Raw genomic sequence first — 56,255 nt, forward strand, 5'->3', positions numbered from 1 at the left:
CCCGGCGCTCACCGCGGTTGTCACGGCCGTCGCGGCTGTCACGGTTGTCGCGGTTGAAGCCGCCGCGGTCGTCGCGACGCTCGAAGGAACGCCCACCGCGGTCGCGGTCGAAGCCACGCTCGTTGTCCCGGCGGAAGCCGCCCCGGTCGTCCCGGCGCTCACCGCGGTTGTCACGGCCGTCGCGGCTGTCACGGTTGTCGCGGTTGAAGCCGCCGCGGTCGTCGCGACGCTCGAAGGAACGCCCACCACGGTCGTCCCGGCGGTCGTCCCGACGGAAGCCGCCCCGGTTGTCACGGCTGTCGCGGTTGAAGCCACCACGGTCGTCCCGACGCTCGTACGACGAGGAACGCCCGTACGACGACGAACCCGCGCCGCCGGACCGCTCCTCACGCTCGAACCGCCCGCCGCGCTCGGCCCGGTCGGTGCGCTCGAACCGCTCGGCCTTCTCGACGCGCTCGACGTCCTGCGCGGCCGGCTGCTCCGGCACGGAGACCTCGGACAGCACCGCGGCGCCGACGGCAGCGGCAGCCGCCTCGACGACGGCGGCAGCGCCCTCACCCGTCTCCTCGGCACGCGCCTGGGCGAGCGCCGCCTCCGGGTCCTCGCCCCGCTCCCGCGCGGCGCGCGCGGTCAGCCGGTCGGCCTCCTCGCGCAGCTCGGCGGCGCGGCGCGTGACCCGCTCCAACTGCTTGGTGAGGTGAGCGACTTCACGCTCGGCCTGCTGTGCGGCGTTGCCGGCGGACTCGGCCTGGACCTCGGTCATCGACCGGGCGCCGGTGATCTCGGCGACCTCCGGGTCGAAGGCGGCGCCGCCCTGGATGATGTGGCGCGAGGCGTCGACGCCCGCGTCCTCCATCAGCCGGAAGATCTGCCGCCGCTGGTGCGGGAGCGAGAGGGACACCACGGTGCCCGTACGCCCGGCACGCGCCGTGCGGCCGGCGCGGTGCAGGTAGTCCTTGTGGTCGCCCGCCGGGTCCACGTTCAGCACCAGGTCGATGCCGTCGACGTGGATGCCGCGCGCCGCGACGTCCGTCGCCACGAGGACGTTGACGTATCCGTCCTTGAAGTCGGCGAGGGTCCGGGTCCGCGCGCCCTGCGTCATGCCGCCGTGCAGCGCGTCGGCCTTCACCCCGGCGTCCCGGAGCTGCTCGGCGACACGGTCGGCACCCAGCTGGGTGCGGACGAAGATGATCGTGCGGCCCTTGCGGGAGGCGATCGCGGCGGTGACCGGCGCCTTGTCCTTCGGCTTCACGACGAGGATGTGGTGCGACATGGTCGTCACCGCGCCCTGCGCCGCGTCCACCTCGTGGCTGACCGGGTTGTTCAGGTACCGGTCGACGAGGGTCTTGATCTCGTTCTCCATGGTCGCGGAGAAGAGCATCCGCTGGCCGCCGGCCGGGACCTGGTCGAGCAGCTCGGTGACCTCGGGCAGGAAGCCCAGGTCGGACATCTGGTCGGCCTCGTCGAGGACGGAGATCTGCACGTCCTCCAGGGAGCAGGCGCCGCGGTTGATGATGTCGCGGAGACGGCCCGGGGTGGCGACGAGGATGTCGACGCCGCGCTCCAGGGCGTAGATCTGGTTGCCCATGGACGTGCCGCCGCAGACGACCTTCATCTTCAGGCCGAGGACGTCGCCGTAGGGCTGGAGGGCGTCGGCGACCTGCATGGCGAGCTCACGGGTCGGCGTCAGGATGACGGCGCGCGGCTTGTGCTTCTGGGTCTGCCCGCCGGCCAGCGTGGCCAGCGTCGGCAGACCGAAGGAGAGGGTCTTGCCGGAGCCGGTGCGGCCGCGGCCGAGGATGTCCTTGCCGAGCAGGGCGTCCGGGATGGTCGCGGCCTGGATCGGGAAGGGGGTGGTCACGCCGTTCTGCGCGAGCTTGCGCACGACGCCCTCGGGGAGGCCGAGGTCCGCGAAGGTGACCGTGGGGGTCTCCTCGACGACCTCGTTCTCGCCGTTCTCGGGCACGACGACGTGATCAGCACTGGAAATGGACATGCGTATGCGAAACCTTCCGGAGTCTCATCGGCACGCGCCCGTCAACTCCGTGTTTCGCACACGACCGCCTCTATGCGGTCCGCCACGGCAAAGGAGAGTACGCGCCACACGGCGCGCTCTGCATTGGCGCCGGGCAAATGGGATCAAACGATCTACCACCATACGCACCCTCCACCCCTGAAGGCAAACTGAGCCGATACCCGCAGGTCAGAAGGCGATCTGCGGAACGGGGCCGGGAAAGCCAGACTCTCGCCGTGCCCGCCCGGGGAAGCCTCGGCCCGTCAGGCTGGGGCACCCCCGGCGCGACCGGGACCGGACACGAAGCCCCGTGTCCCACCCCACCCGTGACATCCCCCACTCCCCCAAGGCATCCCCCACACCGGCCTCCGGGCACCTCACCCGCCGGCACCGCAGCCGCATCACCCCGCGGCCCCGGACGCGACCACCGGGGACCATCGGACGCATCGGACGCCCCCTTCAGCACCCCGCCGTCCCCCTTCCACACCCGCCTACGCCGCGTCCCACACCTCCGGCGCCGGCTCCCGCTCCATGAGCTGCGCCCCCTGCTCGTGCGCGGACGACGACGGCTCGGCCGAAGGCTCGGGCGTCGGCGACTCCGCCGGATCCGACGGCCTGGGCGGCTCCGGGACGGCCGTGGAGGGTGCGGGCGTCGGCTTCTCCTTCGTCGGCTCCGGTACGGGCGGCCGCACACCACCCCCGCCGCCCTTGCCGCCCTGACCGTCCTTGCCGCCCTTGCCTCCCTTGGGTGGCTTCGGCTTCCTGGGCGGCCCGGTGGCTCCGGAGGCCGCCGCCGAGGGGGAGGCCGACCGGGACACGGAGGGGTCGGGCGAGGCCGAAGGGTGCTGCTTTCCCCGCCCGACCTGGTACCCCGTACCGCCACCGCCCGTCAGCGCGGTGCCCCCGTCCGGTGTCTCGCCGCCCCGCTGTCCGGCGGAGGACGAGGAGCCGGGGGTCCGCCCGTCGTCCCCCACGTTCATGCAGCCGGTGGCCGCGGCGACCGCCATGACCGTGGCGGCGAGACGAACGGGTACGTACAAGGCGCGCACGGGCCACCTCCGTGGGGGGCGGAAAGAGGAGTCCCCCTGCTCAACTCCCGTCGCACGCAAGAAGACACGCGCCCGGTGGCGCCGCGCCGCGCCGGAACGGGGCCGGCCTCCCGGCGGTGGGCGGGGCCGTTGCCGTGGCCGCCCGCGGCCTTCCGGACCGGGCGGCGATCACGGACAGCTCAGCCGGCCGTGACCTGAGCAGGCAGGGCGGCTGAGCCCGGTAGGTGTGCCTGGTGAAAGGTCGGGGCTCCGTAAGTGCTCCGATTACGTGACCACTCACAGACAATGGGCCTGTGCTGGAGATGACACGCGACAGGTTCGAAGAACTGGTGAGTGAGGCCCTGGACCAGATCCCGCCGGAGTTGACGCGGGTCATGGACAACGTGGCGGTGTTCGTCGAGGACGAACCACCGGCCGACGACCCGGAGCTCCTGGGGCTGTACGAGGGGACCCCCCTCACGGAACGCGGCGAGTGGTACGCCGGAGTCCTTCCGGACCGCATCACGATCTACATGGGCCCGACCCTGCGCTACTGCGAGACGTCGGAGGACGTGGTGCACGAGGTGGCCGTCACGGTCGTCCACGAGGTGGCGCACCACTTCGGCATCGAGGACGCGCGCCTCCACGAACTGGGCTGGGGCTGATCGCATGTACGAGTCACGGAACGGCCGCGAAGGACGCGACACCGCACCGGAGGCCCTGCTCCCCCTCCCCGCATATCCCCCCACCGCCCTGGGCATACGGCTCCAATGGCCCGCGACCCCGCCGCAACAGCCACCACCGTGAGCACCATCCGTACGACCCTGCGCCGCATCCGCCAGGCACTGCCGCCGGCCCCCAGGGCCGCGAACCGGCTGCACCGCACGGGCGGCCCGCACCCGGCCGCCGAGCCGCCGAGCCGCGCCCGCCGGTGGGCCCACGCGCTCGGCCTGGTCACGGTCGTCGTGGTCGGCGCCTGGCTCGGCCTGCTGATCGTGGGGAACGTACGGACGCCCGTCGGCCCCATGAACACCACGATGACGCTGCGGCCATCGCTCACCGGCGGCACGAAGATCAATGTCTCGCCGCTGGGCGCCCTGGAGCTGAGCAGCCACCACGCCCCCGTACGCCTGGACGTCAACGTCGACCAACTGGACCCGGACCGCGCGCAGGCCCTGGTCGACCATCCCGAGCGCATCTCTGGCCTCCAGGACGAGATCGCGTCGGACGTACGGCGCGGCACGCTGGACCTGGCCCTGCGGTCGGGCGTCGCCGTCGTCACCGGGGCGACCGCTCTCGGGCTCGCGGTGTACCGCCGCCCCCGACGCGCCCTGGCCGCCGGTGGCCTCGCCCTCGGGCTGCTCGCCGCCTCCGGGGGCACCGCCGCCGCCACGTGGAACCCGAACTCGGTGCTGGAGCCGAAGTTCTCGGGGCTCCTCTCCTCCGCGCCCTCCCTGGTCGGCAACGCGCGCAGCATCGTCACGGAGTTCGACGTCTACCAGAAGGAGCTGGCCCGCCTGGTGACGAACGTGACCAAGCTGTACGACGTCACGTCCACCCTCCCCGCGTACCAGCCGGACCCGACCACCATCCGCGTCCTGCACGTCTCCGACATCCATCTCAACCCCGCGAGCTGGAAGATCATCGCCTCGCTGGTCGAGCAGTACGAGATCAACGTCATCGTCGACTCCGGCGACACGATGGATCACGGCACCGCCGCCGAGAACGCCTTCCTGGACCCGATCGCCGATCTCGGCGCGCCGTACGTCTGGGTGCGCGGCAACCACGACTCCACCGAGACCCAGCGGTATCTGAAGGGCATCGAGAACGCGCACGTCCTCGACGAGGGGAAGGCGGTGAACGTGGGCGGACTGCGCTTCGCGGGGATCGGCGACCCGCAGTTCACCCCGGACCGCTCCACGGACAAGTCGGGCCTGCCCTCGGAGGAGGCGGCCGGACAGCGCCTGGCGCGGGCGCTGCGCGCCCAGAAGGCGGCCGGCACACCCGTGGACATCGCGATCGCCCACAACCCGGACGCCGCCCGCGAGACGGACGGAGAGGTCCCGCTCGTCCTCGCCGGCCACGTCCACCACCCGGAGATGGAGATCCTGGACGAGGGCACCCGCCTCCGTATCGAGGGCTCGACGGGCGGCAGCGGGCTGCGCGCCCTGGAGGGCGACTACCCGGATCCGATCGAGACCTCGGTCCTCTACCTCGACCGCGACACGCACCGCCTCCAGGCCTGGGACGAGATCAAACTCGGAGGTCTGGGACTGACCACGGCCGAGGTCAGCCGCCATCTGCCGAAGGAGAACCAGCCCGGCGCGACCCAGTCCCCGTCCCCCTCCTCAAGCCCCTCTCCCGGCACGTCACCGGGCACGTCGCCCGGCGAGGCGACCACCCGCTCACCGGGCCGCCCGTAAACCGTTTTGGCGATACCTCCCGCCATCCCATATGCTTCTCACGTCCCCGACGCGCTGATGAAGCGCCCACGGCGGGCCGATAGCCCTCATCGTCTAGCGGCCTAGGACGCCGCCCTTTCAAGGCGGTAGCACGGGTTCGAATCCCGTTGGGGGCACGCAAGAACGTGTGCGACACTGTCGTACGCAACCTTGGTCCTGTGGAGCAGTTTGGAGTGCTCGCCACCCTGTCAAGGTGGAGGCCGCGGGTTCAAATCCCGTCAGGACCGCTCGGTGTTTCACGTGAAACACCGTGGCTGGGTAGCTCAGTTGGTACGAGCGTCCGCCTGAAAAGCGGAAGGTCGCCGGTTCGACCCCGGCCCCAGCCACAACCGCCCTCACCAGGGCCTGAGCCCCTCTCCGGTATCACCGATGAGGGGCTCTTTCGTGCGGCGGCCACGCCCACCGGTACGCCGGCGATTCTTGGGGAGAAGGTCACCCCTCCCGTTACCGGAGGGCCCACGGGGAGCGCCGAATCAAAAGCGTTCGCCCCTCGTTTCGTCGAGGTGAGATCCTGGACGTCGTATGTCTACGCCACCTGCCCCCGCCCTCGGCGCCCTCGCCCCCCGCCTGGCCGAGCTGTCCCTGCGCGACGCGCACCGGCTCGGGCGCAGGCTCGAAGGCGCACGCAAGATCCGTAAGCCCGAGGCCCGGGCCGCCGTCCTCGCCGAGATAGAGGCCGAGGTCGCCAAGGGCGAGGCCCGCATGGCCGAGCGCGCGGCCCGCGTGCCGGCCGTCTCGTACCCCGAGCAGCTGCCCGTCAGCCAGAAGAAGGACGAGATCGCGGCCGCCATCCGCGACCACCAGGTGGTCATCGTGGCCGGTGAGACGGGCTCCGGCAAGACGACCCAGATCCCGAAGATCTGTATGGAACTGGGGCGTGGCGTCCGCGGCATGATCGGGCACACCCAGCCCCGCCGGATCGCCGCCCGCACTGTCGCCGAGCGCGTGGCGGAGGAGCTGGACACCCCGCTGGGCGAGGCCGTCGGCTGGAAGGTCCGCTTCACCGACCAGGTCAACCAGGACTCGACCTTCGTCAAGCTGATGACGGACGGCATCCTGCTCGCCGAGATCCAGACGGACCGCGAGCTGCGCGCCTACGACACGATCATCATCGACGAGGCCCACGAGCGGTCCCTCAACATCGACTTCCTGCTGGGCTATCTCGCCCAGCTGCTCCCCAAGCGCCCGGACCTCAAGGTCGTCATCACCTCCGCGACCATCGACCCCGAGCGCTTCTCCCGCCACTTCGGCGACGCCCCGATCGTCGAGGTCAGCGGCCGTACCTACCCCGTCGAGGTGCGCTACCGCCCACTGCTCGAAGAGGACTCCGAGGACGCCGACCGCGACCAGATCACCGCCATCACGGACGCCGTCGAGGAGCTGATGGCGGAGGGCAAGGGCGACATCCTCGTCTTCCTCTCCGGTGAGCGGGAGATCCGCGACACGGCCGACGCGCTGATCAAGAAGAACTACCGCTTCACCGAGGTCCTCCCGCTCTACGCACGGCTCTCGCACGCCGAGCAGCATCGCGTCTTCCAGCCGCACACCGGCCGCAGGATCGTGCTGGCCACCAACGTCGCCGAAACCTCGCTGACCGTCCCCGGCATCAAGTACGTCATCGACCCCGGCTTCGCCCGGATCTCCCGCTACAGCCACCGCACCAAGGTCCAGCGGCTGCCGATCGAGCCGATCTCCCAGGCCAGCGCCAACCAGCGCAAGGGCCGCTGCGGCCGTACGTCCGACGGCATCTGCATCCGCCTGTACACCGAGGACGACTTCAACGCCCGCCCGGAGTTCACGGACGCCGAGATCCTGCGGACGAACCTCGCCTCCGTCATCCTCCAGATGACCGCGGCCGGCCTCGGCGACATCGAGAAGTTCCCCTTCATCGACCCGCCGGACCACCGCAACATCCGCGACGGCGTCCAGCTCCTCCAGGAACTCGGCGCACTCGACCCGGCGCAGAAGGACGTCCGCAAGCGACTGACGCCGATGGGCCGCAAGCTCTCCCAGCTGCCCGTCGACCCGCGGCTGGCCCGGATGGTCGTCGAGGCCGACAAGAACGGCTGCGCCCGCGAGGTCATGGTCATCGCCGCCGCCCTGTCCATCCAGGACCCGCGCGAACGCCCGGCCGACAAGCAGACCCAGGCCGACCAGCAGCACGCCCGCTTCAAGGACGAGTCCTCCGACTTCCTCGCCTTCCTCAACCTCTGGCGGTACGTCCGCGAGCAGCAGAAGGAACGCGGCTCGTCGTCCTTCCGCCGGATGTGCAAGCAGGAGTACCTCAACTTCCTGCGCATCCGCGAGTGGCAGGACATCTACAGCCAGCTCCGCACCGTCGCCAAGCAGATGGGCATCCACCTCAACGAGGAGGACGCCCCCGAGCAGCAGGTCCACATCTCGCTCCTCGCCGGCCTGCTGTCCCACATCGGCATGAAGGACATCAAGGACGGCGCGAAGAACGAGTACCTGGGCGCCCGCAGCGCCAAGTTCGCGATCTTCCCCGGCTCGGCCCTCTTCAAGAAGCCCCCGCGCTTCGTGATGTCCGCCGAGCTGGTCGAGACCTCCCGTCTCTGGGCCCGCGTCAACGCGAAGATCGAGCCCGAGTGGGTCGAGCCGCTCGCCGAGCACCTGCTGAAGCGCACCTACAGCGAACCGCACTGGGAGAAGGACCAGGCGGCCGTGATGGCCTACGAGAAGGTCACGCTGTACGGCGTGCCGATCGTCGCCCAGCGGAAGGTGAACTACGGCCGCATCGACCCCGAGGCGAGCCGCGAGCTCTTCATCCGCAACGCGCTCGTCGAGGGCGACTGGCGTACGCACCACAAGTTCTTCGCCGACAACCGCAAGCTCCTCAGCGAGGTCGAGGAGCTGGAGCACCGTGCCCGGCGCCGGGACATCGTGGTCGACGACGACACCCTCTTCGACTTCTACGACCAGCGGGTGCCCGAACACGTGGTGTCGGGCGCCCACTTCGACTCCTGGTGGAAGCACAAGCGCCACGAACAGCCCGACTTCCTGGACTTCGAGCGCGAGATGCTCATCCGGGAGTCGGCGGAGGCGGTCACCAAGGCGGACTACCCGGACTCCTGGCGCCAGGGACAGCTCAAGTTCCGCGTCACCTACCAGTTCGAGCCGGGCGCGGACGCGGACGGCGTCACCGTCCACATCCCCCTCCAGGTCCTCAACCAGGTCACCGACGAGGGCTTCGACTGGCAGATCCCGGGCCTGCGCGAGGACGTGGTGACGGAACTGATCCGCTCCCTGCCCAAGCCGATCCGCCGCAACTACGTACCGGCGCCCAACTACGCCAAGCGCTTCCTGGACCAGGCGGTACCGCTCCAGGAACCGCTGACCGTCACCCTCGCCCGCGAACTCAAGCGCATGGTGGGCGTACCGGTGACGGCCGACGACTTCGACTGGTCCCGCGTCCCCGACCATCTGAAGATCACCTTCCGTATCGTCGACGAGCGGCGCCGGAAGCTGGCCGAGGACAAGGACCTGGAGTCCCTGCGGCTCCGGCTGAAGCCGAAGGCCCGCAAGGCGCTCTCCCAGGCCGCCGCGGCGACCGCCGAGCGCCAGGGCGGCGAGTCCCTGGAGCGCACGGGTCTGACGGACTGGACGATCGGCTCCCTCACCCGCGTCTTCGAGACCCGCCGCGCCGGGCAGCCCGTGAAGGCCTACCCGGCACTCGTGGACGACGGCGACACCGTCTCCGTACGCCTCTTCGACACGGAGGCGGAACAGTCGGAAGCGATGTGGAAAGGCACCCGCAGGCTCATCCTGCGAAACATTCCGGTCAACCCTGCGAAGTTCGCGAGCGAAAAGCTGAACAACGCGCAGAAGCTCGCTCTGTCGGCGAACCCGCACGGTTCGATCCAGGCCCTGTTCGACGACTGCGCGACGGCCGCCGCCGACAGACTCATCGTCGACTTCGGCGGGCCGGCCTGGGACGAGGAGTCCTACCGCAAGCTCTACGACAAGGTCCGCGCGGAGATCGTCGACACCACCGTCCGCACGGTCGGCCAGGTCCAGCAGGTCCTCGCCGCCTGGCAGTCCTGTGAGCGCCGTCTGAAGGCCACGAGGAGCCCCGCCCTCCTGCCCAACCTCGCGGACGTACGCGGGCAGCTGGACGGCCTCGTGAAGCCGGGCTTCGTCACGGAGGCGGGTCTGCGCCGCCTCCCCGACCTGATGCGCTATCTGGTGGCCGCGGACCGCCGGCTCCAGCAGATGCCGACGGGCGTCCAACGGGACACCTCCCGCATGGAGAAGGTCCACGAGATGCAGGACGAGTACGCCTGGCTGCTGGAGCAGCTCCCCCAGGGCAGGCCCGTCCCGTCCTCGGTCCTGGACATCCGCTGGATGATCGAGGAACTCCGCGTCAGCTACTTCGCGCACGCCCTGGGCACGGCGTATCCCGTCTCCGACAAGCGCATCGTGAAAGCGATCGACGCGGCGGTGCCGTAGCCGTCATACTGTGACGAGCCCTGCACGGGGGGTGAGTTCGACCAGGGGGCTCCCCCTCCTGTACAGTCTCTTCTCGCAGGCCAGCGCGCACACGCTGACTGCGAAACCTGGTCCTGTGGAGCAGTTTGGAGTGCTCGCCACCCTGTCAAGGTGGAGGCCGCGGGTTCAAATCCCGTCAGGACCGCGCGATTCATGGAGACCCGCATCCGTTCAGGGTGCGGGTCTTTTTGCTGCGCCGCGGCAGGGGGAGGGAAACCAGGCCCCCGAACCCCGGCGGACGCGCCGGGGCTTGACGGAGTCACATTCCACCGGTACCTCGGAAACAGGGCCCCACGACCCGGAGGTGGCGTATGGCGGCGTCCGCACGGCACGAGACCCGCGCTCTGCTCCGCGCTCACCTGTCGGCCGCTTCCTCCTACCGCCACTTCACCCGCCACTGCCCCGTCTGCCACCGGCTGCTGCGCCTGGCGACGGACGCCCCGACGCCGGGCATCCTGACGACGAGCGCCCCGACGGCCGGCGAGGACCGCGCCGAGGGTCCCATGGAGGACGAGAGCCCCTCCACGGCGTGAGGATGGCGTGGCGGCGGCCGGGACTGGGAACACGCTCCGCAGGGGCGACACGCCGACCTCAACTCCCGCCCCCTTTACCGCACATGACTCATGAGTAACAAGCGTCCTGGCATGTGACGGGTGTCACCGCATAAGTTTTCCGAACATGGGTTCTTACGGGTCTCCTACAACTGGTCAATTTAATATGTGCAATTGCACCAGTCTCCGGATGCCCGCACAGGAGATCCGACAGCCCTCCCCAGAGTCCGACAGGCCCGCCCACAGACGGCCAGGCCCGCGCACAAGTCGGCACGCCGGGCAGGGAGAGGGCCGGACCCGAGGACCCGGCCGTCCGCCTGGGCGCACAAAAAAGATCGCGCTGGACCCGGCGGAGTCCAGCGCGATCTGACGACGCACCCTTGTTGCTTGCCTGGCGAAACCCAGAACAGATGGAAGCTCTGGAAAGCTGTGCGGCTCGGGCGTGGGGCCTGTTGGGGCAGAACCCGCGTCGCTTGGCACTGTGTGAGCGGTTGAGCTGTGCTTTCAGGCGGCTCGGCCGATTGGGGGACCAGCCGAAATGCCCTGTTCTGCGGCGGTTCAGGCCTCGCTGCGCTGCTGCGGAATACCCGCGAGCAGTGCGCGGACCTCAGCCTCGCGGTAGCGGCGGTGTCCGCCGAGCGTACGGATGGACGTGAGCTTGCCGGCCTTCGCCCACCGCGTGACCGTCTTGGGGTCGACGCGGAACATGGTGGCGACCTCAGCCGGGGTCAGCAGCGGCTCGGCATCAGGGGTGCGAGCGGTCATGAGCGGCCTCCTCGGGAGAACCGAACCTTCTCGGTTCTTTCCTCTAAATTCTGCACCTTGACCCGCGTTGCCCGAAATGGCGGACGCGAGTCGAGTCGGTTATAGGACGAACGGCTTGTCCTCGGCACTACAACTACACCATCTGTCCAGCCGCGTCGGCCAAACCGATGGAATTGCCCTCCCAGGTGTTCATCAGCGACGGATGCCGATGGACCGTGCCATAGCGGACAGTCACGCCACTGTGACGATCAGTCACAGTGGCGCGCAGGAGTCACGAGACCCCCCAATAGCGTGCAATGCTGAGATTCCACCCAAAGATGGGCAGAGGGAGCCTCCCCCGGACTCCTTGTCCTATTTTGGCATGAGGAGGTGCGTAAGAGGCAAGGCCCGCGTAAGTGCAATCCGTCACGCTTGGCGCCCGCTTGATACAAAAGCCCGGATCGGGGACCTACGTCCCCTGATGACACGCGAGTGGAACTTCAGTGTGTCAAGCCTGGGCCAAGGGTGGACAGTTCACCATGCTTCGGCCTCGGTGGAAAGCCTTTTCCCACCTGCCCCACAAGTCACAAGTACGAGCGGGACGTTGAGCTGGTTCAACCGGTTCGGCCCGGTACCGTTCACCGAACGGCGGTTCAGTTGGCCGAGCGCCGGTCCCGCACCGCCCGCCACCGCTCGACCAGCCGCCCGTACGCCTCACCGGCGGCCGGACCGTCCCCGTTGCGCAGGGCCTCGATGCCCTCGGCGACGTCCGCCGCGGAGTGGTCGCCGTCCAGCTCCTCCGCCGGCAGTACGTGCACAAGACCGCCGTAGTCCAGCTCCACGAGCGAGCGGGGGTGGAACTCCTCCAGCCAGCGGCCCACGTCGATCAGGCCGTCGATCAGCGGCCCCTCGTCGAGGGTCTCGCGCAGCGCCCTGAGCCCCCGCGCCACCCGCCGCCGGGCCTGCACCATGGGCGTGCGATAGCGAAGCACGGGTGAGATCTCGGCCGAACCCTTCTCAAACGTCCGCTCCTCGTCCGAGACGAGGACGAACCAGTTCAGCGGCACATGCCAGGTCGAGGTGCGGATCCAGGGACGGGCGTCGGGGTTGCGGGCCATCCAGCGCTCGTAGTCCTGGCCGGCCTGCCGGCGCACGACCGGCGGCAGCACCGCGTCCAGCAACGGCGCCGGCAGCTCCTCGGCGAGATCGCCCAGCGCCTGCCAGCCGCGCAGCCGGGTGCGCCAGGGGCAGACGCAGACCACCCCGTCCACCTCCAGCACGAAGGCGTCACCGCTCTCGTGCACCGGCACCGGGACCGGCGGGGTGGGCAGCAGATCGGCCAGCGACCGCCGCAGCTCGTCCTGGTACGAGGGCCGGTCGGCGCGGCGGGCGTAACGGGTCCAGTGGGTGCGCTCGGGCTCCGGGAAGGCGGCCAGCGGCTCGTACACGCGAAGGTAGGACGCGTACGGGACGATCACCGAGGACACCTTGGGCACGCCTGCTCCCTCCCCCGCGTACCACCGGGGAAAACTGCCGAACCCGCACATCGGCGGGCCGGAAAACTGTGCGGATCACACCACGGCGGTACTCCAGTAGTGGGTGATCCTGAAGCTCGGCCGCTCCACGGCGGCCGAAGGCTCTAATCTCATGCCCACAGACCCCGCCGCCCTCCCCCACCGCCAAAAGCACGGGGGGAGGGGGAGCCTCGGGGAGCCTGTCACCAACCGCCGCTTCTTACCCAGGAGTCACCACAGTGACCGACGTATCTGACGGCGTCCTGCACACCCTGTTCCACTCGGACCAGGGCGGTCACGAGCAAGTCGTGCTCTGCCAGGACCGGGCCAGCGGCCTCAAGGCCGTCATCGCCCTCCACTCCACCGCGCTGGGCCCCGCCCTCGGCGGCACCCGCTTCTACCCCTACGCGACCGAGGCCGAGGCCGTCGCCGACGCCCTGAACCTCGCGCGAGGGATGTCCTACAAGAACGCCATGGCCGGGCTCGACCACGGCGGCGGCAAGGCCGTGATCATCGGAGACCCCGACCGGATCAAGAGCGAGGAGCTGCTGCTCGCCTACGGGCGGTTCGTGGCCTCGCTGGGCGGCCGTTACGTCACCGCGTGCGACGTCGGCACCTATGTCTCCGACATGGACGTCGTGGCCCGGGAGTGCCGCTGGACCACGGGCCGCTCGCCCGAGAACGGCGGCGCCGGCGACTCCTCGGTCCTCACCGCCTTCGGGGTCTACCAGGGGATGCGGGCCTCCGCCCAGCACCTGTGGGGCGACCCCTCGCTGCGCGACCGGAGAGTCGGCATCTCGGGCGTCGGCAAGGTCGGCCACCACCTCGTGGAGCACCTGAGGGCCGAGGGCGCCGAGGTCGTGGTCACGGACGTACGCGAGGACGCCGTGCGCCGGATCCTCGACCGCCACCCGGCGGGGGTCACGGCCGTCGCCGACACCGAGGCGCTGATCCGTGTGCAGGGGCTCGACATCTACGCCCCGTGCGCGCTCGGCGGAGCGCTGAACGACGACTCCGTGCCCGTCCTCACCGCCAAGGTGGTGTGCGGCGCGGCCAACAACCAACTCGCCCACCCCGGCGTCGAGAAGGACATCGCGGACCGCGGGATCCTCTACGCGCCGGACTACGTGGTGAACGCCGGCGGCGTCATCCAGGTCGCCGACGAACTCCACGGTTTCGACTTCGAGCGGTGCAAGGCCAAGGCCGCGAAGATCTTCGACACCACGCTGGCAATATTCGCACGTGCGAAGGCAGATGGTATTCCGCCGGCCGCCGCGGCCGACCGGATCGCCGAACAGCGGATGCAGGACGCGGCGGCCGCGCGCGGACGCTGACATTCCACGGGCCCGCCCGTGCGAGGGTCGCACGGGCGGGCCCGGTACCCACCGACGGCTTTAGAGAGAACTCTCACTTCCGTCGGCGGGTCGTGCGCCGAGAAAGGGTTAAACTCGCGGTTGACCAGCGGGGACAGGGCTCCTCGCAGGTTCTGGGCACAGGCACGTCCTGCGGGCGACGTACCGTATGGGCGCGGGCTCAGGTACCGTGGAAGCCCTACGGACCGGTCTCTCCATGGAGAGCCCGTTCCAGATCATGAACGCGTGTCAAGACTCTGGGGCCGTCGAGCCCCGTCACCGAGGGGGTCGAGCCATGGGGCGCGGCCGGGCCAAGGCCAAGCAGACGAAGGTCGCCCGCCAGCTGAAGTACAACAGCGGTGGGACTGACCTGTCGCGTCTGGCCAGCGAGCTGGGCGCATCGACTTCGAGCCAGCCTCCGAACGGCGAACCGTTCGAGGACGACGAAGACGACGACGACCCGTACGCGCGGTACGCGGAGTTGTACAACTCCGACGATGACGAGGATGAGGACGACGAGTCCGGTCCTGCGTCCCATCGCCGCGGGGCTTGACAATTCAGCTGCGCTTCACCCGGTCCGAGCGGATTACGCCGGACCGGGTTTTGTGCGGTCGCGCTCCGCTTGAGGGGTCGGGCGACTTGTAGCTCGGGGTCACCGTGCCAGGGCGGCTGCGAGTTGGTTGTGGCTGTTCGCGCAGTTCCTCGCGCCCCTTTTGGCGGCTTCGCCGCCGTCAGGGGCGCGTTCGTCATCAGCCCCGGGCGTAGTCGTTGATCAGTTCCGCGCCCGTCGTGTGGGTGTCCCGGTCGGTGATCTCGCCTGCCAGCCAGGCCTCGACGCCTCGGTCCGCCAGGGTCGTCAGGGCTACGTCCGCCGACTCCTGGGGGACGATGGCGATCATGCCCACCCCCATGTTCAGGGTCTTCTCCAGCTCCAGGCGTTCCACCTGGCCGGTCTTGCCGACGAGGTCGAAGACGGGAGCCGGGGTCCAGGTGGCGCGGTCCACCGTGGCGTGGAGGTGGTCGGGGATGACGCGGGCCAGGTTGGCCGCGAGTCCGCCGCCCGTGACATGGCTAAAGGCGTGGACCTCGGTGGTGCGGGTCAGGGCCAGGCAGTCCAGCGAGTAGATCTTGGTGGGCTCCAGGAGTTCCTCGCCGAGGGTGCGGTCGAACTCGGCGATCCGGGCGTCCAGGGAGAGTCCGGCCTGGTTCAGCAGGACGTGCCGGACGAGCGAGTACCCGTTGGAGTGAAGGCCGGAGGACGCCATGGCGATCACCGCGTCACCCTTGCGGATGCGGTCCGGGCCGAGCAGGTGCTCCGCCTCGACCACGCCCGTACCGGCGCCGGCGACGTCGAAGTCGTCCGGGCCGAGGAGTCCGGGGTGCTCGGCGGTCTCGCCGCCGACGAGGGCGCAGCCGGCGAGGACACAGCCCTCGGCGATGCCCTTGACGATGGCGGCGACCCGCTCGGGGTGGACCTTGCCGACGCAGATGTAGTCGGTCATGAACAGCGGTTCGGCGCCGCAGACCACGATGTCGTCCATCACCATCGCGACCAGGTCGTGGCCGATGGTGTCGTAGACGCCCAGCTGGCGGGCGATGTCCACCTTGGTGCCGACGCCGTCCGTGGCGGAGGCGAGCAGGGGGCGCTCGTAGCGCTTGAGGGCGGAGGCGTCGAAGAGGCCGGCGAAGCCGCCGAGGCCGCCGAGGACCTCGGGGCGCCGCGTCTTCTTGACCCACTCCTTCATGAGTTCGACGGCGCGGTCGCCCGCCTCGATGTCGACGCCCGCGGCTGCGTAGCTGGCGCCGCCCTCGGCGATGGGGGTCTCAGACATGGCTAGTGAGAACCTTCGTGTCGTACTGCGGGTGAGCGGGGTGCGGGCGGACCAGGGTGTTGTGAACGGTCCCGCCGGCACCCCCTACGGGCGGCGGATCGCGTCGGCCGCGGCCGTGGCGGCGGGCCCTGCGGCCAGCTCGGTCTCCAGGAGCTGCTTACCGAGGAGCTCGGGGTCCGGCAGCTCCATCGGGTACTCGCCGTCGAAGCAGGCACGGCAGAGGTTCGGCTTGGCGATGGTGGTCGCCTCGATCATGCCGTCGATGGAGATGTACGCCAGGGAGTCGGCGCCCAGGGAGGTGCCGATCTCTTCGATCGTCATGCCGTTGGCGATGAGCTCGGCCCGGGTGGCGAAGTCGATGCCGAAGAAGCAGGGCCACTTCACGGGTGGCGAGGAGATCCGGATGTGGACCTCGGCCGCCCCGGCCTCGCGGAGCATCCGGACCAGTGCCCGCTGGGTGTTGCCGCGGACGATCGAGTCGTCGACGACCACCAGGCGCTTGCCCTTGATGACTTCCTTCAGCGGGTTCAGCTTCAGCCGGATGCCGAGCTGGCGGATCGTCTGGGAGGGCTGGATGAACGTACGGCCGACGTACGCGTTCTTCACCAGACCCGCACCGAACGGGATACCCGAGGCCTCCGCATAGCCGATGGCGGCCGGGGTGCCGGACTCCGGGGTGGCTATGACCAGATCGGCCTCGACGGGGGCTTCCTTGGCCAGCTTCCGGCCCATCTCCACCCGGGAGAGGTACACGTTCCGGCCGGCGATGTCGGTGTCCGGGCGGGCCAGGTACACATACTCGAAGACACAGCCCTTGGGCTTCGCTTCCGCGAAGCGAGAGGTGCGCAGGCCGTTCTCGTCGATGGCGACGAACTCGCCCGGCTCGATCTCGCGGACGAAGCTGGCGCCCGTGATGTCGAGGGCTGCGGTCTCCGAGGCGACGACCCAGCCGCGCTCCAGACGGCCGAGGACCAGCGGGCGGACCCCCTGCGGGTCACGCGCGGCGTAGAGGGTGTGCTCGTCCATGAAGACGAGCGAGAAGGCGCCACGTACCTGCGGGAGGACCGCGTGGGCGGCCTCCTCGATGGTCAGCGGCTTGCCGTCCTCGTCGACCTGGGCCGCGAGGAGCGCGGTGAGCAGGTCGGTGTCGTTGGTGGCCGCGACACGCGGCGTACGGCCCTCCTGCTTGGGCAGGTCGGCGACCATCTCGGCGAGCTGGGCCGTGTTGACCAGGTTGCCGTTGTGGCCGAGGGCGATGGAGCCGTGCGCGGTGGCACGGAACGTGGGCTGGGCGTTCTCCCAGACGGAGGCGCCGGTGGTCGAGTAGCGGGCGTGACCGACCGCGATGTGACCCTGGAGGGAACCGAGCGAGGTCTCGTCGAAGACCTGGGAAACGAGGCCCATGTCCTTGAAGACGAGGATCTGGGAGCCGTTGCTGACCGCGATACCCGCGGATTCCTGGCCCCGATGCTGGAGGGCGTAGAGCCCGAAGTAAGTGAGCTTCGCGACCTCTTCGCCCGGGGCCCAGACACCGAAGACGCCACACGCGTCCTGGGGGCCTTTCTCGCCGGGGAGAAGGTCGTGGTTGAGTCGTCCGTCACCACGTGGCACGCCACCGAGTGTAGGCGAGATCGCGCACCGGTCCGAATCCTCTGATCTCGCCCACCGCCGGCCCCGACTGTGCGCCGCCGTATGTCACTTGTCGGCGACCGCACCGACACCCAGGTCGTTTTCGCTGGTCAACGTGATACTGCGGTGATCGATCCGATATTTCACCGTGCCCTCGAAGAGCCCGAGAAGGGTCCGCTCGGCGGCCATGAGTGAGTCGGAGCACATCTTGCGGGTGGTGCGCGCGTGGCCGAGGGTGATCCTGTCCTCGCTCACCGTCGCCTTGGCGGAGACCTCGTTGCAGCCGAGGCTGCCGCTGAGGGTGCCCTTCTTCTCGTCGAGGGTGAACCAGGCCATGCCGGCGGCCTCCTCGGGGAGGGACTGGGCGACGTCGTGGTCCATGAGGGAGTCGACCCGCCACTTGGTGCCGTACAGCTCGGCGGGCTTCTCCTCGCTGAGCCGGACGGTGTCGCCGTCGGCCGTGGTGAGGGTGAGCCCGCCGTCGGCCGTTTCGGCTGTGAACGTCCCGGTGTCGAGGGTGCGGGAGAAGCTCTTCTCGAACTTCATCGGGGCGTCGCCGCAGGCCATCTCGGTGGACCGGGCGATCTCGAAGTCGAGGGAGTCACCCTTGAAGTCGGCGGTCGAGCCGAAGGTGTTGCAGCCGTAGTTGCCGTTGACCTCGCCGTTGTCGTCGATCTTCAGATAGGCGCCGGCGGGGGCCTTGGTGGTCTTGCCGTCCACGGTGAGGCTGTCGACCGTCCAGTGGACCCCGGTGACCGACTCCTTGGCGCCCGGTCCCACGGAGTCGCTGCCGGCGCCGGTACCGGACTCGGTGCCGCAGGCCGCGAGGAGCGGGAACAGGGTCAGGGCCGCGAGGGGCAGGGCGGTGCGGGTCAGTCGCTGCTTGTCCATGCCGGTGGGACGGGTGAGGTGCGTGGGCGGTTCCACCTGGTTCGCCGCGGGCGGCTCAGGTCAGGAGGGGGAGCAGCGCGCTGAGATCGGCCCGTTCGCCGCTGGCGCTGACCTTCGCGTCGTCCACGGCGGTGGCCCAGTCGAGGCGGCCGGTGGCCAGACGGATCCAGGTCAGCGGGTCGGTCTCGACGACGTTCGGCGGGGTGCCGCGGGTGTGCCTCGGCCCCTGCACGCACTGCACGACGGCGTACGGCGGGATCCGCACCTCCGTCGCACCGCCGGGGGCCCGGGCGGCGAGGGTGTCGGCGAGCAGCCGGACGCAGGTGGCGAGGGCGTGGCGGTCGAAGGGGAGGTCGAGGCCGGGGACGGCGGCGTTCAGGTCGTCGGTGTGGACGACGAGTTCGACGGTGCGGGTGACCAGGTGGTCGCCGAGTGTCATGGCGCCCGCGCGGGTGTCGACGAGGCGGTCCTCGGGGGTGGCGGCGAGCCGCTCGGTGATCCGGTGCTCCGTCTCGGCGTAGAGGGCGCCGAGGTCCGGGGTGGCCTCGGCCAGGGCGTGGCCGCCCTCCGCGACGGCGTCGGCGAACGGTGCGGTGGCCGCGCCGTAGTCGAGCGGCCCCACCTCCGCCTTCGCCGGTTCCGGCCGGTCCAGGGCCCGGCTGACGCTCTCCACGGCCATCGTGAGGTGCGCGGCCAGGTCCCGTACGGTCCACTGCCCGAGCCGGGTGGGCAGCGCGAGCTGCTCCGGGGTGAGGGCGCCCACGGCCGCTCGTACGGTCCCGAACTGGGCCAGCACGGCCTTGCGGGTCTTGGCGGGGTCGTAGGCGCGGGGGCGTTTCCTGGCGGGCGGCATGGGAGTGAGCCTAGGGGCCGGGTGGGGCCGCCGGGAGAGATCACCCGGAAGCGTGATCGACGGCGAAGTGTGCCTCGCTCCGACGCCCCCCCCCCCGGGCGACGCTGGCCTTCGCCTGGGAAGGGGGGCAACATGACGGTTATGGCCGAGCGCACGTCTCAGATGTCGGTGGAGGAGTTCGAAACGATCGCGTCCGCCGCTCCCGAGACCGTCACGTTGGAGTTCATCAACGGACGGATCGGAGTCAAGCAGGTGACGGACGGGGACCACAGCACGATCGTGTCCTGGCTGACACGGCGGTGTATGCAGTCAAGGCCCGATTTGGACGTGTACCAGGCCCAAGGGCTCCGTGTCGACACGTACCGGCAGGACAGAGCGAAGCCGGACGCGGTGATCGCCCCCGAGGCCCACTTCGCGGGACACGGCGAGTGGGCCGACCCCGAGGGTGCCCTCATGGTCGTCGAGGTCACCTCGTACGACTCGGACACCGACCGGCGGGACCGGCACGAGAAGCCGGCCGCGTACGGGCAGTCCGGGATCCCGCTGTACCTGCTGATCGACCGGGACTCGTGCACCGTCACCGTGCACAGCAGCCCGGACCCGCTGGTCGGCGGCTACCGCGACGTGCACACAGCGAAGGTCGGCGAGAGGGTGTCCCTCCCCGATCCGGTCGGGATCGAACTCGACACGGAGATCCTCAAGAACTACGTCCGCTGATACCAGGAACGCGACGAGGCCCCGCCCGGACAGCCGGGCGGGGCCGAAATGCCGTACGGCGGGGGCTTACGCCAGCAGTGCCGGGATCGTGCCCTCGTGCGCGGTGCGCAGCTCCTCCAGGGTGAGGGTGAACTCGCCCTGGATGTCGATGGAGTCGCCGTCGACGACGCCGATGCGGGTGGCGGGCAGGCCCCGGGCGCCGCACATGTCGTTGAAGCGGACCTCCTCCGAGCGGGGGACGGCCACGACGGCGCGGCCGGCCGACTCCGAGAGCAGGAAGGTGAAGGCGTCCAGACCGTCCGGGACGATCAGACGGGCGCCCTTGCCGCCGAGCAGGGCCGACTCGACGACCGCCTGGATGAGGCCGCCGTCGGACAGGTCGTGCGCGGAGTCGATCATGCCGTCGCGGGAGGCGGAGATCAGGATCTCGGCGAGCAGTCGCTCGCGCTCCAGGTCGACCTGCGGGGGCAGACCGCCGAGGTGGTCGTGGACGACCTGGGACCAGGCCGAGCCGCCGAACTCCTCGCGGGTGTCGCCGAGGAGGTAGAGCAGCTGCCCCTCCTCCTGGAAGGCGACCGGCGTGCGCCGGGCCACGTCGTCGATGACGCCGAGGACGGCCACGACCGGGGTCGGGTGGATGGCGACCTCGCCCGTCTGGTTGTAGAGCGAGACGTTGCCGCCCGTGACCGGCGTGCCCAGCTGCCGGCAGGCGTCCGCAAGACCGCGGACGGCCTCGGCGAACTGCCACATGACCGCCGGGTCCTCGGGCGAGCCGAAGTTCAGGCAGTCGGAGACGGCCAGCGGCTTGGCACCGGTGGTGGCGACGTTGCGGTACGCCTCCGCCAGGGCCAGCTGGGCGCCGTGGTACGGGTCGAGCTTGGCGTAGCGGCCGTTGCCGTCGGTGGCGATGGCGACGCCGAGGCCGCTCTCCTCGTCGATCCGGATCATGCCGGAGTCCTCGGGCTGGGCGAGGACCGTGTTGCCCTGCACGAAGCGGTCGTACTGGGAGGTGATCCAGGACTTGGAGGCCTGGTTCGGGGAGGCGACCAGCTTCAGGACCTGCTCGCGCAGCTCCTCGCTGGTCTCCGGGCGGGGCAGCTTGTTCGCGTCGTCCGCCTGGAGCGCGTCCTGCCAGTCGGGGCGGGCGTAGGGCCGCTCGTAGACCGGGCCGTCGTGCGCGACGGTGCGCGGGTCGACGTCGACGATCTTGCCGCCGTGCCAGAAGATCTCCAGGCGGTCGCCGTCGGTCACCTCACCGATGACGGTGGCGATGACGTCCCACTTGTCGCAGATCTCCAGGAAGCGGTCGACCTTGTCGGGCTCGACGACCGCGCACATCCGTTCCTGCGACTCGCTCATCAGGATCTCCTCGGGGGAGAGCGTCGAGTCGCGCAGGGGGACGTCGTCGAGGGTGACGCGCATGCCGCCGGAGCCGTTCGACGCCAGCTCGCTCGTCGCGCAGGACAGGCCGGCCGCGCCGAGGTCCTGGATGCCGACGACCAGCTTCTCCTTGAACGCCTCCAGGGTGCACTCGATGAGGAGCTTCTCCTGGAAGGGGTCGCCGACCTGGACGGCGGGGCGCTTGGAGGGCTTGGCGTCGTCGAAGGTCTCGGAGGCCAGGATGGAGGCGCCGCCGATGCCGTCGCCGCCCGTGCGGGCCCCGTAGAGGATGACCTTGTTGCCCGCGCCGGAGGCCTTGGCGAGGTGGATGTCCTCGTGCCGCATGACGCCGATGGCACCGGCGTTGACCAGCGGGTTGCCCTGGTAGCAGGCGTCGAAGACGACCTCGCCGCCGATGTTCGGCAGGCCCAAGCAGTTGCCGTAGCCGCCGATGCCGGCGACGACGCCGGGCAGGACGCGCTTGGTGTCCGGGTGGTCCGCGGCACCGAAGCGCAGGGGGTCCACGACGGCGACCGGGCGGGCGCCCATCGCGATGATGTCGCGCACGATGCCGCCGACGCCCGTGGCCGCGCCCTGGTAGGGCTCGACGTAGGAGGGGTGGTTGTGCGACTCGACCTTGAAGGTGACCGCGTATCCCTGGCCGACGTCCACGACGCCGGCGTTCTCACCGATGCCGACGAGCAGGGCGTCCGACTGGGGCGCCTTCTCGCCGAACTGGCGCAGGTGCACCTTCGACGACTTGTACGAGCAGTGCTCGGACCACATGACGGAGTACATGGCCAGCTCCGCGCCGGTGGGGCGGCGGCCGAGGATCTCGACGACCCTCTCGTACTCGTCCTTCTTCAGGCCCAGTTCGGCCCAGGGCAGCTCGACGTCGGGGGTCGCGGCCGCGTGCTCGACCGTGTCCAGAGGCGTCCGGCTCATGCGTTGACCAGCTTCTTGAGGATCGAGGTGAAGAAGGGGAGGCCGTCGGTGCGGCCGGTGCCGATGAGCGGCTCCACGGCGTGCTCCGGGTGCGGCATCAGGCCCACGACGTTGCCGGCCTCGTTGGTGACGCCGGCGATGTCCCGCTGGGAGCCGTTGGGGTTGAAGTCGAGGTAGCGGAACGCGACCCGGCCCTCGGCCTCCAGCTTGTCGAGGGTGTACTCGTCGGCGACGTACTGCCCGTCGTTGTTCTTCAGCGGGATGTGGATCTCCTGGCCGGCCGTGTAGTCGGTGGTCCAGGCGGTGTCCGCGTTCTCCACCCGCAGCTTCTGGTCGCGGCAGATGAAGTGCAGGTGGTCGTTGCGCAGCATCGTGCCGGGCAGGAGGTGGGCCTCGGTGAGGATCTGGAATCCGTTGCAGATGCCGAGGACCGGCAGTCCGGCCTTCGCCTGCTCGATGAGCGTCTCCATCACCGGCGAGAAGCGCGCGATGGCTCCGGCGCGCAGATAGTCGCCGTAGGAGAAACCGCCGCACAGCACCACGGCGTCGACCTGGTGCAGGTCCTTGTCCTTGTGCCACAGGGCGACGGGTTCGGCGCCCGCGAGCCTGATCGCGCGCTGGGTGTCCCGGTCGTCGAGGCTGCCGGGAAAAGTGACGACGCCAATACGTGCGGTCACTTTCCTGCCTCCACGACTTCCTCCACCTTCACGGTGAAGTCCTCGATCACGGTGTTGGCGAGGAAGGATTCCGCCAGTTCATGGATGCGGGCGAGCGCGGCGTCGTCCACCGGTCCGTCCACTTCCAGTTCGAATCGCTTTCCCTGACGTACGTCGGAGACGCCCTCGAAACCGAGGCGCGGCAGCGCGCGCTGCACCGCCTGGCCCTGGGGGTCGAGGATCTCCGGCTTGAGCATGACGTCGACTACGACGCGTGCCACTGGCACTCCCGGTGTGTGGTGCTGAGCAGGTTCCTTCAGACTACCCGCACAAAATTTCTACGCGAGTAGATTCGTAGGAATCTACAGACATTCCAGGTGATGGCGGTCACGATCCGGTATCGGGTGATCCTCTTCGTGAAAACTTCCGGGAAAGATCCCCCGACCCTATTGCGCGAGGGACACGCCAGCGGATTAAGTCTGTCTTCGCAATGCAATGGCGGGCCCTGTACAAATGAATTGGCAATAGCCGATACTTTGCCCAAATAACAGCCGGACAGACGACATCACCGGGACGTAAGGGCACGTCAACGGAGAGATGTCGCACGAAGGGACCGATATTCGTGGCGCAGCGTGTCGTGGTCACTCTCTCCGACGACATCGACGGCTCGGAAGCGGCGGAGACGATCGCCTTCGGACTCGACGGCAAGTCGTACGAGATCGACCTCAACGAAGCCAACGCCGAGAAACTGCGTAGGGCGCTCGCGCCCTACGTCGAGGCCGGCCGGAAGCGGTCGAGGTCGGGCAAGGCGTACAAGCAGACCCAGGTGGCCCCGGACCCCGCGGCCGTCCGCGCCTGGGCCCTGGCCAACAAGCTGGAGGTCCCGGCCCGCGGCCGGATCCCCAAGAAGGTCTACGAGGCGTTCGCCGACGCCCAGTGAGCCGCGCCGGGTGAACCACCTCGGGTCCACCTCGGGCGAACCGCGCCGGCGCGCCGTGCGGGGGCCGGCCCTCAGCGTCCGTCAGCGGACCCTGGGGGCGGCCGACTTGGCCCCCGGCGACAACCGACTTGCGTTGCACCCCTGCGGATCAGCTAGAGTCTGGAGCACGCCGAGGGGCAAGGCCGAAAGGCCCGGCTCACCGGAGTCACGCGGGTGTAGTTCAGTAGCAGAACATCCCCCTTCCAGGGGGAAGGCGCAGTGTGCAATTCCTGTCACCCGCTCTGATCACTTACCAACCATCCTTCTGGATCAGGTAATGTGGTCTTCGCGCCGATCGGTGGGAGCCGGTCGGAGGCACTGCGGACGTAGCTCAGTTGGTAGAGCGCAACCTTGCCAAGGTTGAGGTCGCGAGTTCGAGCCTCGTCGTCCGCTCTTGATTCAAGACCCCGGTCCGCTGGACCGGGGTCTTCTGCGTTTCCGCCTCGGAAGAGCAAGGCCCCCTGACATTTGTCATGCCGACCGATGACAGCGCGCACTGCTCCGCGTCCCCCGGCCACGGGACGCTGGAGGCATGAAAACGAACGGGCACGAGGACGTGATCGAGGTCACCGACCTGCGGCGCGTGTACGGGGGCGGTTTCGAAGCCGTGCGGGGGATCACGTTCTCCGTCGGCCGGGGCGAACTCTTCGCCCTTCTGGGCACCAACGGCGCGGGCAAGACCTCCACGGTCGAACTGCTGGAGGGGCTCGCCCCGCCGTCCGGTGGACGGGTGCGGGTCCTCGGCCACGACCCGTACACCGAGCGCGCGGCCGTACGGCCCCGGATCGGTGTGATGCTCCAGGAGGGCGGCTTCCCCTCCGAGCTGACCGTCGCGGAGACGGTACGGATGTGGGCGGGCTGCACAAGCGGTGCGCGGCCCGTGGGGGAGGCCCTGGAGATCGTCGGGCTCGGGCGCCGGGCGGGCGTACGGGTCAAGCAGTTGTCCGGCGGCGAGAAGCGGCGCCTGGACCTCGCCCTCGCGCTCCTCGGCCGGCCCGAGGTGCTCTTCCTCGACGAGCCGACCACCGGTCTCGACGCCGAGGGCCGCCAGGACACCTGGGCGCTCGTCCGCGACCTGCGCGAGCAGGGCACGACCGTGCTCCTCACCACGCACTACCTGGAGGAGGCGGAAGGGCTCGCCGACCGGCTCGCCATCCTCCACGAGGGAAGCGTCGCCGCGACCGGCACCCCGGCCGAGGTGACCGCCTCCCAGCCCTCCCGGATCTCTTTCGAACTGCCCGCCGGCTACTTCCTCGGCGACCTCCCGCCCCTCGGCGAGCTGGGCGTCACCGCGCACGAGGTCGAGGGCCGCGCGGTCGTGCTCCGCACGAACGACCTCCAGCGGGCCGCGACCGGGGTGCTGGTCTGGGCCGAGCGGGCCGGGGTCGAACTCGGGCGGCTCGAAGTCCGGTCCGCCTCGCTTGAGGAGGCGTTCCTGCGGATCGCGCGGGAGACGGCGGCCCGTACGGACGCGGGGGCCCGCACGGACGACCAGGCGCTGACGGGCACGGAGGCCCGCAAGGACGGGGTGAGCGCATGAGCACCATGACCGACACCGGCCGGACGACCCTGAGGGGCCGGATGACCGCGCTCGCCCGTGCCGAGCTGACCCTGCTGGGACGCAGCCGGGCCACGCTGGTGACGGCGGTGCTGGTGCCGCTGCTGCTGCCGCTCACGGTGCGGTCGGCGACCGAGGAGATGGACCTGGACGAGGCGGGGCTCAGCGTCGGCACGGTCATGCTGCCCGCCGCCGTCGGCTTCTCCCTGCTGTTCGCGGTCTACGCCGCCCTCACCAACGTCTACGTCGTCCGCCGCGAGGAGCTGGTGCTCAAGCGGCTGCGGACCGGGGAGCTGCGGGACCCGGAGATCCTGGTCGGCGCCGCACTGCCGGCCGTCGGCATCGGGTTCGCGCAGTGCGTGCTCCTCGCGATCGGCTGCACGGTCCTGCTCGACCTCGGGGCGCCGCCCGCGCCGCACCTCGCCCTGCTGGGCGTGCTGTTGGGGATCGTGCTGTGCGTGGCGCTGGCCGCGGTGACGGCGAGCTTCAGCCGTACCGCCGAGAGCGCGCAGGTGACCAGCCTGCCGGTGATGTTCGTCTCGCTCCTGGGCTCCGGGGTCACCGTCCCGCTCGAAGTGCTGCCCGACCGGGTGGCGTCCGTCTGCGAGCTGCTGCCGCTGTCCCCGGTCATCACCCTGGTGCGCGGTGGCTGGACCGGTGACCTCACGGAGTACGAGGCGCTGGGGGCCGTCGCCACCGCGCTGGCCTGGACCGTGCTCGCGGTGTTTGCTGTACGGCGGTGGTTCCGCTGGGAACCGCGCCGATGAGGGGAGTTGGCCATGCGGGGGCCGAGGGCATGGTGGCGGGGGAAGAGCACGCCGGCGAAGGTGGAGACGTACACCCGGTGGTCGTTCTACCTGTTCCCGCTGATCGAGGTCGTCACGTTCGGGGTGCCGATCCTGGGGCAGGTTCCGATGCCGCAGGCGGGCTGGTTGTTCGGGCTGGTGTGCGCGCACGGGGTGCTGGGCGCGCTGGCCGGGGCTCGGGCGCTGGACTGGGTGCGGAACGTCCGTGAACAGCCGCTGCGGCTGATGTGGGCGGTCGGGGTGGTCACCGCGCTGACCGGGATCGTCGTCTTCTCGATGGTCAACCGCGTGGGCGACGACGAGTCGGCCGCAGCGATGGGCGGGACGTACGGCGGCGTGGTGGTCTTCGGCGTCGGGATGGTCACGCTGGGCCTCCGCAACCGACGCAGCGCGCTCTACCTGATCGTGGGCTTCTCGGCGGGCTCCGGTGTCCTGGGTCTGGTCGTGGGCCTCGGTGCGGGCGAGGCGCTGGCCGCGACGATCGCGGTGCTGGTCGGCACCTCGTTCTTCGCCTTCACCTCCGTCTTCTCCGTATGGCTCCTCAGGGCCGTCTACGAGCTCGACGCGGCGCGCGAGACCCGTGCCCGTCTCGCCGTAGCCGAGGAACGGCTCCGCTTCGGGCGCGATCTGCACGATGTGATCGGCCGCAATCTCGCGGTCATCGCCCTGAAGAGCGAGCTGGCCGTCCAGCTGGCCCGCCGGGATCGGCCCGATGCAGTCGAGCAGATGATCGAGGTGCAGCGGATCGCGCAGGAGTCGCAGCGGGAGGTGCGGGACGTCGTACGGGGCTATCGCGAGGCGGACCTGGGCATCGAACTCGCCGGTGCGCAGGGCGTCCTGGAGGCGGCCGGCATCACGTGCTCGGTCGTCGGGGCGGACACCGCCGGGCTGCCCGGTGAGGTGCAGTCCGCGCTCGCCTGGGTGGTCAGGGAGGGCACCACGAACGTGCTGCGGCACGGGAACGCCGGGCAGTGCGCGGTGGTGTTGGAGGTGACGGAGGGGCAGGTGGTGTTGACCGTGCAGAACGACGGAATGCGGGCCGTCGGGGACGGCGAACGCGCGGCGCAGGATGCCACGCGTTCCGTCGGTGCCGGGTCCGGGCTCGCCGGACTGCGGGAGCGGCTCGCGATCGTGGACGGAACGCTGGAGGCGGGGCCGGTGGACGGGGAGGCGTTCCGGGTGGTGGCCAGGGTGCCGCTGGCGTCGCAGGCGGGCCCGGCCGCGGCCGGCGGGAGCATGACCGTTCCGTCCGGGGCGGGCGTCGTACAGGAGGTCGCCTCATGACGGCCGCTCCCGAGGCTGGGCCGCCCGTGCGGCTGCTGCTCGCCGATGACGAGCATCTGATCCGGGGGGCGCTGGCCGCGCTGCTGGCCCTGGAGGACGACCTGCTGGTGGTCGCCGAGGCGGCCAGCGGACCGGAGGCGCTGGCCATGGCCCGGGCGCACGAGCCGGACGTCGCGGTGCTCGATCTCCAGATGCCGGGGGCGGACGGTGTGAGGGTGGCCACATCGCTGCGGACGGAGCTGCCCGGCTGCCGGGTGCTGATCGTCACCGGCCACGGCCGGCCGGGGCATCTGAAGCGGGCGCTTGAGGCGGGTGTGCGCGGGTTCGTGCCGAAGACGGTCAGTGCCCAGCGGCTCGCGGAGATCATCCGTACCGTGCACGCGGGAAACCGTTACGTCGACCCCGAGTTGGCCGCCGACGCGATCTCCTCCGGGGACTCGCCGCTCACCGCCCGGGAGGCGGAGGTGCTGGAGCTGGCCGCCGACGGGGCGCCCGTGGCCGAGATCGCCGAGCGGGCCGCGCTGTCCCAGGGGACCGTACGGAACTATCTGTCGTCCGCCGTGTCCAAGCTCGGGGTGGAGAACCGGCATGCTGCGGTGCGGCTCGCACGGGAGCGAGGTTGGGTATAGTTGCTCTCGCGCCACGGCGCACTGCGGACGTAGCTCAGTTGGTAGAGCGCAACCTTGCCAAGGTTGAGGTCGCGAGTTCGAGCCTCGTCGTCCGCTCCAGACAAGGCCCCCGGTTCACCGGGGGCCTTTCGCGTTACGCCCAGCGGGTGCCCGTCAGACGCTCGTACGCCTCCACGTACTTGGCGCGGGTGGCGGCGACGATCTCCTCGGGGAGCGGCGGCGGGGGCTGCTCGCTCGCGCGGTCCCAGCCGGAATCGGCGGACGTCAGCCAGTCACGGACGAACTGCTTGTCGAAGGACGGCTGGGCGCGGCCCGGCTCCCACCGGTCGGCGGGCCAGAAGCGGGAGGAGTCCGGGGTGAGGACTTCGTCGGCGAGGACGAGGGTGTCGTCCTCGTAGCCGAACTCGAACTTGGTGTCGGCGAGGATGATGCCCCGGTCGCGGGCGATGTCACGGGCGCGGCTGTAGACGGCGAGGGTCGTCTGCCGCAGCTGGGCGGCGGTCTCCGCGCCGACCTGGCGGGCGACCTCCTCGTAGCTGACGTTCTCGTCGTGCTCGCCGACGGCGGCCTTGGTGGCCGGGGTGAAGATCGGCGCGGGCAGCTCCGAGCCGTCGACCAGGCCCTCGGGCAGGGCGAGGCCGCAGACCGTGCGGCTCTCCCGGTACTCGGCGAGGCCCGAGCCGGTGAGATAGCCGCGGGCCACGGCCTCCACCGGGACCATCCGCAGGGACTTGCAGACCAGGGTGCGCCCGGCCCAGTCGGCGGGGGCGCCCTCGGGCAGTTCGGTGCTCAGTACGTGGTTCGGGACCAGGTCGGCGAGCTGGTCGAACCACCAGAGGGACAGCTGCGTGAGGACGCGCCCCTTGTCGGGGATCTCCGTCGGCAGCACCCAGTCGAACGCGGACGTTCGATCGCTGGCGACCATCACGAGGTCGCCCGCCTCGTTCTGGTACAGGTCGCGCACCTTGCCGGTGTGCAGATGCACCAGGCCCGGAACCTGGATCGGCTCGGGCTTTTCTACGAATCCGGACACGGTTCCTCCCCGTGGTGATGTCCAAGTGGCTCGATTGTCCCGTATCGGGGCGACCGGTCTTGGCCAGGGGTGCCGGTGCGGGCGTTCGCGCGCGTTGCGTCCGGCGGCGTCAGTCTCGTTTGCAGATGCGGTCCAGGAGATTGGCCGTGGCCCGCTGGATACGGGGGTCCACGTGTCCGGGGCGGTCCAGGGCCGGGGACCAGGCGAACGTTCCGGATGCGAAGACCCAGGCGCCGGAGGGGGCTCGGTAGAGGGAGGTCTCCTGGTGGCGGAGGATGCCTGCGGGGTCCCGGTACGGGGAGTGGGCGAGGAGGATGCGGCCCTGGTGCTCGGGGAGCGCGGTGCGGGGGTAGTAGCGGTCGGCCTCGCCGGCGACCATGCCGTCCAGTTCGTCGCCCTCGTGGGCGCCGGTCGCGTCCCAGAGCCAGTGGTCGGCGTTGCGCACGACCAGGGGGTGGGGTTCGGGGACCCGGCCCTCGTACTGGATGCCCAGCAACTGCTGCTCGGGGCGGTCGATCTCGCGCCACAGTGCGGGTTTCCCGGGGCCCCGGCGTTTTCGGCAGGTGAGGAGCCGGTCGGGGACACCGGACGGGGAGGGCCCCAACTCCACCTGCCAGTACATGGTGTTGGCGGAGAGGAAGACCAGAGAGATCCCGCTGTCCCGGGCGGCCTCGGCGGTACGGCGCATCTGCGGCGACCAGTACTCGTCGTGGCCCGGGAAGACCAGCCCCCGGTAGCGGGTGGGGTCGACACGGCCGGAGTGCAGATCGCGGGCGTCGGCGTAGGCGATGTCGTAGCCGTAGCGCTCGGCCCAGCGGATGAAGTCGTAGGCGTGGCCCACATGGAGGGGCAGGCCCGCGCCGGCGTACGGGCGGTCGAAGGAGACGGTGGTCGCGGCCTGGGACTCGCCGAGCAGCCGGCCGTCCTCGTCCCAGGCGTGGTAGAAGCTGGCGCCCGTGCGGCCGTCCTCCGGGTACAGGTTGTACGCCTGCCAGGTGATGTCGGGCAGCAGGAGCAGCAGGTCGGCGGGCCCGTCGTCGCGGACGGTGAACGGCACGTGGGAGCGGTAGCCGTCGGCGGTGGTCAGGACCGCCACGTACGCGCCGGTGTTCCAGTGGCTCGGGATCTGCAGCCGCCAGGACAGCCACCAGTGGTGGCAGGAGACCGTGCGGTCGGCGGTCAGCGGCGGGGGCTGGACGATGCCGGAGAGGCGGGGGCTGGTGGTGATCTTCGCGGCGCCGTCACCCCCGTAGTGGCCGATGCGGTAGATGTCGACGGCGAATTCCTGGGGCGGGTCCACGGTGACGTGGAAGTCGATGGACTCGCCGGGGGCGGCGGCTCCGGTCGCGGTGAACCCCTTGATCTGGCGCCGCACGTCGTCGGCGGAGCGGGGGCCCGGGGTCGACCTGGGGGCCGGGATGCGGGGGTCGGTGGCCTTGTCGCGCGGCCAGGTCGTCCCCTGGTCCACGTACCACGGGACGACCTGGCCCGTGTCGTCGAAGTACGTCACGCTGCCCCGCAGCCAGGGGACGGGGCCCTGGCCGAAGGGGTCGCTCACGGCGTGCGCGAGTGCGCCCGATTCCCAACGGCGGACGCGGTGGTCCGTGCCCATGAGTTCTCCCCTCCCTCGCCCCCGTGAGCGGTCACAAGCCCTTGCTGCGTACGCGAACGGTCCCAGCACATCACATTACGCACGCGCCCCGTCACCGTTCGTCGCGAATTGGTGAGAGTGGAACCAGGGGCTCCGGATGGGGAGTTGGGGCGGGTAGTTGGGGTGGGGCGTCGGAGGGGGGTGTATACCTCCGCCTCACGTGGTGGTCGGGTGGGGCCACGGCGGCAGGTGGGGACGGCGGGGCGAGGGTCAGACGAGGCGGACCGGCTTCTCCGGGCGGACGCCGAGGCGGCGGAGCCAGTCGCGGAGGGGGGCCGGGTCGCCCTCCTCCACGAGGGTGAGGACACGGGGGGTGAGGTCGGCGGCCCGCTTGCCGTTGACGAGGAGGGAAGGGCCGTCCAGCCAGTCGAGACCGGGGGTGGCGCCGGCCGTGTCCATCGCCGCGCAGCAGACCATCGCCGCGACGTGTTCCGCCAGCAGGTCGCGGCCGGTGCGGGGCGGCTGCATCGGGAACAGCGGCAGTTGGTCGTCCTCCCACAGCGCCCGGTCCGGGCCCTGCGTCTCGGCTCCGCCCGGCTGGTGCGCCTCGGGGCGGGGCGCCGCCGCCTCCTCCCTCGCCAACTCCGCGGTCAGCCCGGCGGCCAGGGCGGCGGCCTGCACGGTGGCCGGGCCCGGTTCGTCGTCCTCCTCGGCGGGGGCGCCGTCGATGGTGGAGGCGTCGTCGGGGGCGGGGCGGGGGTCGGTCTCGAAGTCGAGGGCGGCGTCGGTGTCGGGCTCGGGGGCCGGGTCGGCGTCGGGGCCGGGGGCCGGGTCGGCGGCGGGGCCGGGGGCGGAGGGGTGGCCCGGAGCGTCGGCGGTGTCGGAGGCGGAGGGGTGGAGCGGGGCGTCGGCGGTGGTGCCCGGGGCGCCGGATATGCCTTGATGCTGCGGCCGGGGGTCGGGTGCCGTATCGGGGGCCGCGTGGTGGTCGTGTGGGCCACCGGTGGCCGAGGGACCGCCCTGACCGTCGGGCCGTACCTCGGGGCAGCCGGTCATCACGGTCAGATGATCCAGGACGCGGGCCAGGGTCGGGCCGGTCCGGTGCGGGCCGGTCCGGTCGGTGGTGCGGTGGACGCCGAGCGCGTCGAGCACGCGGTGGAGGCGGGCCGCCTCGGTGCGCCATTTGCGGTCGACGACCTCGTCCGGGTACTCGTGCCAGCCCACCGGTGCCCAGTCCGGTCCGGACTCGGCGGGACCGCCGTGGAAGAGGCGCGCGGCGAGCAGCGACGCGGCCTCGTCGACCGTGCCGGGCTCTTCGAGCAGGTCGCAGGCGGGGCGCTCGCCGAGCCGGGAGGCGAAGCCCTCGGCGAGGCGGTCGCGACGGGACAGCTCGGTGAGCGCGGCGACGACGCCCGCGTCGAGGCGGGACGGCCAGCGGCCCATCCGCCAGGCGGGCAGCGCCACGCGCGTGAGGAGCCGGTCCCAGCCGGCGTAGGCCAGCCCGACCTGTTCCTGCGCGACGATCCGCAGACCGTAGTCCACAGCCTGTGCACGCTCGGCCGCGGCGGCCGCCACGCACCGCTCCATCTCCGCCGCGTGGCCCCGGCAGCCGCGCAGGAGCAGCCGGGTCACCCAGCCGACACCGGCCAGGACCGTACGGACGAGCGGGCCGTGCGTCGGGGCGGAGGTGACGGCCACGGCGGCGTCCAGGCCGCGGACGAAACGGCGGGCAGCGGCTATGTCCGGGTGGGCCGACGGGCCCGTACCCGCGACGACCGGTGCCAGCACCGCCCGTAGCTCGCCCACCCGCATCCACCACAGGAACGGTGAGCCGATGACCAGCACGGGCGCGGTGGGCACGCGATGCCGTCGGTTCGACGAGGGCAGCCCGGAAGGGAGGCCGGACGACGGGTCGGACGTCAGTCCTCGTACGCCGGTCGTCTCGTCGTCCCTGCCATGGCCTCGTCCGCCCGGGGCACCGGCGCCGGACGTACCGCCCGCCGTGCCGCCGGACGGCGACGCGGAGGCCGACGAGGGGGAGGAGTGGCTGCCGGGCGGGGTGTGGGACGGGTGGGAGCGGTCCTCCAGCCAGCTGTCACAGTCGGGGGTGAGCGCTATCGCGGAGGGAGGCGGGACGCCGAGGCGGTCCGCCAGGTCTCGGACCAGGCGGTAGAGGTCCGGCGCGGCCTCCTCGGTGACGGAGACGGTGGGGCTCACGGCGGGCCGGGCCCGGGTGACGACGAGCGCGATTCCGGTGGCGGCCAGCAGGACGAGGGCGGCCAGGCCGGACACCACCCAGCGGGCCGTGGACCAGGTCGGGCCGGTGAGGTGACCGGTGGAGACGCCGGCCAGCAGGACGACCGCGACGGCAGCCGGCAGCAGAGCCACGGCCAGCGCACGGCTGCGGACGCGCAGCACGGCGAGAGCCCGCGAGCGCGCGGCCTGCGCCCCCGCCTCCTCACCACCCGCCATACCGCTCACGACCCGAGGTCACCCCCTGCTGTCCCGTGCGGCGCGCGCCGCGACGGCTTCCCGTCGGCGTCGTCGCCGCCGAATGCCCTGACGTTGCTCACTCCCCCACTGTGGCACCCACGACTGACATCGCAATGCCGGTGGGCCAAGTGCCGGAACACTTGCGCCGCACCCTAGTTGGGGCTTCGGCGCCCGTCAGCCGGATAGCCCATCGCTCACTCGATGGAATGGCTTTGGGGAGAGGTGAATGACGCGGGGCAGGGAGAGGGCTCCGCAGCAGGAGGGGCCCCGAGCGTCCCCCTGCGGTCACGGAAGCCACGGTTGCGTTCGACGTGGAAGCCGCGGGTGCACTCGCGCCCGGGTGGGGATGGGTGCGTGGCTGAGGGCGCGGGGGCGGATGGGCTGTGGGCGCGCGCCCGGGGTTGCGGTTGCGGAGGTGCAAGCGTGGGGTGCGGGTGCGAGGGAAAGGCAGGGTGCGCGGGGCGGATGGGGCTCGGGCGCCGCGCGCGGGGCGCCTGGTCGCGTCAGGCGCCCCGCGCGGTGCTCTCCGTCACGCCTCGGCTGCCGCCTTCGCCGCGATGTCCGTACGGTGCTGGGAACCGTCCAGGCCGATGCGGGCGACGGCGGTGTACGCGCGGTCGCGGGCCTGGGTGAGGTCCTTGCCGGTGGCGGTGACGGACAGGACCCGTCCGCCGGCGCTGACGACGGCGTCACCGTCGCGCTTGGTGCCCGCGTGCAGCACGTACGCGTGCGGGGCGTCCAGGGCGGCCACCTCGTCGAGTCCGGTGACGGGGTCGCCGGTGCGCGGGGTGCCGGGGTAGTTCTGCGAGGCCACGACCACGGTGACGGCGGCGTCGTCGCTCCAGCGGAGGGGTTCGAGGTCGCCGAGGGTGCCGTTCGCCGCGGCGAGCAGGACGCCGGCCAGCGGGGTCTTCAGACGGGCCAGCACGACCTGGGTCTCGGGGTCGCCGAAGCGGGCGTTGAACTCGATGACCCGTACGCCTCGGCTGGTGATCGCCAGGCCCGCGTAGAGCAGACCGGAGAAGGGCGTGCCGCGACGGCGCATCTCGTCGACGGTCGGCTGCAGCACGGTCTGCAGCACCTCGTCGACCAGCTTCGGGTCGGCCCACGGGAGCGGGGAGTACGCGCCCATGCCGCCGGTGTTGGGGCCCTCGTCGCCGTCCAGCGCGCGCTTGAAGTCCTGGGCGGGCTGGAGCGGGAGGACGGTCGTGCCGTCGGTGATCGCGAAGAGGGAGACCTCGGGGCCGTCCAGGAACTCCTCGATGACGACCCGCCCGCAGGCCAGCGCGTGCTCACGGGCCTTGTCGAGGTCCGGGGTCACGACGACGCCCTTGCCGGCGGCCAGTCCGTCGTCCTTCACGACGTACGGGGCGCCGAAGGCGTCGAGGGCCCCGTCGATCTCCTGCGGGGTGGTGCAGACGTACGACCGCGCCGTGGGCACACCAGCGCCGGCCATGACCTCCTTGGCGAAGGCCTTGGAGCCCTCCAGCTGCGCGGCCTCCCCGGAGGGGCCGAACACCGGGATGCCCGCCTCGCGTACGGCGTCGGCGACACCGGCCACCAGGGGGGCCTCCGGGCCCACGACCACCAGGTCGGCCTCCAGGCGGGTGGCCAGCGCGGTCACGGCGGCGCCGTCCAGCGCGTCCACCGCGTGCAGCTCGGCGACCTCCGCGATGCCGGCGTTGCCGGGGGCGCAGTGGAGCGCGGTGACGTCGGAGTCGAGGGACAGAGAACGGCACAGCGCGTGCTCGCGGGCACCGCTACCGATGACGAGGACCTTCACGGGCCCAGCCTAACCGGCCGGGCGGGGTGGGTTTGTGGGGGCTTCCGAAGAGTGGGACGGGGAGGGTTTGTGGGATCAGACGAACGGGGCGGCGGTGGTGGTGCCCGGGCACGGACAACTCGGGGGGAGTCGGCTCGTGGGCGGGGTGGGAGCGCGCGTCCTTGAGTGTGGTGGGGCGCGCGGGGCTCCGCCGCACGGCGGCGCTCGGGTCCTGGAGCGCACAGTTGTCCGCCTCCGCCGAATCCCCCGGGGTCCGGAGGCTGCGGCGCGGCCGCTCTCCCTGTCCCTTACTCGTTCGTGATCTCCTCCACCACCGTCGCGCCCAGTTCGCGGACGATCAGTTCGTGGCCGGAGAGGGCGGATTCGTCGAGGTCGGGGTCGTCGTCCTCGGGGATGTCGTCCTCGGGGGAGACCGGAGGGGGTTCCGGGGCGGGCGGTGGTGCGGGAGCGGCGGTGGGTGCGGCCGGGCCCGGTTGCCGGGGCGGGGCCGGGGTGGAGGCGGACGGCTGATGTGCGGCGGAAGGCGATGCCTGGGGCGGGGCAGGGCGGGATGCCGGGGAGGGGGGGCTGCCGTAACCGCCGCCCGGGCCGGCACCGTGGCCGCCTCCTCCGCCGTAACCTCCCGGAGCCGCGGGCGGGTGACCGCCGGCCGGGGCCGAGCCGCCCGACGTGTCGACGAGTGCCTCGATCTTCCAGTGGACGTTGAACTGCTCGGCCAGCGCCGCGCGCAGCACGTCCTCGCTGCCGCTGCTCGCGAAGTTGTCCCGTGCGCCCGCGTTGACGAAGCCGATCTGGAGCGTCGTGCCGTCGAAACCGGCGACGTGGGCGTTCTGGCTCAGCAGGATCCAGGTGAACCGGCGGCGGTTCTTCACCGCCTCAAGGACGTTCGGCCACAGCATGCGCGGGTCGAGCCCGCCGGGGGCCGGGGTGTACGCGGCCGCCGCAGGGGCGGACTGGGGCACCGAGGCCGGAGCCGGCTGACCGTGCGCCGCGGACGGAGGCGGTGCGGCCTGGCCCGGCGTGGAGCCGGACGGTCCTCCGGGCGCCGCTCCGCCACCGGCCGGCGCGGCCGTCGGCCACCCGCCGGGGCGCCGCCCGCTGCCCGCGGCGGCAGGCGTGGGCCAGGAACCGGGTGCGGCGGCAGGAGCCGGGGCCCCCGGCGGCGCGGTGGCGGGTGCGTTCGCATGGGTGTTCGGCGGGGCGGTGGGCGTCCCGGTGTGAGCCGCGGGTACGGCGGGCGGGGTGGCCGTCGGAGCCTCCTGCGGTGCGGCCGCAGCAGCGGCCGGGGCAGCCCCGGCGGGGCCACCGGTGCCGGGCCCCCCGTGGCCACCGGCGCCTCCGGCACCGTACGCATCCGAACCCGGGACACCAACGGCCCCGGCCGCCGCGGGCGCTCCCTGGCTCCCGGGCATCCCCGCGCCCCCGGCTCCTCGGACGGCGGCCCGGGCCGCGGCCGGACCGCCCCCCGGCGGGACCGGTGGGCCCGGGGCGACCGGCGGAGCCATGCCCATCGGCGCTCCCCCATGGACGTCGGGCCCGGGGGCGTACCCCATGGCGGGCCCGGGGCCGGGCGCCGAGAAGTTCACGCCGCGCTCCAGCCGGTCCAGGCGGGCCATGACGGACCGTTCGTCGCCGTAGGTCGCGGGGAGGAGGACTCGGGCGCAGATCAGTTCGAGCTGGAGCCGGGGGGAGTTGGCGCCCCGCATCTCCGTGAGGCCCTCGTTGACGAGGTCGGCGGCGCGGCTCAGCTCGGCGGCGCCGAAGACACCGGCCTGGGCCTGCATCCGCTCCAGGACATCCGTGGGCGCGTCGATGAGCCCCTTCTCGACGGCGTCGGGCACTGCGGCCAGGATCACCAGGTCGCGCAGCCGCTCCAGCAGGTCGGCGACGAACCTCCGCGGGTCGTTGCCGCCCTCGATGACGCGGTCCACGACCTCGAAGGCAGCGGCCCCGTCCCCCGCGGCGAAGGCCTCGACGACCGAGTCGAGCAGCGACCCGTCCGTGTAGCCGAGCAGGGACGTGGCCATGGCGTATGTCACACCCTCGTCCGTCGCGCCGGCGAGCAGCTGGTCCATGACGGACATCGAGTCACGCACCGAGCCGGCGCCCGCGCGGACGACCAGCGGCAGAACGCCCTCCTCGATGGCGATCTTCTCCTTGCCGCAGACCTCGGCGAGGTAGTCGCGGAGCGTGCCCGGCGGTACGAGCCGGAACGGGTAGTGGTGCGTACGCGAACGGATCGTCCCGATGACCTTCTCGGGCTCGGTCGTGGCGAAGATGAACTTGAGGTGCTCCGGGGGCTCCTCGACCACCTTCAGCAGCGCGTTGAAACCGGCCGACGTGACCATGTGGGCCTCGTCGATGATGTAGATCTTGTACCGGCTGCCGGCCGGTCCGAAGAACGCCTTCTCCCGCAGCTCACGGGCGTCGTCGACACCACCGTGCGAGGCGGCGTCGATCTCGATGACGTCGATGGAGCCCGGTCCGTTCCGCGCGAGGTCCTGGCAGGACTGGCACTCGCCGCACGGGGTGGGCGTGGGTCCCTTCTCGCAGTTCAGACACCGGGCGAGGATGCGTGCGCTGGTCGTCTTGCCGCAGCCGCGCGGCCCGCTGAACAGGTACGCGTGATTGACCCGGTTGTTCCGCAGCGCCTGCTGCAGCGGGTCGGTGACATGCTCCTGCCCGATGACCTCGGCGAACGACTCCGGGCGATAGCGGCGGTACAGCGCGAGAGACGACACGCATACGAGGTTATAGGCGCCCACTGACAACACGGACGCCGCCGAAGCCGGACAGGACGGCGAGCGGAACCACCCCCGGACCTTCCCGAGGACTTACGGCGCCGATCCCTGGCCCGGTGCCCGGAACCGCTCCCGGGCTGCCGCTCCCCGGAACTGCTCCCCGGAACTGCTCCTCGGGACACGAAAGACCCCCCACGCACCCGCCAGAGCCGACCTACCCTTGCTGCCTTCCGGCCCTGGGGGAGTTCAGTCAGATAGCGCCGCGTGAGGGGCTACGCCCAGCCTACCCGATCCCCCGACCCCGCCCGCCCGCCTCCCCGCCCCGACGCCTCTCCCCCCCACCCCTTCGTTCCCCCGACCTCGAACGAGTTCGCAAGCACCCTCCGCCGTCATGTAATGTTTCCGGCGGAGGATTCGCCTAGAGGCCTAGGGCGCACGCTTGGAAAGCGTGTTGGGGGCAACCCCTCACGAGTTCGAATCTCGTATCCTCCGCACTCGCCTGAACAGGCAAAACGAAGGGCCCCACCGGTCGCCGGTGGGGCCCTTCGTTGTTGTCCTCAGCCGCCGTTGTCCTGGTTTTTGTCCACAGGGCCCGTTTCCGGGGGCCCCCAGATAGCTTCGGCGATCTTCCGGGCTACGTCCTTGAGCATGACGTCCGGCACATGGAGATACCGCGCTCTCATGCTCGCGGACGTGCCCGGCTCCCACCCCATGATCTGATCAATGACCCGATCCGGGACACCGAGCAGCATGAGCACGGTGGCGGCCGTGTGACGGGCGTCGTGCAGCCGGGCGTTCCGAACCCCCGCGTCTTCGAGCAGCCGCTTCCAGTCGTGGTAGTCCGTGTTCGGACTCAACGGGCCACCCAGCGGCTTGGTGAACACGTAGTCCGACTCGATCCACAGGTCACCGGCGGCCTTGCGCTCACGCTCTTGCGTCTCGGCATGTGCACGGAGCATGACGACCAGAGGGCCGGGCAGGGGCACGGCACGGCGGCCGGCGCGGGACTTGGTGTTCTTGGTCTCGCGCCGAACCTGGACCTTGGCCGGGCAGTAGCCAGCCTTCCGGCCGCACTGTGAGGCTTCCGGGCACCCGTGCTCGTACCTGGGGCGCAGACGGTTCCTCCGAAGCTTCAGATACTCGTTGGCGAGGTCGACGTCAGACCAGCGCAGTCCGAGCGTCTCGCCCTGCCGCAGTCCGAGTGCCAATGCCAGCATCCAACGGGCGCTGTTCCGGCGCTTGTTGGCTTCGAGCAACAGGCACTGAACCTCTTCCACGGAGTAGGGCTCAACCTCTGATTCGTCCTCTTCCATCCGTGGCGGCTTCGCCAACGCGGCGGCGTTCTTGGCCGCGTAGCCGCGCCGTACGGCCTCCCCCAGGGCGGTTCGGGCGGTGCGGTGTGCTTGGTGAGCGGTACCGGCCTTGCGCGCCCCGTTCGCCTGCATGCGGCGGTACAGGCTTTCCAGGTGTTCGGGCTGCAAGCGGTCAAGGCGGTGCTTGCCGACACCGGGCACCAGGTGGACGCGAACGGCGACTTCATAGCCGTCGTAGGTGTTCTCGCTAACGGTCGGCTTGGCGATGTTCTCAACCCAGTGCAACAGCCACTTCTCAACCGTCCACGGCTTGCCCGGCTGTTGCGCCGAACCCGCATCGCGCTGCTTCTCCAGCTTCTTGACTTCTTCCACCAGGTCATCGCGCGTCTTGCGTGTGATGTGTCGGCGGTAGGGGTCCCCGTTGTCCTTGTAGCCCATCGGCACGCGCGCGTGCCAACGGCCGTCCGCGCCGAAGTAGATGGCGGATTCACCGTTGGCGCGGCGGGTGCCCTTCTTCTTTTTCTCTGCCACAGGCAGGCTCCTGATTCTGGATGTCGGGATGGGGACCGGGGCGGCGGGTTGTCCTTGTCCGGGAGCCGCCGCCCCGGGTGTCGTCAAGCGGCGCGTTGGGCGGTGCGGAGACGGGTCACGTACGCGGCCGGCGCATCGGCAGGGACTCGCCGGAGACGGCCGACGGGTACGGACTCCAGCTCTCCGGAGCGGATGAGCCCGTAGCACGTAGTCCGGCCGATGCGGAGGCGGCGGGCGGCCTCTTCGACAGTGAGGAGAACCAACGTGGGGTCGTCGTCGGTGTGTGCCGGGGCTCCGTGGTCGTTCAAGATTGGCTCCCTTGGTGGGCAGGGTTCACGGGGAGTGCCGCCACAGAAACCACGAAATACACAGAAACCTGGGATCGCGGCTCTGACCTGCGGCGATGCTGCGCGGTGGCCGCTGCCACAGAAATCGCCGAAGGTCCCACAGAAATAAGGAGGTAGGCCCGACGCGGCCGGGTCGGGCTTATTTCTGTGGCTTCTCTGCGGGCTTCTGTGGCAGGGCGCCCTGCACCCCTGACACGGCTGTCTACGCAGGTCAGGGGCACACAGCGGGTATTTCTGTGATTCTGTGGTTTCTGTGGACGGGATCAGGTGGTCGGGTCGGTCAGCCGGGGGTGTACCAGGTAGCGCGGCGAGGGCGGTCGGCCGCGTCCTCCGGTGCGGACGATGGGTTGTGCCCGCACGTAACCGTGGTCTTCCAGCAGAGTCAGCGTCGGGTCCAAGTCCGCAGCGGTGGGGAACTCCGAGCGGGAGAGCTTGACCATCAGGTCACGCTTGCTGACCTCGGCCCACCGGTGGGTGCGCAGCGCTTCCAGGACGCTTTGAGCGCGCGCGGTGGTGTTGTCAGCCCCCATGACGTCGAACGCGGCGAGGGCGTGAGCGGTGTAGTACTCCCCCAGCTCGATGGCCGCGCTCATGGTGTCTTCGGTGACCGGGTGGGCGTAGCCGTTGCCACCGTGTTCGGCGAGGTGCAACAGCGCGGCCATGCGGGCGGTTGCCCCGGCAAGTTTTCCGGCCCAGTTGGAGATGTGGCCCAGCTTGCCGCCGCGTGCCTTGAGCTGCGGTTCGATGCGCTTCTGGTAGGTGATCAAGGCCGCGTCCGCTTCTGGGGTGAGTTGGATGACGGCCGGATCGGTCCACTCCGCCAGGGACAGGGTGAGGTCGACGACCCGGGCGGTGTAGGTGGCGGCCGTCTCCTCCGGGACCGGGTCGGTGATGATCTCGCGGTCGCCGACCGTGGACACCGGCAGGGAGTACAGGAAGCGGGCTAGCAATCCGCGTCCCTCGAACCCCTTCACCTTCCCGATGTCCCTCAGTACGTCCGGCTGTACGGCGAGGCCGATCGTGAGGGCGGGGGCGTCGATGTACTCCCGGCGGGTCTGCCGGTTCACCCTCAGCCGGTCCCCGGCATGCCCCTTCAGGAAGACTTCCATGTTGGGGGCCCCGGAGTAGCGGCCGGCGATGATGTCGAAGATGCCGCCCTCGGCGCTCATCACGGACAGTCGGCCGCCCTGTTCGGCCATGAGCGAGGTGACCGTCTCGGGGGTGGAGTCGTCCGCCAAGAGCACCGGTTCGGCGGGGACGGTGAGTGTGTCGGCCGTCTGCGCGAGACCCACGGCGGTGGCCACCATGTCGTCCCGCTTGTCGCCGTCGGCGGACGCGGCCTTGGCGGCGGCCTTGTCTGCCGCTTCCTTGGCCAGCCTCGCCGTCAGCTCCGCTTCCACGATCACGGGCTTCATCGCCGTCTTGAGCTGTTTCTCCGCCTCGTACAGGGGGTTGGTCAGCAGCGCGAAGACAGCGGACTTGCGGTTGGCGGGCGGGAGCGCCACCACCGTGTAGAGGTTGGTGGGCTCGCGCCAGTTGCCGCGTACGTGGACCACCGACCGGCCGCCAGCCGCCGTGGCGAGCACGGCGAGGGCGACCGATCCGGCGAGGTCCACCGGGGTCTGCGTCTCTTCCGCGACGGCCGCCACGAACTCTCCCAACCATGTGGGGAGGACGTGAACGGGGAACGCGGGTCGCTCACGGCGGCCGGTGAGGGGAATGGGGTCTTCCCACACGTCCGGTGCCGTGTCGTCCTCGCCGGGCGGGTCTTCCAGGGTGGGCAGTCCGGCCCACAGGTCGGGGCTGTCCACAGGCTGTGGGGTCATGAGGCGGCCCTCCCTTCGGTGGTGGTGGCGTGGGGGCAGATGCCGACGATGACGCGGGCGGTCAGCTTGATGACGGCGGCGCGACCCCGTGCGCGTTCATGGTGCCCACAGGCGCAGAGCCAGTCCGCAACCGGTACGCCGTCGCACTGGATATGAAGCCCCGGGGTGATTCCGATGACGGTGACCGTCTGCGGGTCAGAACCAACGGCAGAAAGGACGCCCTTGCGGGCGACGCCCTTCGGTTCGCCCACGGTCGGCCGTAGTGCGCTCTGTACGGCGCCCTGAGGGCTGGTTGCAAGGCTTCGAGATGGTTTGGTCATGCCGCACGCCCCTCGGCCGCCTGGAGGCCGTTGGCGACCGCGCGGCGCGCGTAGGTCTCGGGGACGCCCACGGCGACGGCGGCAGCCACGACCGCGTCCCCGAGCACGGCCAGTCCGCACGGTCCCGGACATGAAGTGTGTTGGGCGGCGAGGAACCGGGCGACGCCGAACGCCTGTGATCCGGCGCCGGATTCGGGACGGGCCCGTACAAGGGCGAGGCCGCGTTCCAGGCCGGTGCGGACGTAGCGCTCGGTGTGTCGGCATCCGGTGGCCACCTGCCGCGACCACGTGGCGCGGGCGGGAAGGGAAGATGCCACCTCCCCCGGGGCGGGGGTGGTGTCTTCCTTCACCAGCAGGGCGCGCACGGCCGCCGGTAGGACGGCCATACGGCCGGTGCCGGGCCCGAGCCAACGGGAGTACTGCATGAGCGACTTGACGTCGACACCGGGCCGGACCGCGTTCGCGGACGGCATGGCGCCCCGGTAGAGCCAGTGTTCACCGCGCGTCGTCTGCACGACGCGGGTTGCGGGCAGGGTCTCGCGGGCCCAGGCGACGGCCACCTCGTCGTCCAGGTCGACGACCGTGAGTCCGGCGCCGCCGGGGTGGTAGGCGACCGTCACAGCCTCCCGCCATACCGGCGCCCACGGGGGCGAGGTGAGGACGTGTGGGTCGGTGGTCGCGGCGGCCCACGCGTGGCACGGCGCCGGGCACCGGCAGGGCCCCGGCGTCTTCATGTTCGGCCGGCCGCCGCACCGGGGCGGGGTGCCCGTGCAAGTTCGGCAGTTGCCGAACGGCACCTTGCCCGCCCGTAGGGGCAGGACCGGGACGCCGGCCGCAGCGAGGGCGAGGGCGACCCGCAGAGCTTTGGGAGCCGCGTTCGTGTCGGGCAGGACTCGCCCCGTTCGGATGGCAGGGGCCAAGGGGCCCTCGCCGGAGACGCGCGCTTGGGTCATGCTGTAGGTCTCCTGTTCTGCTACGTCGGGATAGGGAGACCGTGGGCGGCGGGTTGTCCTTGTCCGGGAGCCGCCGCCCACGGGCGTAGCTAGAAGGGCGGTTCGTCGCTGTAGCCGCCGGGGCCCCACGGGTCGCGGCCGTTGTTACGGCGCCGCAGCCACCGGGGCCGGTGCGGGAGCGGCAGCAGGACGATGCGCCATTCCGTCCAGCAGGGGCAGGGCTCCCAATCGGTGCCCTCGTACTCGCCGTCGTAGTGGTTGCCGTAGTCGTGCGGGATGCCGCCTACGCCGTCGCAGTCCCGGCAGTCGGGGCGGGGGGTGTCGGTGAGGATCAGGGCGTTGCGTGGCAGCGCGGTGCGCTGGATACGCAGTCGGATCACGGGTGTTGGCTCCTGTCAGCCGTAGAACTTGTTGCGCTTGATGACGGCCTTGCGGATGTGGAAGGTGTGGCCGCTCTTGGCCTCGCTGGGCTTGAAGATCTGGACGGCGACGTATCCGCCGAAGAGGACGGCGACGAGGGTGATGAGCTGGGTGACGAACGCCGTCAGTGCGGTGATGAACGTGGTGAGCATCAGGAGTCCGCCGCACACGGCGAGGAACCCGATGCCGCCGAGCGCGACGTTGACGGCCGCGCGGGAGACGGGCGGCTTGGCCGTTGCCGGTTCGGCCTTGGCGGGCTCGATGGCGTAGCCGGTGACGACCCGCCCGTCCGGGAGGACGACGGAGGCGACGGTCGGCACGCCGTGCGGCTGGACGGGGGCGAGGGGCGCCACGTACGGCGTCGCGGTGGGGGTGATGGGGGTGGGGTGGTGGACGTCCGGGGCCCGTACGGCGGGCGGGTGGTGGCCGTTGTCGGGGTACATGTGGAATCCCTTCCGGTGCTGGGTTGGGGAGGCAGGGGCACCCCCTGTCGGGAGGCTTCTGGAGGGGTTCTTGGGGGGTGACCTGGGGTGCCTCCCCGCCTCCCCGAAACGGTGTTTTCGCTGATCAAGCTGGGGGAGGCGCCGTGGGGAGGCGGTTGGGGAGTTCTCCCCGCCTCCCCACGACGGGATGGTGTTCCTCCCCGCGTTCAGGACGCGGAAGCGGAACCGTCGGTGTCGCGGTCGGCGAGGGCGCGGGCGACGTCGTCTCGGCGGACGACCATGCGGCCGTGGGACTTGTACGGCTCCACCCCGTCGGCCTCCAGCACGCGCTTGAGGTCGGTGAACGACCAGCCGCCGTAGGCGTCCTCGTCGAGGATGGAGAGCCGCTTGAGGATGTCCTGGGTGTAGGCGCGCTCCCCGGTGCCGATCACGTCGAGGATGTCGGCGAGCGGGTCACGGTCCTCGGCGCGGTCGACGGCGTGCAGGGTGGTGACGCCGTCGCGCAGCGCCTTGGCACGCTCGGCGATCTCGGCGGCGGGTTCGTCGTCGATGAAGTGCGTGCGCACCGTGATGGACGACTGGCCCTTGGGCATCTCGATGCCGTCGGAGGCGACGACCAGGGTGCCCTTGTCCAGACCCTGACGCAGCAGGTGCGGGGCGGCGCCGTCGTCGACGGCCTTGTCCCCCAGCGCCATGCGCGACTGCGACTCGGTGCCCAGCACGAGGGACGCGCGAGTGTGGGCGCCCTCGCGCACGAGCTTGGGAAGGTTCTGGTCGGTGGGGTCCTGGGTGCCCTGCCACATCAGCACGTCGACCGCACGCCCCTGATTGTGGATCTTACGGACGGCCATGAAGTAGCGGCTGGTGGCCTTGGAGCCGCCGTAGGGCCGCTTCTGGTCGTCGACGGCCGGGCACATGAACGCCACCTGCGCCTCGTCCACCAGCACGATCAGCGGCGGGAACACCGCGTTCGGGTCGGTCAGCCGCTCCTCGGTGCGGCGGTTCATCTCGTCCACGGCCGCCTCCACCATCTCGGTGACCTGGACGACATGGTCGTCCGTCGGGCCCTGGATCAGGACGTCGGCGATCCCCTCAAACATGGCCCAGTCACCGACGCCCTTGAGGTCGCCAAGCCAGAACTGAACCGACTTGTCCAGCGCCAGCCACAGCGCGAGCGCGCGCAGGGAGGCGGTCTTGCCCTGGTTCGACCGCCCGGTGACGAGCAGGTGCCGCTGGTACACGCTCAGCTCGGCGGCGTCACCGCGCAGGTCCTGCCCCCACGGGGCGCGGCCGGTCTTGTAGTTCGCGGTCATCGTCTCGTCGGTGACCAGCGGAGACGGGCCGATCGGCTCGTCCAGCGCCCCCGAGTCCGCGATCCACAGCCGCACCGTGCGGGCGGCGGCGGGGATGGTGATGAAGACTTCGTGCTCGTGCCGGGTGAGGTTCTCGGCGAGCTTGCGGCGCCGCTTCTGCACCTCGTCCGTGGCCACCCCGGAGGGCAGGGTGACGTCGACTTCCACGCCGCATCCGGCGATGGTGATCGGCGACAGCATGGAGGCGCCGGCGTCACCCATCTCCTTGATGGCGTTCTTCAACGGAGTGATGCCGAGGTCGCGCAGGGCCTTGACCACGATGGACGGGGTGATCGGCTCGCCCTCGCTGGAGCGAACGTTCGTGGGAAGTGCCCACGCGGGTGCGGCCTGCTGGTGGCGGCCGACCGTCCACAGCGCGAGCAGGGCGAGGAAGGGGCCGATGGAGATGAGCGGGCCCCACACGACCTGAACGATGCGGATGAGCAGGGCGATGAAGTCGATGGTGGCCGACAGCGGGGTGATGACGTCCTTCACGTCGCCGTTGCTGATGGCCAGCACCACACCGAGACCGACGAGGGTCCCGATGCTCATGCCCACGCCGACGGCCGCACCCTTGGCGGCCTCCACCGGGGAGTGGAGCAGGTCCATGCGGCGGTGGTGGCGGGCGGCGCGGAAGCGCTGCAACCGCTCCTCCCACTCCTCGGCCGCTTCCAGGTTCCCCGCGGCTTCGGCGGTGCGGATCATGCGCTCGTAGCGGGACCCGGTACGGCCGTCCCACGTGCGGCGGGCCACGATCCGCGCCCCGCCGGCGACGTAGGCGCCGTGGCGGACGACCACGCGCCCGGTGTTCTTGGTGCGCTCATCGGTGGCCACCCGCTTCACCGCGCGGCCGGAGCGCACCCACAGCGGCACCGGCCGAGCCGGGGCGGGCTCGGGGACGACGGTCAGCACCGTCGGCGCCGTCTCGTCGACGGTCGCCGGGGGGTTGGTGGTCTTGTGGAGGTGAACGACGTTCTCAGACATGCTGGAACTGCTCCTGACTGCCCCTTCGAGGGGCGGGAGTTGAGGGAGAGATGCCGGGGTGGCCGTGTCCGTGGAAAGAGGCGGTCACCCCGGCATGTGGCTGGTCAGAACCAGCGGGAAGCCTTCTTGGCGGCCTTGGCGCGGGCGGCCTCGGTGATCAGGCGCTGACGCTCGCCGTGCAGGGCCATCAGCTCGGCGTTCAGCCGCGTCTCGGCGGCGGTGCCGATGGAGTCCATGCGGTTCTCCGCGCCGGTCGTGCTACGGCCCTTGTGGACGCTGCGGGCCCCGCCAGCCAGGGCGCGGGTCATCGCGAGGCGTTCACGGCTGGTCAGCGGCCACCACTCGCCCCGGCGGACCGCTTCCAGCTTCTTCGTGGTCCGCTGGATCTCGCGGTCAAGGCGGCGGATGTCGGAGTTGCCCATGGTCAGTGGCTCCCTTCGGACCCGTTCGGGTCGGGATGGGCGCACGGCACGCAGGTGCCGAGCGAGGTGGGAAGGCAGTAGCTGTAGGTGATCCGGCACTTCGGGCAGGTGCGGCGGGCGTGCATCGCCAGGGCGAGGGCGCCCCACTTGCGCGAGGTCATCGGCCGTACCGGCTTGGCGAGGTCGATGCGGTAGAGGTAGGCGACCAGCGGGGGGCGGCGGTGGCGTCCGCGCATGACCTGCGCGGCCACCGGCTGACCACCCGGACGAAGCCCCAGCGCCCGCAACCCGCGCCGGGTGGCGTAGCCGTCCGGCGCGTAGTTCCACGGGTAGGTCGGGATGCCGTAGCGGTCGCCGGTCGGGTCGAAGAACGCGGCACGGGCCACCATCAGGCGGCCTTGGCCGCGCGCTCAGCGAGGATCGTGTCTCGCAGTGTGCGGGCGTTCGCCGGGGACGTGCGGATCTCACGGCGGATGCCCTCGGCGGTCACCTTGGCGTCCGGCCAATCGGCCGTCGCCGTCCGTGCTGCGGCCAGGAGTTGAGCCCCCGTTCGGCGCGGCCGTGCCGATCGAGCCGAGTCGGGAACGCGACCGGTTGCCCGGCGGGTCGGGGTCGACTCGGCGGCCACCGTCCGCTTCTCGATCGAGGTGACCGGCGCCCGGTCGACCGCCGGGGCGATGACCGGTACGGGCTTGAGGGGGAGGGTCGATTTCGTGAAGTCGACCGCCACCGGATCGGGCACCCGCACCACCGTCGCCGTGCTCGGCTCTGAAGTCGATTCCGGCAGGTCAGCCGTAGACCATTTCCTCACGGCTTCGGTGGATTCCTCCGCATTCGCGGCCGGGGCGGGAATCGGGGCGGCGCGGTGGTGCAGCACCTTGGCGACCAGATCGGAACCGAAGTAGATCGACCCGACAGGAAGCGACGTCGCCAGCAGTACGAGCGCGTAGTTCGCCGCGTCCCAGTCGGCCAGTCGACCCCAGTCGACCGACGCGCCGTGCAGTTCCGGCACGAGCCCGTGCACGTAGTTGAGGACCAACGAGGCGAGGGTATAGGTGCCCAGCACCCGCAACGCGAACTTACGGTCGTCGTCGACCAGCACCAGCGCCGCGACCAACGCGAGCGCCATCAGACCGTCGACCACGAACGGGTACAGCGTCGCGGCCGTGGCGTCCGCGCCGATCGCGCTCGCCACGTCCCGCAGCGCGTTCCAGGACACCCGGAACGCCATGCCGACCACCGCGACCAGCGCCAGAACCAGCGCCGCCTTGCCCTTGCGGTTGAGGTTCATCGCGCACCGCCCCGCAGGCGCCGCAGACGGCGGCCGTGCAGCAGCCACCCGGCGACCTGAACGGCGCCGCCGCCCGCGACCACGGCCTTCCACACGTGCTCGTGCGTCACGGCCGCGCCGACGGTGGCGGCCAGCATGACCAGCCCACCCAGCACGATCAGCAGCAGGGCGAGGCCCTGGGGAGTCGGGTTGGCACTCATGCCGCACCCCCCACCACAGCGATCACCACGGCGAGCACGAGCAGGGCCCCGCCGGCGCAGGTGAGGTCGATGGCGCGTCGCAGACCCGTGAACTTGGCGACCGCCAGCCGGGACAGGCCCGCGATGTCCGCGCTGCGGTCGACCTCGGCGAGCGTGGCGGTGATCTCCTCAGCGGTGAGCGTCGCCCACAGCGGGAAACCGTGTCGGCCCCGCAGGTTCGGCCGCACCGACCGCAGCAGCAGACCAGCCGCCACGGCCAGCAGCACCATCCCGACCCCGCCCACGATGTACGCGGGCAGGTTGAGCGGGGTGTCCTTGGCGACCGTCCACGCACCGGCCAGCACCGCGCCGATGAACGCCAGCAGCAGACCGGTCTTCGTGTCGGTCCGCGCGATCTCCGCCTTCACCTCAGCGTGCGCGGCCGTCAGGTTCTGGTCGACGGCGCTCATGCCGCTTCCCCCGTTCCCGACCGGTGGCCACGAACGGAGCGCAGGAACGGCACCGTACGGGTCAGCGCGTCGGCGTACAACGCGTCCCAACCGGCGATCTCGTCACCGGTCTCGCCCATCGCGACTAGGTCGGCGAGGACGTCACGGGCCGCGTCCTCGCGGGCCGCGCGCTCGTCGTCCGTCTCGAACTCCAGCGGGCCCCGGAACAGGTCGACGTCGATACCGAGCGCCAGTTCCGCGAACTCCGAATCGCCGAACGCCTCCTGTCCGGCGACGAAAATGCGCATACGCATGGTGGATCTCTCCTCTGACTACGTCGGGATAGGGAGACCGGAGGTGGCGCGTTGTCCTTGTCCGGGAGTGCGCCGCACCGGTGATCAGGGCCAGCACCGCTGATAGCGGCGGGCCAGTGCCCCGGGCGGAATCTGATTCCGCGCCCTCGCGGCTGGTTGCCGGGGCTGTCGAAGTGGATTCGAGGACTTCACCAGGCGCCGTCGCCACGGCCACCCGGTCCCGACCCTCGAACTGTCGGGGCGCCCTGTTCGCACTGCTCGGCGCCAGCAGACCGACCGGCAACCGGGGGCGCGATCAGGCTCCGACACCGGTAGCGGTCGACGACGGTCATCACCCGGCCGCCACGGGGACGGGGCCAAGCCCCGCCAATCTCACAACACGCTGTTGAGTTCTCAAGCCACATACGTTCGCTTTGTACTCACCCCTTCGGGGCTTTCCTCCGGACGCTTTTGTGCAGGTCAAGCCACTAGAACGAGCTTCCCTCCAGCTTGCTTAGGGGGGGTTGCCGTCTCGCTTGATAGGTACGGTAGGCAAACGGGAAGCTGCGCGCAACCCCCTCTGCCGATAGAGTTGATAGCCCCCCTAGGCGAAGGTGGAGAAACGTGCACGACGACATGGAGCGGGTCTCGGGGATCTCGGACCCGGTCGACCGCGCCAAAGCAGCAATCGACCTGATGGCGCGGTATCAGAGCCGGGTCAACGAGTTGTCCCGCATCCGGCGCGAGGCGATCGAAGAGGCACAAGCAGCGGGTATGACTCAGGCCGAAATCGCGACGCGACTTGGAGTCAGCCGGGGGAGAGTGGGCCAGCTTGCGTCTGCGGGTCCTCCGCCGGAGCGGGCGTTCTTCGGCACGGACATGGTCACCGTGTCAGTCGCCGGCATGTATGAGGCGGGCAAGGGGCCCGATCAGAACCCCAGTGAAGTGATCACCCGCGAGGACCTCAACAACTTCGAGCATCTGCGCAAGCTGGTGGTGGGCATGAAGCTCGACGCGCAGTACGAGGTGATCCCACCGACCGGCATCGTCAACCTCAACCGGGACAACCACGTGGTCATCTGCGGCCCCCGCCGCTCCCCGATCGTGGCGCAAGTGCTCGAAGGTGACGACAGTCTTCGGTTTGCGAAGGACACCGCATGGCACTTGGTGGACCAGGTGGCCGGAAAGGTGTACCGGTCCCCCTTCGACGAAGACGGGTCGGCCGGCGACGTCGGCTACCTGGGGCGGCTCCCCCGCCTAGACGGCAAGGGGACGTTCCTCTACATCGCCGGCGTCCATGCCATCGGAGCGAGCGGAGTCGTTCACTTCCTCGAAAACAACCTGGCAGAGATTTACCGAGAGATCCGCACGCGGCGCTTCTCCACCCTCATTTCGTGCCGTTACGACCCGGAGACGCTCGAAGTGTTGGAGAGTCGACGCGTCACCCCGCTGTACCGACACGAAGGTTGAGCATGCGCGTCGCGATCGACACCCAACCCGGTGGAGCGGGCCCCAACGAGGATTGGGCGGCGGGTACACCGACTCTCGCCGTTGTACTGGACGGACTCAGCACGGCGGGGCTGGACACCGGCTGCCGCCACGGCGTGCCCTGGTACGTGGCGCATCTCGGCAGTCAGCTCGTTGCGGGGCTGGCGGACCCGGGCACCCCCCTGACAACCGGCTTGGCGGGTGCCCTCGAACGGGTGGCGGCGCTGCATCCTGAATGCGATCTCGGCAACCCCGGAACGCCGTCGGCTACGGTGGCGATCCTCCGGGAGCGTCAGGGTTTCCTTGACCACCTGGTCTTGGCGGACTCACCCATCGTGCTTCAAGGGGCCCAGGACTTCACGGTGCTCACTGACCTGCGGGTGGACGACGTACTTCCCGAGCTACGGGCGGAAGTCGAGCGGTACGAGACAGATACAGCGGAGCACCGGGAAGCGCTCCGCCGACTCGTCACCGAGCAGCGACAAACCCGGAACACTCCAACCGGCTATTGGGTGGCCGCTTCCGACGCGGAAGCGGCGGCACACGCTGTTGTCGGCAGTACCCCGACCGAGGACGTACGCGCCGCCGCTGTTCTCTCCGACGGTGTGTCGCGTCTGGTCACGGAGTACGGCATGGCCACCTGGTCGGAAGTGTTCACCACGCTTCGCAGCGGCGGACCACACGAGCTGATCGCCACCGTCCGAAAGGTCGAGGCCACCGACCCGACCGGGCGACGGTGGCCTCGTTACAAGTCCGGCGACGATGCCTCGGTTGTCTTCTGTCAGTGGCGATAGGCGCGAGCTAGTAGTTGATCACGGATGATCTACTTCGCTGAGCGGTTGCCTTCATTCCAAATGTAGAGACCGGTGGTGTTCGAGCCGTACCAACTCGTCGGCCCGACCTCAGCCGTGAGAGACGGGTAGTCGCTGATGGCCTTCCAAACCTCGGCAAGTTCTACCTGGCCGTACGGCTGGTTGAAAATCAGAGCAGGCCTGCCAGTTGTCCGGGAGAGCCACATGGTCGTGTGGTCGTAGAACCCTGGCTTGCCAAGGCACTCCCTCTTGGCGCAGCGTCCCTTGTCGAGCCAGTGAAGCCCGGACGAACACACCGTGTTGCCGCTCTTGAGGTCGTGCTGGTCCGCCCAGTCCAGCAGGTCCGCGCGCATTCGGACATAGATGTTCGGGCCGTAGGGCCAGTCCACGCCATCGGCGTCACGGGTGAGCACGCCCCGGGCTCGGTCGTCCAGAGAGCTGATCAGTTCCTTCTGGTCAGTGCTCTGGCAAGACCAGCACCACCACTTCGATTCACCGATCCCGGAGCCGAAGAACAGCCCCCGCCGTGACCGTCCGCATCCCTCGCAGTCATACATACTCGCGCTTCCTTCGCTTCTCATCGGGCCCCGTTAAGTGCCGTGGGGAACGGGTTCAGACGGTCCTCGCCCTCCAGGGGAGGACCGCAGAACCACCCGGATCACCAGGCATGACCTAGGGTTGTACCTCAACTACCCCCAGTCATGTGCCCATCATCGCGCGGGGCGCGCTTCGGCGGGCCCAAAACCACAGAGCTCACCGCGCCGCCCGTTGTCCTGGTCTTTGTCCAGTGCGCCGACGGCCACCACCGTTCACCGCAGTACCCCCACCCGCTCTGACCTGCCGCGTGAACCCCTACGAACGTCCCCGGACGGCCATGCGGACAGTTGGAAAGCGTGTTGGGGGCAACCCCTCACGAGTTCGAATCTCGTATCCTCCGCCAGTGCCTCACCGGGCACGATGTCGAAGGGCCCCACCGTTCGCGGTGGGGCCCTTCGACGTTGTCCGTCTCAGTTTCCGTCTCAGTTCGTTTCCGGGAGCTCCCAGAGCGCGTCGCCGACTTGCTGCGCGACCTTGCGGAGCATGGTCCCCGTCACGTGCATGTACCGGGCGCGCATCCGGGCCGCTCCCCCAGGCTCCCAACCCATGATCGAGTCGATCACGACGTCAGGGACGCCGAGGATCAGGAGAACAGTCGCGGCGGTGTGGCGAGCGTCATGGAGTCGGCCGTCTCGTACGCCAGCGTCCCGGAGAAGCCGCTTCCAGACGTGGAAGTCGGTGTTCGGGCTCAGCGGCCCACCGACCGGTGAGGCGAAGACGTATCCCTTGCCCTCCCAGTCCGCACCGGCCGCGATCCGCTCCCGCTCCTGGGCTTCCTGGTGCTGGCGGAGAATCTTGATCAGCGGATCGGGCAGGCCGATGGTTCGCCGTCCCGCTCGGGACTTGGTGGACTTGTGCTCGCGCCGGGTCTGCTCACGCTTGGGGCAGTAGCCCGCCTTCCGGCCGCACGGGTGGGCACCGCAGCCGTGCGCGTACTTCGGGCGCAGCCGGTTCTTACGGATGCGGACGTACCCGGCGGCGAGGTCGACGTCTTCCCAGTGCAGCCCCAGCGCCTCACCCTGCCGGAGGCCGAGAGCCAGGGCGACGACCCAACGCGCGCTGTTGCGGAGCTTGGCCGCCTCGACGAGGAGGCTCTGAACCTCTTCGATCGTGTACGGCTCGATGTCCTCCTCTTCGAGGCGGGGAGCCTTGGCGATCTCCGCCGCGTTCGTGGCGACGTGCCCGCGTCGGACGGCCTCACCGAGGGCGACCCGGATCGTCCGGTGGGCATGGTGGGCGGTGCCGGCGGAGCTCCCGGACTCCTGCATCTTCCGGTAGAAGCGCTCCAGGTGCTCGGGCTCCAACTTGGCGAGCTTGTGAGCGCCCAGGCCGGGCACCAGGTGGACGCGTACGTCAACCTCGTACCCGTCGTACGTGTTCTCGGAGACGTACGGCTTGGCGATGTTCTCGACCCAGTGCTCTAGCCAGGCTTGGAGCGTCCAGCTCTGCCCCGGCTTCCTGAGCTTCTTGTCGTCCCGCGCTCGCTCCATCTCGCGAACAGCCTTGGTCACTTCGGCCTTGGTCTTGCGCTCGATGTGACGGCGGTCCGGCTTGCCGTCGTCGCGGACACCGACCGTCACACGGCCATGCCACTTGCCGTCCTTGCCGAGGTAGATGGTCGAGGCCCCGTTGGGCTGGCGGGTGCGCTTCTTCTCTGCCATGCCATCCCCCTCAGGCCGCTTCGGCGGGTCGGTGACGCAGCTTGGCCACGTAGGCGGGTACGGCGTCGGCGGGAACGCGGCGGAGCCGTCCGACCATGACGGACTCGATCTCTCCAGCGAGGACGAGCCGGAAGCACGTCGTGCGGCCGATGCGGAGTCGCCGGGCCGCTTCTTCCACGGTGAGGAGAGCCAAGGACGGGTCGAAGGGATCAGGCCTGAGGGTGGTGACGTGGGACTCAGCCATGGGTGGGCTCTCCTTCCGTTGCGAGGGCAGGTTCGAGGGATGCGGCAAGCCAGGCTTCGGTGTCGGACAGGCCGGTTCCGGCGAAGACCCAGTGCGCGAGGACGTACGTCGTGGCTGTCTCGTGTTCTGTTGGCGGGGCGTGGTGTTGGGCGCGGCGCCATTGGGCGCGGGCGTCGCGGAGGGCGCCGAGGGTGGTGGAGTAGCGGCGGGATTTGGTGGAGAAGTGGCCGCGGAAGCCGAGCATGTGGGCCCAGGCGCGCAGGCGGAGGTGTTCGAGGTCTTTGCGGGCGCCGAGGGTCCAGGCGGTTCGGATGAGGCGGCGGGCGTGGTCGCTGATGTCGAGCTGGGCGAGTTCGGCGGCGAACTTCAGTGGCCGGTCGAGCGCTCCCGTGGCGGTTTCGGCGCCCTTGGTTGCGTACTTGGCGATGTACGCGGCGACCGCGCGTTCGGTCAGCTCCTGGCCGTCGTTGAAGTCGGCGGATCGGATGGTGCGGACGTCGAGTTGGCGGCCGAAGGCGAAGGTGTGGGTGCGTCCGTCAATGGCCGGACCGTCCACGCGGACCTTGGCCGCTGCTGTCTCGATGGCGTCCGTGAGGAGTTCGGCGGTGGCCCAGGCCGGGGGTGGGGTGTCGCCGCCGGTGGGGCCGTCGATGCGGATCACGGCGTGGAAGTGGACGGCGCCGCGCTTTTGGTACTCGGCGACCTTGGCGAAGGAGACGCGGGCGTGGTCGCGGAAGCGGCGTTGTGACAGGCCCGCGCGCTTGGCGACCTCCCGGCGCAGGTAGGTGGAGAAGCGTCGCCAGAGCGGACCGGCGTGCGCGTTCCAGAGAACGGCCGCTTCGTAGTCGTAGGTGTCCGGGTCGAGCGCGGTGCCGAGTTCGGCGGCGTCCTGGTCGTGGCGGGTGCCGCAGCGGCAGGGGCGCCCGCTGGAGGGGCGGTTGTGGACCGGGCCGAAGCTCGGTGCGGTGAAGGTGGCGAAGACGCGGGGGTGGGTGGCGACGTGTTCAGGGACGCCCTTGCCGCCGCGCAGACCGGAGGTGATCAGGTGGAAGGTGTCGCGCCGGTAGACCTCGGCGCAGGCCGCGCAGCGGGTGGTGCGGCGGTTGTTGCAGCGGACGAGGAGTTGGCCGGCCGGGAGGTCGGTGGAGTCGAGGTGGTGGAGCACGCGGCCGATCTCGCCGGTCGTGGTGTCGACGTCGTGCTCGGTGCGGTGGCCGTCGAGGCGGATCGGGTGGGCGCAGCCGCCGAGTCCGGAGAGTTGGCGGAGGACACCGGGCAGGGTGCCGTGCTCCGCGAGCTTCGCGAGTTCCGGGAGCGGGGGCGGTGTGGTGCGGGTGAAGATGGCGATTCTCCTTCTGACTGGCTCGGTCAGGAGTGATGGCCCCGGGGCGGCGGATGCTTGGTCGTGTGCGCCGCCCCGGGTGCCGTGCGCGTTCAGCGCCGGTTCTGCTCGCGGATAAGGGAGCGCAGGACCACGGCCGCGATGGCGACGGAGACGGCCGAGACGGCGACGGCGGCCAGGAGCGCGGTAAGGACGACACCGCCCACGACCACGGCCGCCACGACCCCAGGACTGATCGAGACCGCCGGGAGCGAGCGCCGTACGGGCGCCGGATCGGCCGGGGTGTGGGTGTGTGCGGGCGGCGGGGTGGGGCTGTCCGGGTACTTGGGCAGGAACACGGTCGGACCCTCCTTATCTACTCGTCTAGGCGTGTGAGCCGTTTATGACGTCCACGCCGGAGCGGGTGCCGGACTCGATGGCGGGGGCGAGGAAGGTCTGCGAGAGGTAGAAGCCGAGGAGGGCGATCAGTACGACGACCCAGGTGCGGACGCCGAGGAACTTGACCGCGCCCCAGGCGAAGAAGCCGAGGACGACGACGAGCGGCAGGCTGACAGTCACGGTGTACGGGGTCCCTTCGGAGGATCAGCGGACGGGGCAGCGGTGGGTGCGGGCGGCCAGCTCGGCGGCGGCGCGGCTGTCGTAGTCGGCGGAGAAGCCGCAGCGCGGAGCCGTGCAGGCGGCGGTGTGCTTCTCACGGCCCCGGCCGTCGTAAGACGTGGCGACCTGGACCGGGCCGATACGGGTGACGTTGCGGAAGCGGCGGGACATCAGAGGTCGTCCTCTCCGGTGAAGTCGTGGGCGTGGTCGGTGAGCCACTGCTCGATCTCTCGGTGTTCGTTGGGGGTGGCCCGCTTGATTGCGGCTTCGGCGAGGGCCACGGCGTCGACGAGCCGGTTGTCGCGGGTCAGCTCGGCGGAGCGCTCCAGGGCCGACTGGATAAAGCGGCGCATGGTGTTGGTCTCCTCGTCTGTCAGGTGAGGTGGGCGGCGATGGCTTCGGCCATGGGCGCGGGGACGC

54 protein-coding genes, 8 tRNA genes and 1 other RNA gene (1 of these 63 cut by a window edge) are annotated in these 56,255 nt (G+C 70.5%); 23 read left to right on the forward strand and 40 right to left on the reverse strand.

The genetic code is table 11. The annotated features are described in order from the left end of the window. Positions 1-1,996: DEAD/DEAH box helicase (locus AC067N_RS14430; RefSeq protein ID WP_478679221.1), on the reverse strand; the 1,996-nt coding region annotated here is incomplete at its 3' end. A 509-nt stretch (positions 1,997-2,505) separates the two neighbouring features. Continuing rightward, a complete protein-coding gene (locus tag AC067N_RS14435) occupies positions 2,506-3,063 on the reverse strand; it encodes a hypothetical protein (RefSeq protein WP_478679222.1) in 558 nt (185 codons plus the stop codon). A gap of 293 nt (positions 3,064-3,356) precedes the next feature. Here AC067N_RS14435 and AC067N_RS14440 point away from each other — a divergent pair, with 293 nt between their 5' ends. The 8 genes from AC067N_RS14440 (at position 3,357) to AC067N_RS14475 (ending at position 10,543) form a co-directional block, all read left to right on the forward strand. Beyond that, positions 3,357-3,707 carry a metallopeptidase family protein gene (locus AC067N_RS14440; protein ID WP_478679223.1) on the forward strand — a complete coding sequence of 117 codons (351 nt, stop codon included), beginning with the start codon at positions 3,357-3,359 and terminating at the stop codon, positions 3,705-3,707. A gap of 105 nt (positions 3,708-3,812) precedes the next feature. Further along, positions 3,813-5,465 (forward strand): metallophosphoesterase family protein, encoded by a 1,653-nt coding sequence (locus tag AC067N_RS14445; protein WP_478679224.1) that lies wholly within the window; start codon positions 3,813-3,815, stop codon positions 5,463-5,465. 82 nt (positions 5,466-5,547) lie between these two features. Next, positions 5,548-5,620 (forward strand) — tRNA-Glu (locus tag AC067N_RS14450). A 36-nt stretch (positions 5,621-5,656) separates the two neighbouring features. Then, positions 5,657-5,731: transfer RNA gene (locus tag AC067N_RS14455), tRNA-Asp, on the forward strand. A gap of 25 nt (positions 5,732-5,756) precedes the next feature. Next, positions 5,757-5,830, forward strand: a tRNA-Phe gene (locus AC067N_RS14460). A 196-nt stretch (positions 5,831-6,026) separates the two neighbouring features. Then, the gene (gene hrpA / locus AC067N_RS14465) at positions 6,027-9,971 is read left to right on the forward strand and encodes an ATP-dependent RNA helicase HrpA (protein WP_478679225.1); all 3,945 of its coding nucleotides are present in this window, start codon (positions 6,027-6,029) and stop codon (positions 9,969-9,971) included. 109 nt (positions 9,972-10,080) lie between these two features. Continuing rightward, positions 10,081-10,155, forward strand: a tRNA-Asp gene (locus AC067N_RS14470). A 166-nt stretch (positions 10,156-10,321) separates the two neighbouring features. Next, entirely contained in the window at positions 10,322-10,543 is a 222-nt protein-coding gene (locus tag AC067N_RS14475; protein ID WP_478679226.1) for a DUF6274 family protein, read from the forward strand. Between the two features lie 576 nt (positions 10,544-11,119). Here AC067N_RS14475 and bldC read toward each other — a convergent pair. After that, positions 11,120-11,326 carry a developmental transcriptional regulator BldC gene (gene bldC, locus AC067N_RS14480; RefSeq protein ID WP_003949541.1) on the reverse strand — a complete coding sequence of 69 codons (207 nt, stop codon included), beginning with the start codon at positions 11,324-11,326 and terminating at the stop codon, positions 11,120-11,122. Positions 11,327-11,958: 632 nt separating this feature from the next. Next, on the reverse strand, positions 11,959-12,801 hold the full coding sequence (locus AC067N_RS14485; protein WP_478679227.1) for a DUF8083 family protein: 843 nt from the start codon (positions 12,799-12,801) through the stop codon (positions 11,959-11,961). 257 nt (positions 12,802-13,058) lie between these two features. Between AC067N_RS14485 and AC067N_RS14490 the strand changes: the two genes are divergently transcribed. Further along, positions 13,059-14,153, forward strand: coding sequence for a Leu/Phe/Val dehydrogenase (locus AC067N_RS14490; RefSeq protein WP_478679228.1), 1,095 nt, complete (start codon positions 13,059-13,061; stop codon positions 14,151-14,153). Positions 14,154-14,466: 313 nt separating this feature from the next. Then, on the forward strand, positions 14,467-14,724 hold the full coding sequence (locus AC067N_RS14495; protein ID WP_055536678.1) for a DUF3073 domain-containing protein: 258 nt from the start codon (positions 14,467-14,469) through the stop codon (positions 14,722-14,724). A 196-nt stretch (positions 14,725-14,920) separates the two neighbouring features. Here the strand turns inward: AC067N_RS14495 and purM are convergent, their stop codons facing one another. The 4 genes from purM to AC067N_RS14515 all read right to left on the reverse strand — a co-directional run bounded on the left by purM (position 14,921) and on the right by AC067N_RS14515 (position 19,376). Continuing rightward, positions 14,921-16,003, reverse strand: a complete 1,083-nt coding sequence (purM, locus tag AC067N_RS14500; protein ID WP_478679229.1) for a phosphoribosylformylglycinamidine cyclo-ligase — start codon at positions 16,001-16,003, stop codon at positions 14,921-14,923. 84 nt (positions 16,004-16,087) lie between these two features. Continuing rightward, positions 16,088-17,614, reverse strand: a complete 1,527-nt coding sequence (purF, locus tag AC067N_RS14505; protein ID WP_478679230.1) for an amidophosphoribosyltransferase — start codon at positions 17,612-17,614, stop codon at positions 16,088-16,090. An 84-nt stretch (positions 17,615-17,698) separates the two neighbouring features. Beyond that, on the reverse strand, positions 17,699-18,523 hold the full coding sequence (locus AC067N_RS14510) for an META domain-containing protein (protein ID WP_478679510.1): 825 nt from the start codon (positions 18,521-18,523) through the stop codon (positions 17,699-17,701). Between the two features lie 55 nt (positions 18,524-18,578). Further along, entirely contained in the window at positions 18,579-19,376 is a 798-nt protein-coding gene (locus AC067N_RS14515; protein ID WP_478679231.1) for a maleylpyruvate isomerase family mycothiol-dependent enzyme, read from the reverse strand. A gap of 132 nt (positions 19,377-19,508) precedes the next feature. Here AC067N_RS14515 and AC067N_RS14520 point away from each other — a divergent pair, with 132 nt between their 5' ends. Continuing rightward, entirely contained in the window at positions 19,509-20,093 is a 585-nt protein-coding gene (locus AC067N_RS14520) for a Uma2 family endonuclease (protein ID WP_478679232.1), read from the forward strand. 66 nt (positions 20,094-20,159) lie between these two features. Here the strand turns inward: AC067N_RS14520 and purL are convergent, their stop codons facing one another. From purL to purS, 3 genes are read right to left on the reverse strand one after another with little or no spacing between them, the layout of a single operon-like run. Then, positions 20,160-22,418, reverse strand: a complete 2,259-nt coding sequence (gene purL / locus AC067N_RS14525; protein ID WP_478679233.1) for a phosphoribosylformylglycinamidine synthase subunit PurL — start codon at positions 22,416-22,418, stop codon at positions 20,160-20,162. Next, entirely contained in the window at positions 22,415-23,095 is a 681-nt protein-coding gene (gene purQ / locus AC067N_RS14530; RefSeq protein WP_468103018.1) for a phosphoribosylformylglycinamidine synthase subunit PurQ, read from the reverse strand. The genes purL and purQ overlap by 4 nt, the downstream gene beginning before the upstream one ends. Then, a complete protein-coding gene (gene purS / locus AC067N_RS14535) occupies positions 23,092-23,355 on the reverse strand; it encodes a phosphoribosylformylglycinamidine synthase subunit PurS (protein WP_055514060.1) in 264 nt (87 codons plus the stop codon). Before purS ends, purQ begins: the two co-directional genes overlap by 4 nt. A 341-nt stretch (positions 23,356-23,696) precedes the next feature. On the opposite strand from purS, the gene AC067N_RS14540 reads away from it, so the two are divergent. From AC067N_RS14540 to AC067N_RS14575, 8 genes are all read left to right on the forward strand, one after another. Next, on the forward strand, positions 23,697-24,014 hold the full coding sequence (locus tag AC067N_RS14540) for a histone-like nucleoid-structuring protein Lsr2 (RefSeq protein WP_478679234.1): 318 nt from the start codon (positions 23,697-23,699) through the stop codon (positions 24,012-24,014). A gap of 209 nt (positions 24,015-24,223) precedes the next feature. Then, positions 24,224-24,295, forward strand: a tRNA-Gly gene (locus AC067N_RS14545). Positions 24,296-24,373: 78 nt separating this feature from the next. Further along, positions 24,374-24,446, forward strand: a tRNA-Gly gene (locus AC067N_RS14550). 139 nt (positions 24,447-24,585) lie between these two features. Further along, positions 24,586-25,593, forward strand: coding sequence for an ABC transporter ATP-binding protein (locus AC067N_RS14555; RefSeq protein WP_478679235.1), 1,008 nt, complete (start codon positions 24,586-24,588; stop codon positions 25,591-25,593). Continuing rightward, positions 25,590-26,378 (forward strand): ABC transporter permease, encoded by a 789-nt coding sequence (locus tag AC067N_RS14560; protein ID WP_478679236.1) that lies wholly within the window; start codon positions 25,590-25,592, stop codon positions 26,376-26,378. The genes AC067N_RS14555 and AC067N_RS14560 overlap by 4 nt, the downstream gene beginning before the upstream one ends. Before the next feature lie 12 nt (positions 26,379-26,390). After that, positions 26,391-27,701, forward strand: coding sequence for a sensor histidine kinase (locus AC067N_RS14565; RefSeq protein WP_478679237.1), 1,311 nt, complete (start codon positions 26,391-26,393; stop codon positions 27,699-27,701). Beyond that, positions 27,698-28,330, forward strand: a complete 633-nt coding sequence (locus AC067N_RS14570) for a response regulator (RefSeq protein WP_478679238.1) — start codon at positions 27,698-27,700, stop codon at positions 28,328-28,330. Before AC067N_RS14565 ends, AC067N_RS14570 begins: the two co-directional genes overlap by 4 nt. Positions 28,331-28,353: 23 nt before the next feature. Next, positions 28,354-28,429: transfer RNA gene (locus tag AC067N_RS14575), tRNA-Gly, on the forward strand. 34 nt (positions 28,430-28,463) lie between these two features. Here the strand turns inward: AC067N_RS14575 and AC067N_RS14580 are convergent. The 6 genes from AC067N_RS14580 to ffs form a co-directional block, all read right to left on the reverse strand. After that, positions 28,464-29,363 (reverse strand): phosphoribosylaminoimidazolesuccinocarboxamide synthase, encoded by a 900-nt coding sequence (locus AC067N_RS14580; protein ID WP_478679239.1) that lies wholly within the window; start codon positions 29,361-29,363, stop codon positions 28,464-28,466. Positions 29,364-29,472: 109 nt separating this feature from the next. After that, on the reverse strand, positions 29,473-30,975 hold the full coding sequence (locus AC067N_RS14585) for a N,N-dimethylformamidase beta subunit family domain-containing protein (RefSeq protein ID WP_478679240.1): 1,503 nt from the start codon (positions 30,973-30,975) through the stop codon (positions 29,473-29,475). A 249-nt stretch (positions 30,976-31,224) separates the two neighbouring features. Further along, entirely contained in the window at positions 31,225-33,426 is a 2,202-nt protein-coding gene (locus tag AC067N_RS14590) for a hypothetical protein (RefSeq protein WP_478679511.1), read from the reverse strand. A 550-nt stretch (positions 33,427-33,976) separates the two neighbouring features. After that, positions 33,977-35,230, reverse strand: a complete 1,254-nt coding sequence (gene purD, locus AC067N_RS14595; protein WP_478679241.1) for a phosphoribosylamine--glycine ligase — start codon at positions 35,228-35,230, stop codon at positions 33,977-33,979. A 287-nt stretch (positions 35,231-35,517) separates the two neighbouring features. Further along, the gene (locus AC067N_RS14600; RefSeq protein WP_478679242.1) at positions 35,518-37,971 is read right to left on the reverse strand and encodes a DNA polymerase III subunit gamma and tau; all 2,454 of its coding nucleotides are present in this window, start codon (positions 37,969-37,971) and stop codon (positions 35,518-35,520) included. Between the two features lie 180 nt (positions 37,972-38,151). After that, positions 38,152-38,248, reverse strand: an RNA gene (gene ffs, locus AC067N_RS14605) — signal recognition particle sRNA small type. Positions 38,249-38,378: 130 nt separating this feature from the next. Between ffs and AC067N_RS14610 the strand changes: the two genes are divergently transcribed. Continuing rightward, positions 38,379-38,463: transfer RNA gene (locus tag AC067N_RS14610), tRNA-Ser, on the forward strand. Between the two features lie 65 nt (positions 38,464-38,528). On the opposite strand, the gene AC067N_RS14615 is transcribed toward AC067N_RS14610, so the two are convergent. The 14 genes from AC067N_RS14615 to AC067N_RS14680 form a co-directional block, all read right to left on the reverse strand. Beyond that, positions 38,529-39,815, reverse strand: a complete 1,287-nt coding sequence (locus AC067N_RS14615; RefSeq protein WP_478679243.1) for a tyrosine-type recombinase/integrase — start codon at positions 39,813-39,815, stop codon at positions 38,529-38,531. Positions 39,816-39,898: 83 nt separating this feature from the next. After that, positions 39,899-40,123 (reverse strand): helix-turn-helix domain-containing protein, encoded by a 225-nt coding sequence (locus AC067N_RS14620; RefSeq protein WP_478679244.1) that lies wholly within the window; start codon positions 40,121-40,123, stop codon positions 39,899-39,901. Positions 40,124-40,425: 302 nt separating this feature from the next. Further along, entirely contained in the window at positions 40,426-41,988 is a 1,563-nt protein-coding gene (locus tag AC067N_RS14625; RefSeq protein ID WP_478679245.1) for a YfjI family protein, read from the reverse strand. Beyond that, positions 41,985-42,239: a hypothetical protein gene (locus AC067N_RS14630; protein WP_478679246.1), complete on the reverse strand. Its 255-nt coding sequence runs from the start codon at positions 42,237-42,239 to the stop codon at positions 41,985-41,987. Before AC067N_RS14630 ends, AC067N_RS14625 begins: the two co-directional genes overlap by 4 nt. A gap of 65 nt (positions 42,240-42,304) precedes the next feature. After that, entirely contained in the window at positions 42,305-43,228 is a 924-nt protein-coding gene (locus tag AC067N_RS14635) for a bifunctional DNA primase/polymerase (protein WP_478679512.1), read from the reverse strand. A gap of 122 nt (positions 43,229-43,350) precedes the next feature. Continuing rightward, the gene (locus AC067N_RS14640) at positions 43,351-43,641 is read right to left on the reverse strand and encodes a hypothetical protein (protein WP_478679247.1); all 291 of its coding nucleotides are present in this window, start codon (positions 43,639-43,641) and stop codon (positions 43,351-43,353) included. A 15-nt stretch (positions 43,642-43,656) separates the two neighbouring features. Continuing rightward, positions 43,657-44,124, reverse strand: coding sequence for a hypothetical protein (locus AC067N_RS14645; protein ID WP_478679248.1), 468 nt, complete (start codon positions 44,122-44,124; stop codon positions 43,657-43,659). 206 nt (positions 44,125-44,330) lie between these two features. Next, a complete protein-coding gene (locus AC067N_RS14650; RefSeq protein ID WP_478679249.1) occupies positions 44,331-46,460 on the reverse strand; it encodes an FtsK/SpoIIIE domain-containing protein in 2,130 nt (709 codons plus the stop codon). A 104-nt stretch (positions 46,461-46,564) separates the two neighbouring features. After that, the gene (locus AC067N_RS14655) at positions 46,565-46,882 is read right to left on the reverse strand and encodes a hypothetical protein (RefSeq protein WP_478679250.1); all 318 of its coding nucleotides are present in this window, start codon (positions 46,880-46,882) and stop codon (positions 46,565-46,567) included. A 2-nt stretch (positions 46,883-46,884) separates the two neighbouring features. After that, a complete protein-coding gene (locus AC067N_RS14660; protein WP_478679251.1) occupies positions 46,885-47,271 on the reverse strand; it encodes an RRQRL motif-containing zinc-binding protein in 387 nt (128 codons plus the stop codon). Next, on the reverse strand, positions 47,271-48,173 hold the full coding sequence (locus AC067N_RS14665) for a DUF2637 domain-containing protein (RefSeq protein WP_478679252.1): 903 nt from the start codon (positions 48,171-48,173) through the stop codon (positions 47,271-47,273). Before AC067N_RS14665 ends, AC067N_RS14660 begins: the two co-directional genes overlap by 1 nt. After that, positions 48,170-48,373, reverse strand: coding sequence for a hypothetical protein (locus AC067N_RS14670; protein WP_478679253.1), 204 nt, complete (start codon positions 48,371-48,373; stop codon positions 48,170-48,172). The genes AC067N_RS14665 and AC067N_RS14670 overlap by 4 nt, the downstream gene beginning before the upstream one ends. Beyond that, the gene (locus tag AC067N_RS14675; RefSeq protein WP_478679254.1) at positions 48,370-48,822 is read right to left on the reverse strand and encodes a Pycsar system effector family protein; all 453 of its coding nucleotides are present in this window, start codon (positions 48,820-48,822) and stop codon (positions 48,370-48,372) included. Before AC067N_RS14675 ends, AC067N_RS14670 begins: the two co-directional genes overlap by 4 nt. Then, the gene (locus AC067N_RS14680) at positions 48,819-49,109 is read right to left on the reverse strand and encodes a hypothetical protein (protein ID WP_478679513.1); all 291 of its coding nucleotides are present in this window, start codon (positions 49,107-49,109) and stop codon (positions 48,819-48,821) included. The genes AC067N_RS14675 and AC067N_RS14680 overlap by 4 nt, the downstream gene beginning before the upstream one ends. Before the next feature lie 609 nt (positions 49,110-49,718). Here AC067N_RS14680 and AC067N_RS14685 point away from each other — a divergent pair. Then, entirely contained in the window at positions 49,719-50,564 is an 846-nt protein-coding gene (locus tag AC067N_RS14685; RefSeq protein WP_478679255.1) for a sigma factor-like helix-turn-helix DNA-binding protein, read from the forward strand. Positions 50,565-50,566: 2 nt separating this feature from the next. Next, positions 50,567-51,376, forward strand: a complete 810-nt coding sequence (locus tag AC067N_RS14690; protein ID WP_478679256.1) for a hypothetical protein — start codon at positions 50,567-50,569, stop codon at positions 51,374-51,376. Positions 51,377-51,405: 29 nt separating this feature from the next. Here the strand turns inward: AC067N_RS14690 and AC067N_RS14695 are convergent, their stop codons facing one another. The 4 genes from AC067N_RS14695 to AC067N_RS14710 form a co-directional block, all read right to left on the reverse strand. Further along, the gene (locus AC067N_RS14695) at positions 51,406-51,951 is read right to left on the reverse strand and encodes a hypothetical protein (RefSeq protein WP_478679257.1); all 546 of its coding nucleotides are present in this window, start codon (positions 51,949-51,951) and stop codon (positions 51,406-51,408) included. Between the two features lie 462 nt (positions 51,952-52,413). Next, positions 52,414-53,652, reverse strand: coding sequence for a tyrosine-type recombinase/integrase (locus tag AC067N_RS14700; RefSeq protein WP_478679258.1), 1,239 nt, complete (start codon positions 53,650-53,652; stop codon positions 52,414-52,416). A 10-nt stretch (positions 53,653-53,662) separates the two neighbouring features. Continuing rightward, positions 53,663-53,896, reverse strand: a complete 234-nt coding sequence (locus AC067N_RS14705; RefSeq protein WP_478679259.1) for an excisionase family DNA-binding protein — start codon at positions 53,894-53,896, stop codon at positions 53,663-53,665. Continuing rightward, the gene (locus tag AC067N_RS14710; protein WP_478679514.1) at positions 53,889-55,124 is read right to left on the reverse strand and encodes a replication initiator; all 1,236 of its coding nucleotides are present in this window, start codon (positions 55,122-55,124) and stop codon (positions 53,889-53,891) included. The genes AC067N_RS14705 and AC067N_RS14710 overlap by 8 nt, the downstream gene beginning before the upstream one ends. Between AC067N_RS14710 and AC067N_RS14715 the strand changes: the two genes are divergently transcribed. Beyond that, entirely contained in the window at positions 55,050-55,274 is a 225-nt protein-coding gene (locus tag AC067N_RS14715; RefSeq protein WP_478679260.1) for a hypothetical protein, read from the forward strand. The genes AC067N_RS14710 and AC067N_RS14715 overlap by 75 nt on opposite strands. 56 nt (positions 55,275-55,330) lie before the next feature. Here the strand turns inward: AC067N_RS14715 and AC067N_RS14720 are convergent, their stop codons facing one another. The 5 genes in view from AC067N_RS14720 to AC067N_RS14740 are tightly spaced (at most 25 nt apart) and all read right to left on the reverse strand, a layout consistent with a single transcriptional unit that may run on beyond the window. Continuing rightward, on the reverse strand, positions 55,331-55,576 hold the full coding sequence (locus AC067N_RS14720; protein WP_107464697.1) for a SpdD protein: 246 nt from the start codon (positions 55,574-55,576) through the stop codon (positions 55,331-55,333). A gap of 25 nt (positions 55,577-55,601) precedes the next feature. Further along, positions 55,602-55,796: a hypothetical protein gene (locus tag AC067N_RS14725; RefSeq protein ID WP_478679261.1), complete on the reverse strand. Its 195-nt coding sequence runs from the start codon at positions 55,794-55,796 to the stop codon at positions 55,602-55,604. Positions 55,797-55,820: 24 nt separating this feature from the next. Further along, positions 55,821-56,006: a mobile element transfer protein gene (locus tag AC067N_RS14730; protein WP_013002340.1), complete on the reverse strand. Its 186-nt coding sequence runs from the start codon at positions 56,004-56,006 to the stop codon at positions 55,821-55,823. Further along, positions 56,006-56,188, reverse strand: coding sequence for a hypothetical protein (locus AC067N_RS14735; protein WP_478679262.1), 183 nt, complete (start codon positions 56,186-56,188; stop codon positions 56,006-56,008). The genes AC067N_RS14730 and AC067N_RS14735 overlap by 1 nt, the downstream gene beginning before the upstream one ends. A gap of 20 nt (positions 56,189-56,208) precedes the next feature. After that, positions 56,209-56,255, reverse strand: partial view of a DUF2637 domain-containing protein gene (locus tag AC067N_RS14740; RefSeq protein WP_478679263.1) — the 3' end only. The gene runs 607 nt beyond the window's last position; 47 of the gene's 654 nt are visible here — the last part of the coding sequence; its start codon lies off the right edge, out of view; it ends in the stop codon at positions 56,209-56,211.

The sequence above is a fragment of the Streptomyces sp. NPDC042364 genome (assembly GCF_056437585.1).

Excerpts from the sequence above, each read along its gene's own strand:
- AC067N_RS14445 (WP_478679224.1), top strand. The coding sequence starts at position 3,813 with ATGGCCCGCGACCCCGCCGCAACAGCCACCACCGTGAGCACCATCCGT.
- hrpA (WP_478679225.1), top strand. The coding sequence starts at position 6,027 with ATGTCTACGCCACCTGCCCCCGCCCTCGGCGCCCTCGCCCCCCGCCTG.
- AC067N_RS14475 (WP_478679226.1), top strand. The coding sequence starts at position 10,322 with ATGGCGGCGTCCGCACGGCACGAGACCCGCGCTCTGCTCCGCGCTCAC.
- bldC (WP_003949541.1), bottom strand. The coding sequence starts at position 11,326 with ATGACCGCTCGCACCCCTGATGCCGAGCCGCTGCTGACCCCGGCTGAG.
- AC067N_RS14495 (WP_055536678.1), top strand. The coding sequence starts at position 14,467 with ATGGGGCGCGGCCGGGCCAAGGCCAAGCAGACGAAGGTCGCCCGCCAG.
- purM (WP_478679229.1), bottom strand. The coding sequence starts at position 16,003 with ATGTCTGAGACCCCCATCGCCGAGGGCGGCGCCAGCTACGCAGCCGCG.
- AC067N_RS14510 (WP_478679510.1), bottom strand. The coding sequence starts at position 18,523 with ATGGACAAGCAGCGACTGACCCGCACCGCCCTGCCCCTCGCGGCCCTG.
- AC067N_RS14515 (WP_478679231.1), bottom strand. The coding sequence starts at position 19,376 with ATGCCGCCCGCCAGGAAACGCCCCCGCGCCTACGACCCCGCCAAGACC.
- AC067N_RS14520 (WP_478679232.1), top strand. The coding sequence starts at position 19,509 with ATGACGGTTATGGCCGAGCGCACGTCTCAGATGTCGGTGGAGGAGTTC.
- purL (WP_478679233.1), bottom strand. The coding sequence starts at position 22,418 with ATGAGCCGGACGCCTCTGGACACGGTCGAGCACGCGGCCGCGACCCCC.
- AC067N_RS14555 (WP_478679235.1), top strand. The coding sequence starts at position 24,586 with ATGAAAACGAACGGGCACGAGGACGTGATCGAGGTCACCGACCTGCGG.
- AC067N_RS14560 (WP_478679236.1), top strand. The coding sequence starts at position 25,590 with ATGAGCACCATGACCGACACCGGCCGGACGACCCTGAGGGGCCGGATG.
- AC067N_RS14565 (WP_478679237.1), top strand. The coding sequence starts at position 26,391 with ATGCGGGGGCCGAGGGCATGGTGGCGGGGGAAGAGCACGCCGGCGAAG.
- AC067N_RS14570 (WP_478679238.1), top strand. The coding sequence starts at position 27,698 with ATGACGGCCGCTCCCGAGGCTGGGCCGCCCGTGCGGCTGCTGCTCGCC.
- AC067N_RS14585 (WP_478679240.1), bottom strand. The coding sequence starts at position 30,975 with ATGGGCACGGACCACCGCGTCCGCCGTTGGGAATCGGGCGCACTCGCG.
- AC067N_RS14590 (WP_478679511.1), bottom strand. The coding sequence starts at position 33,426 with ATGGCGGGTGGTGAGGAGGCGGGGGCGCAGGCCGCGCGCTCGCGGGCT.
- AC067N_RS14625 (WP_478679245.1), bottom strand. The coding sequence starts at position 41,988 with ATGACCCCACAGCCTGTGGACAGCCCCGACCTGTGGGCCGGACTGCCC.
- AC067N_RS14645 (WP_478679248.1), bottom strand. The coding sequence starts at position 44,124 with ATGTACCCCGACAACGGCCACCACCCGCCCGCCGTACGGGCCCCGGAC.
- AC067N_RS14650 (WP_478679249.1), bottom strand. The coding sequence starts at position 46,460 with ATGTCTGAGAACGTCGTTCACCTCCACAAGACCACCAACCCCCCGGCG.
- AC067N_RS14655 (WP_478679250.1), bottom strand. The coding sequence starts at position 46,882 with ATGGGCAACTCCGACATCCGCCGCCTTGACCGCGAGATCCAGCGGACC.
- AC067N_RS14660 (WP_478679251.1), bottom strand. The coding sequence starts at position 47,271 with ATGGTGGCCCGTGCCGCGTTCTTCGACCCGACCGGCGACCGCTACGGC.
- AC067N_RS14665 (WP_478679252.1), bottom strand. The coding sequence starts at position 48,173 with ATGAACCTCAACCGCAAGGGCAAGGCGGCGCTGGTTCTGGCGCTGGTC.
- AC067N_RS14670 (WP_478679253.1), bottom strand. The coding sequence starts at position 48,373 with ATGAGTGCCAACCCGACTCCCCAGGGCCTCGCCCTGCTGCTGATCGTG.
- AC067N_RS14675 (WP_478679254.1), bottom strand. The coding sequence starts at position 48,822 with ATGAGCGCCGTCGACCAGAACCTGACGGCCGCGCACGCTGAGGTGAAG.
- AC067N_RS14680 (WP_478679513.1), bottom strand. The coding sequence starts at position 49,109 with ATGCGCATTTTCGTCGCCGGACAGGAGGCGTTCGGCGATTCGGAGTTC.
- AC067N_RS14690 (WP_478679256.1), top strand. The coding sequence starts at position 50,567 with ATGCGCGTCGCGATCGACACCCAACCCGGTGGAGCGGGCCCCAACGAG.
- AC067N_RS14695 (WP_478679257.1), bottom strand. The coding sequence starts at position 51,951 with ATGTATGACTGCGAGGGATGCGGACGGTCACGGCGGGGGCTGTTCTTC.
- AC067N_RS14700 (WP_478679258.1), bottom strand. The coding sequence starts at position 53,652 with ATGGCAGAGAAGAAGCGCACCCGCCAGCCCAACGGGGCCTCGACCATC.
- AC067N_RS14705 (WP_478679259.1), bottom strand. The coding sequence starts at position 53,896 with ATGGCTGAGTCCCACGTCACCACCCTCAGGCCTGATCCCTTCGACCCG.
- AC067N_RS14730 (WP_013002340.1), bottom strand. The coding sequence starts at position 56,006 with ATGTCCCGCCGCTTCCGCAACGTCACCCGTATCGGCCCGGTCCAGGTC.
- AC067N_RS14735 (WP_478679262.1), bottom strand. The coding sequence starts at position 56,188 with ATGCGCCGCTTTATCCAGTCGGCCCTGGAGCGCTCCGCCGAGCTGACC.